Annotated in this window: 40 protein-coding genes and 4 pseudogenes; 21 read left to right on the forward strand and 23 right to left on the reverse strand. The window is 69.2% G+C overall.

What is annotated here, in order from left to right; all coding sequences use genetic code 11:
* Positions 1 to 376 precede the first annotated feature (376 nt).
* Positions 377 to 1,138 (forward strand): HAD family hydrolase, encoded by a 762-nt coding sequence (locus ACFVX4_RS34695; protein WP_389985324.1) that lies wholly within the window; start codon positions 377 to 379, stop codon positions 1,136 to 1,138.
* A 93-nt stretch (positions 1,139 to 1,231) separates the two neighbouring features.
* On the opposite strand, the gene ACFVX4_RS34700 is transcribed toward ACFVX4_RS34695, so the two are convergent.
* Entirely contained in the window at positions 1,232 to 3,634 is a 2,403-nt protein-coding gene (locus tag ACFVX4_RS34700; protein WP_389985327.1) for a glycoside hydrolase family 65 protein, read from the reverse strand.
* A complete protein-coding gene (locus ACFVX4_RS34705) occupies positions 3,631 to 4,704 on the reverse strand; it encodes a zinc-dependent alcohol dehydrogenase family protein (RefSeq protein WP_389985330.1) in 1,074 nt (357 codons plus the stop codon). Before ACFVX4_RS34705 ends, ACFVX4_RS34700 begins: the two co-directional genes overlap by 4 nt.
* 168 nt (positions 4,705 to 4,872) lie before the next feature.
* Between ACFVX4_RS34705 and ACFVX4_RS34710 the strand changes: the two genes are divergently transcribed.
* From ACFVX4_RS34710 to ACFVX4_RS34725, 4 genes are all read left to right on the forward strand, one after another.
* Positions 4,873 to 6,300, forward strand: a complete 1,428-nt coding sequence (locus ACFVX4_RS34710; protein ID WP_389985333.1) for an MBL fold metallo-hydrolase RNA specificity domain-containing protein — start codon at positions 4,873 to 4,875, stop codon at positions 6,298 to 6,300.
* A gap of 205 nt (positions 6,301 to 6,505) precedes the next feature.
* The gene (locus tag ACFVX4_RS34715; RefSeq protein WP_389985335.1) at positions 6,506 to 7,159 is read left to right on the forward strand and encodes a CBS domain-containing protein; all 654 of its coding nucleotides are present in this window, start codon (positions 6,506 to 6,508) and stop codon (positions 7,157 to 7,159) included.
* Between the two features lie 131 nt (positions 7,160 to 7,290).
* Positions 7,291 to 8,292, forward strand: a complete 1,002-nt coding sequence (locus tag ACFVX4_RS34720) for an Acg family FMN-binding oxidoreductase (RefSeq protein ID WP_389985337.1) — start codon at positions 7,291 to 7,293, stop codon at positions 8,290 to 8,292.
* Between the two features lie 60 nt (positions 8,293 to 8,352).
* The gene (locus ACFVX4_RS34725) at positions 8,353 to 9,228 is read left to right on the forward strand and encodes a universal stress protein (RefSeq protein WP_389985339.1); all 876 of its coding nucleotides are present in this window, start codon (positions 8,353 to 8,355) and stop codon (positions 9,226 to 9,228) included.
* 26 nt (positions 9,229 to 9,254) lie between these two features.
* Here the strand turns inward: ACFVX4_RS34725 and ACFVX4_RS34730 are convergent, their stop codons facing one another.
* Both ACFVX4_RS34730 and ACFVX4_RS34735 read right to left on the reverse strand, forming a co-directional pair.
* Positions 9,255 to 9,422: a hypothetical protein gene (locus tag ACFVX4_RS34730; RefSeq protein ID WP_389985342.1), complete on the reverse strand. Its 168-nt coding sequence runs from the start codon at positions 9,420 to 9,422 to the stop codon at positions 9,255 to 9,257.
* Positions 9,423 to 9,646: 224 nt separating this feature from the next.
* Positions 9,647 to 10,252, reverse strand: a complete 606-nt coding sequence (locus ACFVX4_RS34735; protein ID WP_389985345.1) for a hypothetical protein — start codon at positions 10,250 to 10,252, stop codon at positions 9,647 to 9,649.
* A gap of 555 nt (positions 10,253 to 10,807) precedes the next feature.
* Here ACFVX4_RS34735 and ACFVX4_RS34740 point away from each other — a divergent pair.
* A complete protein-coding gene (locus ACFVX4_RS34740; protein WP_389985348.1) occupies positions 10,808 to 11,515 on the forward strand; it encodes a response regulator in 708 nt (235 codons plus the stop codon).
* 32 nt (positions 11,516 to 11,547) lie between these two features.
* Here ACFVX4_RS34740 and ACFVX4_RS34745 read toward each other — a convergent pair whose 3' ends face one another.
* Together ACFVX4_RS34745 and ACFVX4_RS34750 are read right to left on the reverse strand one after the other, a co-directional pair.
* Complete coding sequence (locus ACFVX4_RS34745) at positions 11,548 to 13,293, reverse strand: GAF domain-containing sensor histidine kinase (RefSeq protein WP_389985425.1); 1,746 nt, start codon at positions 13,291 to 13,293, stop codon at positions 11,548 to 11,550.
* A 347-nt stretch (positions 13,294 to 13,640) separates the two neighbouring features.
* Complete coding sequence (locus ACFVX4_RS34750; protein WP_389985351.1) at positions 13,641 to 13,847, reverse strand: hypothetical protein; 207 nt, start codon at positions 13,845 to 13,847, stop codon at positions 13,641 to 13,643.
* Positions 13,848 to 13,966: 119 nt separating this feature from the next.
* On the opposite strand from ACFVX4_RS34750, the gene ACFVX4_RS34755 reads away from it, so the two are divergent.
* Positions 13,967 to 14,425 carry a Crp/Fnr family transcriptional regulator gene (locus ACFVX4_RS34755; RefSeq protein WP_389985354.1) on the forward strand — a complete coding sequence of 153 codons (459 nt, stop codon included), beginning with the start codon at positions 13,967 to 13,969 and terminating at the stop codon, positions 14,423 to 14,425.
* Between the two features lie 111 nt (positions 14,426 to 14,536).
* Here the strand turns inward: ACFVX4_RS34755 and ACFVX4_RS34760 are convergent, their stop codons facing one another.
* Positions 14,537 to 14,884, reverse strand: a complete 348-nt coding sequence (locus ACFVX4_RS34760) for a hypothetical protein (RefSeq protein ID WP_389985357.1) — start codon at positions 14,882 to 14,884, stop codon at positions 14,537 to 14,539.
* Between the two features lie 163 nt (positions 14,885 to 15,047).
* Between ACFVX4_RS34760 and ACFVX4_RS34765 the strand changes: the two genes are divergently transcribed.
* Positions 15,048 to 15,491: a hypothetical protein gene (locus ACFVX4_RS34765; protein WP_389985360.1), complete on the forward strand. Its 444-nt coding sequence runs from the start codon at positions 15,048 to 15,050 to the stop codon at positions 15,489 to 15,491.
* 210 nt (positions 15,492 to 15,701) lie between these two features.
* Here ACFVX4_RS34765 and ACFVX4_RS34770 read toward each other — a convergent pair whose 3' ends face one another.
* Complete coding sequence (locus ACFVX4_RS34770; RefSeq protein ID WP_389985362.1) at positions 15,702 to 15,956, reverse strand: hypothetical protein; 255 nt, start codon at positions 15,954 to 15,956, stop codon at positions 15,702 to 15,704.
* A 468-nt stretch (positions 15,957 to 16,424) separates the two neighbouring features.
* Here ACFVX4_RS34770 and ACFVX4_RS34775 point away from each other — a divergent pair, with 468 nt between their 5' ends.
* The gene (locus ACFVX4_RS34775) at positions 16,425 to 16,706 is read left to right on the forward strand and encodes a dsRBD fold-containing protein (protein WP_389985365.1); all 282 of its coding nucleotides are present in this window, start codon (positions 16,425 to 16,427) and stop codon (positions 16,704 to 16,706) included.
* A gap of 324 nt (positions 16,707 to 17,030) precedes the next feature.
* Here ACFVX4_RS34775 and ACFVX4_RS34780 read toward each other — a convergent pair whose 3' ends face one another.
* Genes ACFVX4_RS34780 through ACFVX4_RS34800 form a run of 5 tightly spaced genes read right to left on the reverse strand, consistent with a single transcriptional unit; the run spans position 17,031 to position 21,630 of the window.
* The gene (locus ACFVX4_RS34780; RefSeq protein WP_389985368.1) at positions 17,031 to 18,398 is read right to left on the reverse strand and encodes a Ni/Fe hydrogenase subunit alpha; all 1,368 of its coding nucleotides are present in this window, start codon (positions 18,396 to 18,398) and stop codon (positions 17,031 to 17,033) included.
* Positions 18,395 to 19,177, reverse strand: a complete 783-nt coding sequence (locus tag ACFVX4_RS34785; RefSeq protein WP_389985371.1) for an oxidoreductase — start codon at positions 19,175 to 19,177, stop codon at positions 18,395 to 18,397. Before ACFVX4_RS34785 ends, ACFVX4_RS34780 begins: the two co-directional genes overlap by 4 nt.
* Before the next feature lies 1 nt (position 19,178).
* Entirely contained in the window at positions 19,179 to 20,015 is an 837-nt protein-coding gene (locus ACFVX4_RS34790; protein WP_389985373.1) for an FAD/NAD(P)-binding protein, read from the reverse strand.
* Positions 20,015 to 20,473, reverse strand: a complete 459-nt coding sequence (locus ACFVX4_RS34795; protein WP_389985376.1) for a Crp/Fnr family transcriptional regulator — start codon at positions 20,471 to 20,473, stop codon at positions 20,015 to 20,017. The genes ACFVX4_RS34790 and ACFVX4_RS34795 overlap by 1 nt, the downstream gene beginning before the upstream one ends.
* On the reverse strand, positions 20,470 to 21,630 hold the full coding sequence (locus tag ACFVX4_RS34800; RefSeq protein WP_389985379.1) for a 4Fe-4S dicluster domain-containing protein: 1,161 nt from the start codon (positions 21,628 to 21,630) through the stop codon (positions 20,470 to 20,472). Before ACFVX4_RS34800 ends, ACFVX4_RS34795 begins: the two co-directional genes overlap by 4 nt.
* Before the next feature lie 177 nt (positions 21,631 to 21,807).
* Here ACFVX4_RS34800 and ACFVX4_RS34805 point away from each other — a divergent pair, with 177 nt between their 5' ends.
* Positions 21,808 to 22,308: a hydrogenase maturation protease gene (locus tag ACFVX4_RS34805; protein WP_389985382.1), complete on the forward strand. Its 501-nt coding sequence runs from the start codon at positions 21,808 to 21,810 to the stop codon at positions 22,306 to 22,308.
* Positions 22,309 to 22,521: 213 nt separating this feature from the next.
* On the opposite strand, the gene ACFVX4_RS34810 is transcribed toward ACFVX4_RS34805, so the two are convergent.
* From ACFVX4_RS34810 to ACFVX4_RS34840, 7 genes and pseudogenes are all read right to left on the reverse strand, one after another.
* Positions 22,522 to 23,403: a universal stress protein gene (locus tag ACFVX4_RS34810; protein ID WP_389985383.1), complete on the reverse strand. Its 882-nt coding sequence runs from the start codon at positions 23,401 to 23,403 to the stop codon at positions 22,522 to 22,524.
* 154 nt (positions 23,404 to 23,557) lie between these two features.
* Positions 23,558 to 24,430, reverse strand: coding sequence for a CBS domain-containing protein (locus ACFVX4_RS34815; RefSeq protein WP_389985386.1), 873 nt, complete (start codon positions 24,428 to 24,430; stop codon positions 23,558 to 23,560).
* A 311-nt stretch (positions 24,431 to 24,741) separates the two neighbouring features.
* A complete protein-coding gene (locus ACFVX4_RS34820; protein ID WP_389985389.1) occupies positions 24,742 to 25,275 on the reverse strand; it encodes an HPP family protein in 534 nt (177 codons plus the stop codon).
* A gap of 37 nt (positions 25,276 to 25,312) precedes the next feature.
* Entirely contained in the window at positions 25,313 to 25,477 is a 165-nt protein-coding gene (locus ACFVX4_RS34825) for a hypothetical protein (RefSeq protein WP_389985430.1), read from the reverse strand.
* Between the two features lie 179 nt (positions 25,478 to 25,656).
* Positions 25,657 to 25,918 (reverse strand): annotated as a pseudogene (locus tag ACFVX4_RS34830) (cell division protein FtsH); the annotation flags it as partial.
* Between the two features lie 228 nt (positions 25,919 to 26,146).
* Positions 26,147 to 27,424 (reverse strand): acyltransferase, encoded by a 1,278-nt coding sequence (locus ACFVX4_RS34835; RefSeq protein WP_389985392.1) that lies wholly within the window; start codon positions 27,422 to 27,424, stop codon positions 26,147 to 26,149.
* Between the two features lie 578 nt (positions 27,425 to 28,002).
* Positions 28,003 to 29,943, reverse strand: a complete 1,941-nt coding sequence (locus ACFVX4_RS34840) for a multicopper oxidase family protein (protein WP_389985395.1) — start codon at positions 29,941 to 29,943, stop codon at positions 28,003 to 28,005.
* An 871-nt stretch (positions 29,944 to 30,814) separates the two neighbouring features.
* On the opposite strand from ACFVX4_RS34840, the gene ACFVX4_RS34845 reads away from it, so the two are divergent.
* Both ACFVX4_RS34845 and ACFVX4_RS34850 read left to right on the forward strand, forming a co-directional pair.
* Positions 30,815 to 31,381, forward strand: coding sequence for a DUF317 domain-containing protein (locus tag ACFVX4_RS34845; protein WP_389985398.1), 567 nt, complete (start codon positions 30,815 to 30,817; stop codon positions 31,379 to 31,381).
* Positions 31,382 to 31,419: 38 nt separating this feature from the next.
* Positions 31,420 to 31,608 carry a hypothetical protein gene (locus ACFVX4_RS34850; protein ID WP_389985401.1) on the forward strand — a complete coding sequence of 63 codons (189 nt, stop codon included), beginning with the start codon at positions 31,420 to 31,422 and terminating at the stop codon, positions 31,606 to 31,608.
* 189 nt (positions 31,609 to 31,797) lie between these two features.
* Here the strand turns inward: ACFVX4_RS34850 and ACFVX4_RS34855 are convergent, their stop codons facing one another.
* Both ACFVX4_RS34855 and ACFVX4_RS34860 read right to left on the reverse strand, forming a co-directional pair.
* A complete protein-coding gene (locus tag ACFVX4_RS34855; protein WP_389985433.1) occupies positions 31,798 to 32,226 on the reverse strand; it encodes a hypothetical protein in 429 nt (142 codons plus the stop codon).
* Positions 32,227 to 32,287: 61 nt separating this feature from the next.
* A pseudogene (locus ACFVX4_RS34860) lies at positions 32,288 to 32,548 on the reverse strand (class I SAM-dependent methyltransferase); the annotation flags it as partial.
* Positions 32,549 to 32,633: 85 nt separating this feature from the next.
* Between ACFVX4_RS34860 and ACFVX4_RS34865 the strand changes: the two are divergent.
* Complete coding sequence (locus ACFVX4_RS34865) at positions 32,634 to 33,245, forward strand: TetR/AcrR family transcriptional regulator (RefSeq protein WP_389985404.1); 612 nt, start codon at positions 32,634 to 32,636, stop codon at positions 33,243 to 33,245.
* Between the two features lie 39 nt (positions 33,246 to 33,284).
* A pseudogene (locus tag ACFVX4_RS34870) lies at positions 33,285 to 33,889 on the forward strand (transposase); the annotation flags it as partial.
* Between the two features lie 309 nt (positions 33,890 to 34,198).
* Here the strand turns inward: ACFVX4_RS34870 and ACFVX4_RS34875 are convergent.
* Positions 34,199 to 34,738, reverse strand: coding sequence for a CGNR zinc finger domain-containing protein (locus ACFVX4_RS34875; protein WP_389985407.1), 540 nt, complete (start codon positions 34,736 to 34,738; stop codon positions 34,199 to 34,201).
* A 181-nt stretch (positions 34,739 to 34,919) separates the two neighbouring features.
* On the opposite strand from ACFVX4_RS34875, the gene ACFVX4_RS34880 reads away from it, so the two are divergent.
* From ACFVX4_RS34880 to ACFVX4_RS34910, 7 genes and pseudogenes are all read left to right on the forward strand, one after another.
* Positions 34,920 to 36,146 (forward strand): MFS transporter, encoded by a 1,227-nt coding sequence (locus ACFVX4_RS34880; protein WP_389985428.1) that lies wholly within the window; start codon positions 34,920 to 34,922, stop codon positions 36,144 to 36,146.
* A gap of 252 nt (positions 36,147 to 36,398) precedes the next feature.
* Positions 36,399 to 36,976 (forward strand): annotated as a pseudogene (locus ACFVX4_RS34885) (IS5/IS1182 family transposase); the annotation flags it as partial.
* A gap of 956 nt (positions 36,977 to 37,932) precedes the next feature.
* Positions 37,933 to 38,862 (forward strand): LysR family transcriptional regulator, encoded by a 930-nt coding sequence (locus ACFVX4_RS34890; RefSeq protein WP_389985409.1) that lies wholly within the window; start codon positions 37,933 to 37,935, stop codon positions 38,860 to 38,862.
* Between the two features lie 84 nt (positions 38,863 to 38,946).
* Entirely contained in the window at positions 38,947 to 39,780 is an 834-nt protein-coding gene (fabD, locus tag ACFVX4_RS34895) for an ACP S-malonyltransferase (protein WP_389985412.1), read from the forward strand.
* A 3-nt stretch (positions 39,781 to 39,783) separates the two neighbouring features.
* Positions 39,784 to 40,032 carry an acyl carrier protein gene (locus ACFVX4_RS34900; protein WP_389985416.1) on the forward strand — a complete coding sequence of 83 codons (249 nt, stop codon included), beginning with the start codon at positions 39,784 to 39,786 and terminating at the stop codon, positions 40,030 to 40,032.
* A gap of 11 nt (positions 40,033 to 40,043) precedes the next feature.
* Positions 40,044 to 42,038, forward strand: a complete 1,995-nt coding sequence (asnB, locus tag ACFVX4_RS34905; protein ID WP_389985419.1) for an asparagine synthase (glutamine-hydrolyzing) — start codon at positions 40,044 to 40,046, stop codon at positions 42,036 to 42,038.
* The coding region (locus ACFVX4_RS34910; RefSeq protein WP_389985422.1) for an SDR family NAD(P)-dependent oxidoreductase at positions 42,035 to 48,789 on the forward strand (6,755 nt) is incomplete at its 3' end. The genes asnB and ACFVX4_RS34910, both read left to right, overlap by 4 nt.

Below are 48,789 nucleotides of genomic sequence, written 5' to 3' on the forward strand. Positions count from 1 at the left end.
GTCTCCTTCGGCAAGGTGCAGGTCCGTGCGGCAGACGCCGCACGCCTCCACGCTCAGCAACAGCTCACCGGGCCCCGGCGAGGGCACGGCACGCCGCACGGGCACCAGTGGGCCGCCCGCCATCGGACCAGGACTCTGAACAACCCACCCGGTCAGCACGTTCGAAGCCGACTCCGACACCATGCTCCCAGCCTGACGCCGCCGCGCAGGCCCGGCAAACGCTCACCGCAGATCGGAGGCCCCCGGCCGCACGCCGCTCAGTGCCACAACGGCTCCCGGCCGTTCGGGCAGGTGCCGAAGCCCGCGCCTGCGGTCGGCGCGCCCTCGGCCGGCAGCCGTGATGCCATGGAGAGGGCCCCTCACGAAGGGATCTGTCATGAGCGGCACACCGCCCCTGGCAGCCTGCCTGCGCTCACTGCGGGCCGTGGTCTTCGATACCGACGGCGTGGTCATCGATTCCGCACGGGTCCATGCCGCGGCTTGGCAGGGCGCCTTCGATGCCTGTCTGTCGGCCGCGGGTGGGCAGCGGCCCTTCGATCCGGTGGACGACTATCTCCGCCATGTCGACGGCCGGTCACGGCTGGACGGGGCCGCCGGCTTCCTGGCCTCCCGGGGGCTGAATCTGCCGCTCGGTGATCCCGACGACGCCCCGGGCACCGCCACGGTGTGGGCCGTCGCGGCCCGCAAGGAAGAACTGTTCACCGCGAACGTGCGTGCGCACGGTGTCGCCGCCTGGCCCGGCACCGTCCGCCTGCTGCACACGCTGCGGCGTGAGCGGATACCCTGCGCCGCTGTTTCGGCGTCCCGCCATGCGACCGAGCTGATGACCGCGGCAGGCGTGATCCACCTCTTCCGGAGCGTGGTGGACGGCAACGAAACGCATCGGCTGGGTCTTCCGGGCAAACCGGACCCGGCGCTCTTCCTGGAGGCGGCCCGGCGGCTGGGCGTTCCGGCTCGGGACACGGCTGTACTGGAGGACGCGCTGGCCGGGGTCGAGGCCGGCCGGCGGGGCGGATTCGGTCTGGTGGTGGGAGTGGACCGTACGGACGGAGGAAGCAATTCGGCCGGACTGCGCCGCCACGGCGCCGATGTGGTCGTGGCCGACCCCGGCGAGCTGCTGGCCCTCGCAAAGGACTGAGAACTACGGCCCGTACTGCCTGGATCACGCGAAAACCAGGGGCCGGTCAAATGCTCCGGTCGGTCCAGCGGACGGCGCCGGACCTGCGAGGAGTCAGCGCACGGGCAGGCGGAACCAGTGCTGCTCCCCCGCGGCCACGGTCACCAGCCGCTCGCCGGGCAAGCACACGGTCAGCGGGGAAGCCGGCCGCGAGCGGGGCACGCGAATCCCCAGTCGGCCCGGCAGCAGTCGGACACGGATGCCCCTGTGCCCGCGGTAGCAGAACGTGAACGTGCAGCGCGGCACCTCCCTGAGCGGAATGGGATCGACACGGAGCCCGTCCGGGCCCGCCTCCAGCCCCGCGATGCCCCGTTCGACGAGATCGAGGGTGCCGGCCATGGCACCGAGGTGGATGCCTTCGCCGGTGGTGCCGCCCTGAACATCCGCCACATCGCTGAGCAGGGCTTCCTCGCAGTACCGCCAGGCGTCCGGGCCGCTCTCCCGCGCGAGCACCCAGCCGTGCACCAGGCTGCTGAGGGTCGAACCATGACTGGTGCGATCCAGGTAGTAGCCGACCGTCGCGCGCCACATCTCGTCATCGAGCCGGTACCCGAGACGGTCGAACAGGGACCGCAGTTCGGCCGGACGGAAGAGGTAGCCGAGCATGAGTGCGTCGGCCTGCTTGGACGCCTGATAGCGATTGACCGTGTCCCCCTCGGACTCCAGGATCCGGTCGAGCCGACGGATGTCGCAGTAGCGGGAACGGTAGGCGTCCCAGTCCAGTTCGACCAGCTCGCCGTAGCCCTCGAACTGGCTGATGACACCGCCGTGGAACGGCACGTACAGCCGACGGGAGATCTCCTCCCAGCGGCTCAGTGTCCCGTCGTCCAGGCCGAGCCGCTCGGCCAGCTCCCGTCGACGGGCCTCGGGGAGCCCGCCCCATACCTCGAGTGCGCGTGCGAGCACCCAGGCCGCGGTCACATTGGTGTACGCGTTGTCGTCGATCCCGGGAGCAGCGGCCCCGGGGTAGGCGTCGTGGTACTCGTCCGGGCCCACCACACCGCGGATGCGGTAGCGCTCGCGATCGGCGTCGTACGTGGCCGCGGCACCCCAGTAGCCGGCGATATCGAGGAGCAGCTCCGCCCCCGGCCCTTGGACGAATCCGGTGTCGCCGGTGCTCTGCCCGTACCGCCACACGTTCCAGGCGATGGCCGATCCGACGTGGCGCTGCAAGTGCGAGTGGTCGGGAAGCCAGCGGCCGGAGCGGGGGTTGAGATGCAGCGTCTGCGTCTCCTCGGCGCCCGAACTGCCGCTCTGCCAGGGGAACATCGCTCCTCGCAGGCCCGTCCGGCGGGCCGCGTCACGGGCCGCGGGCAGACGACGGTGGCGGTACATGAGAAGGCCCCGTGCCACCTCCGGAAAGTGCAGGGTGATGCAGGGCAGTACGAACAACTCGTCCCAGAAGACATGCCCTCGGTACGCCTCGCCGTGCAGTCCCCTGGCGGGCACTCCGACGTCCAGCTCGGCCGTGTGCGGGGACAGCGTCTGGAGGAGGTGGAAGAGGTGGAGCCGGAGGATACGCCCGGCTTCGCCGGGTACCTTCAGTTCGCCCTGGCTCCACAGGCGTTCCCAGGCCGCACGGTGGGAGGCCAGCAGCGCCTCGAACGGCGTCGTGTGCGACGCGCGCTCGACAGCAAGCGGCAGAGGGTCGCCCGAAGGGCGGTCCAGCGATGTGTACAACGCGGCGCACTTCACGACGGCGGCGGAACGCCCGCGGGAGACCGGCAGCCTGAATCTCTGGACCGTTCCGGTTCCGGTGCAGCTCGATCCCACCGCGACGAGGGGCCGCGACGTTGTACGCACTGCGACGGCGATCCGGATCCGGGACGAACGGGTCCGGCAGGACAGCCAGGCCACGCCGTCCGCCTCGGCTCCGGCGCGGTGGCCGGTGAGATGGCGTCCGTCCAGCCCGCGGTATCGCTCGACACCGGCGTTGGTGACGTCACCGTCGAGGACGGACTCGACCTCGACGGCCCCGCTCCAGCCGTACCCGTGGAAGGTCGTTCTCTGGGCGGCGAGATACGGGTCGCCCATGTGAACGAGTCTGGTGTGGGTGACGCCGAGCCGACGCCCGTGACCGTCCTGGAAGAACAGACGGCGGGTGAGAACGCCGCCTCGCAGATCGAGCGAAACCTTGTGCCGCCGCAGACTCGGGTCATCGGTGGTGAGCCAGTCCCCCGCCGGTCCGTCGTCCGGCAGGCAGCGGTAGCGCAGGCGCGTCCAGTCGGGCAGGTTGACCATGTCCTCGTTGCCGACCCGCTCTCCCGAGACCTCCGAGAAGAGCCGGTCGTAGCACCCGGCCGCGTAGGCGCCGGGATAGTGGACCGCGTCGGCAGGCGACTCGGGCGCGGCGCCCCTGGTGGCGAATCTGCCGTTGCCGAGCGTGCACAGGGCTTCGATCCTCCGCTCCGCCTTGGGGTCGTAGCCGTTGAAGTCCCAGGTGCACGCTGTGCTCATGGCTGAGCCGGGGCGATTATCTCGTTGTGCTGCGGTCCTCCCAGCACCACCTTGAGCGCACCGGTATCCGCGGCACGGGAGAACACGTCATAGGCCTCTTCCATCTGCCCGAGCTCGAAGCGGTGGGTGATCAGTGATGACGACGGCAGCCGGTCGGCGGCCAGCATGCCCAGCAGCATGGGCGTGGAGTACGTGTCGACCAGCCCCGTGGTGATGGTGATGTCCTTGCTCCACAGATCTTCGAGGTGGAGCGTCGCCGGCCTGCCGTGGACGCCGATGTTCGCGACGCGGCCTCCGGGCCGAACCATGCGGGTGCACATCTCGAAGGCTTCGGGCACGCCGACGGCTTCGATGACGACGTCCGCGCCGAGGCCCTCGGTGAGGTCGTCGACGAGTTGTCCGGGCTCCTCGGCCGCACCCGCCGTCGCATCCGCGCCCAGGGAGCGTGCGGCGGCCAGCCGGGATTCGGCGAGGTCGACGGCGATGATCCTCCCGGGGCTGTAGAGGCCGGCGCCGACGATGGCGGCGAGCCCGATGGGGCCCGCGCCGACCACGACGACGGTGTCGCCCGGCCGTACGCCGCCGTTCAGCACCCCGACCTCGTAGGCGGTCGGGAAGATGTCGGCCAGCAGCACGCCGTCATGGCTGTCGACCGAGGCCGGCAAAGGGTGCACGGACAGGTCGGCGAACGGCACCCGTACGTATTCGGCCTGGGTGCCGTCGACGGTGTGGCCAAGCACCCAGCCGCCACCACCGCGGCACTGCCCGTAGTGGCCCTCACGGCAGTAGCGGCACCGGCCGCACGCGGATATGCACGAGATAAGGACCCGGTCACCGGGCCGGACTGTACGGACGCCTGCCCCGGCCTCGACCACCGTGCCGACGGCCTCGTGCCCCAGCACCCGGCCTGGCGTCACCTCGGGCACGTCGCCCTTGATGATGTGCAGGTCAGTGCCGCAGATGGTGACGGCATCGACGCGGACCACCGCGTCGTCGGCGTCCTTGACCACGGGCTCCGGAACGTCCTGCCACGCGATCCGTCCCGGGCCCTGAAAAACGAGTGCCTTCACTGTGCCGCCCCTCTTCTGTGTCCCCGAGGTTCTCCCTCAGGCTGACCCGGCGCGGGCCCGTCCCGCATGGGCCGGTCGGTCCCCGCCGGGACCTTTCGGGCCCCTCCCGCCCCGGCTACGGGGATGTGAGGGTGAAGACGCTGCCATCCACCGAAGAAGGGGCCGGCGATGTCCGAGGCAGAACCGCGTCTGGCCGCGCCCGGAACGAGACCCGCGCTGCTGCGCTTCCTCGGCGGCGTCCGGACCGTCACCGGCAGCAAGTTCCTCATCGAGAGCGATCACGCCCGGATCCTCCTCGACTGCGGCCTCTTCCAGGGTTTCGCGGACCTGCGCCGCCGCAACTGGGCGAAGCTGCCGTGCGACGCCTCGTCCATCCATGCCGTAGTCATCACCCATGCCCACCTGGACCACTGCGGCTATCTGCCCCGACTGGTCCGCCACGGCTTCCGAGGACCGATCCTGACCACCGCCCACACCGCCAGGCTCGCGGAGATCGTCCTCCGTGACAGTGCGCGCCTGCAGATGGAAGCGGCTCAGCACGCCAACGAACACGGCTGGTCCAAGCACCGGCCCGCCAAACCGCTCTACGACGAGTCCGATGTCGACACCACCGTCAGTTTCTTCGACCCCGTGGAGCCCGGCAGCGAGATCGAGATCATGGCCGGCACCCGGCTCGTCCTGCATCACGGTGGGCACATCCTCGGCTCCGCCTGGGCCCACCTGACCCTCGAAGACGGCCACACCCTCGCCGCGAGCGGCGACCTCGGCCGCCCCGGCCATCCGCTGCTGCTGCCTCCGGAGCCGTTCTCGGGCGCCGACGTGCTGCTCACGGAGTCGACGTACGGCGACCGCGCCCACGAGCCCGAAAGGGCCCAGGCGGAATTCGCGGCCGTACTCGCCCGTACGTTCGCGCGGGGCGGTACCGCGATCATTCCCGCCTTCGCGATCGACCGTACCGAGGTCGTCCTCCACGAACTCGCAGGACTGCGCCACAGCGGGACCCTGCCGCGATCGGTTCCCGTGTACGTGGACAGTCCCATGGCTCTGGCCGCGCTCGATGTCTACCGCGAGGCGCTGCGTGACCGTTCCCCCGAGATCAGGCCCGAGATCCTCGCCCTGGGCGAACAAGCGATCAGCCCGGCCCCGTTCCGCACCGCCCGAACCGTCCAGGAATCCATCTCCATCAACAGTGCGCCCGGACCTGCCGTCATTGTCTCGTCCGCCGGCATGGCCACCGGCGGCCGGGTCCTGCACCACCTCCACCGGCTCCTGCCCGATCCACGCAATGCCGTTGTCGTCGTCGGTTTCGCAGCCGCCGGCACCAGGGCCCGTGACCTGGTCGACGGGGCTCGCACGCTCAAGATGTTCGGCGAGTACGTGCCCGTACGCGCGGAGGTGGCGGACCTCCCGCACTTTTCCGCACACGCCGACGCCGGCCAGATCATGGACTGGCTGCGCGGCGCCTCCGCACCCCATACGACCTATGTCGTGCACGGAGAGGAGGCGTCATCCGACGCCCTTCGGAACCGGATCGACCGTGAGCTGGGCTGGACAGCGGTCGTACCCAGGCCCGGAGAGGCCGTCCTGGTCCGCTGACCGGCCGAGGTTCCCCGTCCTGGTCCTGCAGCACGTTCCCTCCGGTGCAAGGCTGTGCATGAAGGACGGGAGGCACACCGTGTACGCCGCGGGAGCCTCGTCCGTCGCAGATCCGACGCCACGGCCCCATCGGACCTGTTCATCCACGTTCGCCCCACGGCGGCGATCGGCCGCTCGCCCGCCCGCGCCCATCGAGGAACCTGCCATGACCTCCACCCGGTACACCGTCAACGACGTCATGACGGAGGCCGTCGTCACCGTCACGCCCGACACGGAATTCAAGGAGATCGCCGACGCCATGGAGCGGTGGCAGGTCACCGCCGTGCCTGTCGTCGAAGCCGGAGGGCCTGTCGTCGGCGTCGTCTCCGAAGCCGACCTGCTCCCGAAGGAGGAGTTCCACGACCACCCGCCCGGCATGATCGACGACATGCGCCGCCTGGGCGACACGGCCAAGGCCGGCTCGGTCCGGGCCGAGGAGCTGATGACGAGTCCCGCCATCACGACCGGGCCCGGCGCGTCCCTCCCGCAGGCCGCCCGGCTCATGGCCGCCCGGCGTATCAAGCGCCTTCCGGTCGTCGACGCCGACGGCAGGCTCAAGGGCATCGTCAGCCGCGCCGATCTCCTCAAGATCTTCCTGCGCCCCGACGACGACCTGGCCGCCGAGATACGGCGTGAGGTCGTGGACCGGCTGTTCCCCGGCTCGCACCGGGACGTGAAGGTCGGCGTCACCTGGGGTGTGGCCACGCTCACCGGCCGCGTCCCCGACGTTGCCCTCATTCCCGTCGCCGCCCGCCTCGCTCAATCCGTGGAGGGCGTCGTCAGCGTGGACTGCCGGCTCGAAGGCCCGGAATCGGCCTAGCCGAGCGAATGCGGGTACCCCGGCCGAGGAGCCGTCCGGGACCGAGCAAGGGACGAACGGCCCATACGTACAGGGCGGCGATCCGCTCCATGCTGAAGCCATCGCCCTTCTCGACCTCCGGGAGACCCACGATGCTCACCAAAGCACTCGGAGACACCGCACTGGCCGACCTCGTCGCCGATGCCACTGCCGCCCCGTCCATGCACAACGCCCAGCCCTGGCTCTTCGACTACGGACGCCGCAGCCGCACCCTCACGCTCCGGGCGGACTTCGAGCGCGCGATGCCGGAGGCCGACCCCTCCACCCGCGCCCTTCACATCGGCTGCGGCGCGGCCCTGCTCAACCTGCGTGCGTCCGCCGCGCACCACGGCCTGGACGCGGCCACCGCACTGCTGCCCGTGCCGTCGGACCCCACCGTACTGGCCACCGTCCGTCTCGGCATCCGCCCTGACGCGCCACTGGAAGCCGCCGATGGAGCCCTCGCCGTTCTCCACCCGGCGATCAGGGACCGGCACACGAGTCGCTACCCGTTCGACGAACGGCCGGTCCCCGACGAAGTCCGGGCACGCCTCGACAACGCGGCCCGTGCCGAGGGCGCAGACTTCGCATTCCTGACCCCGATCCACCTGGAGACCGTGCTCGGACTGATCCGGGACGCCGAGGGGTACGACCGCGGAGACCCGGAGCGGGAGGCGGAGCAACAGCGCTGGACACGGAACACGAGGAACGAGGCTCCCGTGGACGGAATCCCCGACTACGCCTTCGGCCCCCGCGACGCCTCCGAACGAGCCACCACGCGCGACTTCGGCGGGACCCGGGTCTTCCCGGGCCGGGCCCGTGTCCTGTTCGAGAACCGGCCTCAACTGGCCCTGCTGAGCACGCCGGGCGACCGCGCCGCGGACTGGCTGCGTGCCGGTCAGGCCCTGGAACGTGTACTGCTCACTGCCACGCTCCACCAGGTGTCCACGTCATTCGCCACCCAGCCCCTCGAATGGCCGGACCTGCGCTGGATCCTGCGCGACCCGGTCTTCGGCACGGGGCACCCGCAGATGATCATCCGCCTCGGGTACGGGCCGAGCGGGCCGCGCACACCACGACGTCCCCTCGACCAGGTGCTGGCCATCGAACCGTAGAAACCACGACCGCATACATCGCAGCAGGCAGCCATCCGAGCAGGAAGGGCGGTGGGAGCCATGCAGCTCCCGATAGTCGTCGGAGTGGACGGATCAGAGGGCAGTCTCCGTGCCCTGGACTGGGCCGCAGCGGAAGCGGCGCACTCACGGATTCCCCTGCGCGTCGTCCATGCGTCGTTGTGGGAGCACTACGAAGGCATGCGTCCCACCTTCGACACCGGGCGTCCGGCCGAGCAGATCCTCGCCGAGCATCTCGTCGCGTCCGCGCAGGAACGTGTGCATCGCCTCCACGCGGAGGTGCGGGTGGTCGCCGACGTACAGCCCGAGGATCCGGTGAACGCGCTGGTGCGCGAGAGCCATGAGGCAGCCCTGGTCGTCCTCGGCTCCCGGGGCCGCGGCCGGATCGCCGGCATGCTTCTAGGTTCCGTGAGTCTCGCCGTCGCGGGCCGGTCCCACTGCCCGGTCGTCGTGATCCCGGCGGCCGCACCGGACGCTCAGCCGAAGCCGGGCCGCGTCGTTGTCGGAATCGGCGACGCACCCGGACCGTCGGCGTCCGCCCGTTTCGCACTCGCCCAGGCGACATCACGCCACAGCGAACTGATCGCCGTACGCGCCTGGCGCTGCCCCGCCCACGAAACCGCGGACCATCCGCTGCTCGCGGGCTCCCCGGCCTCCGCACACCGACAACAGGCCGAGGAACACCTCGAAGACGTACTGGCCGTACTCGAACGGACCGGGACCGAAGCCGTCGTCCACCGGGCCGTGGTGCAGGGACCCGTGCACCAGGTACTCATCGAGGAGGCCGAGGGAGCGGAACTCCTGGTCGTCGGCGCGCGCCGTCCCGGCGGACACCGCGGTCCGCACCTCGGTCCGGTGAACCACGCGGTGTTGCACTACGCGTCCTGCCCCGTCGCCGTCGTCCCTGACACCCACTGAACGCCTGAGCGCGGCGTCGGTCCTCATCACGGATGGGGTACGAGGAGGACCGGGCAGTGCGCGTGGTGAACGATGTGTTCGCTCACCATGAGGTCCGGGAATTCCTCGCGCACGCGCACGGGCGCGACGAGCCGGGCAGTGGCGGTCGACTGGTCCGCGGCGAGCCGGTCCGCACCATCGGACATCGTTGCCATGCAGAGACCCACTGTCGGGTGAGGTACGGGTCTCCCGTGGCCCATCGCGGTTGCGTACACGATCCGCAGCGGCCGACCGCGAGCAGCCGCCTAGCCCGCGGCCCACCGCACCGCCCGCGTCGCATGGTCGGAGCCCTCGGTGCCGACCACGACCGGTCCCGTCATGGTCACACTTGATCGAGTGCTGTCCATGGTCTCTCCTCGGAGTCACGTATGCCGATCCGCTAGCGATTTCGGAACCGCTCGGACAGCTCGGCTTCCACCTTGTCCCACTCCTTCTCCCACCCCCTGCACCTGATGTTGTCCACCAACGTCGTGAAGGCCTTCCACACTGCGGCGAACAGTCCCGTCGCCAGCGCCAACGTCACTGTTGCCGTCATCCACGCGGACGCAACGGCTTCGCCGGGTGTCGCGGGTCCCCTGCTGGTGGCCACACCTTGAGCAGTGGTCCAGATCGGGACCGCGGTCCCGGCCGGGCTGCCCGCCCAGACACTGACCACCGCCGTGCGCACGTGACCGTCGGGCTGTGTCCACCGGACGGAGGCGCGCACCAGTGACTGCGCTCTGGCATCCACCACGGGGCCGCCGGCATCGGAGACGAGCCGAGCCTCGACTCTCGTCGTATCGGAGAGTGCGGCAGCACGACGGGTCTCGGCGTTGTGCACCGCACGGCCCGTGGCGACCGATGCAGAGGGTGCCGCGAGCAGGAAGACCACAACCAGGAGCACCCTGCCCCAACGCTGGATCCGGTCCGAGGCGCGGACCGGCAGCCCACGGGTACCGGCCCCGCCGAGTCCTCGGCCTGCTCCAGGAGGCTCTTCTTCAGTCATGATCCGGCCTCATTCCCCTGCTGCACCGCCGCTTGCCCGTAGCGCATTGCGAAGTCCGCAGGCAGAAGCGGATGCCACCATCCTGGCCACCCCGTGCGGCCGGCGGCATGGGCTGAGCGGGTCGCGGAACCAGGCCGGTCGGCCCAAGCACCATGCGCCCCGGGCGTCCACGATGGAGTGGACGGAGCACGCAGAACAGTGGTCGGCCCGATGACTGGACCGGATCACCACGAAGGATGCGTGGAGGATGACACTTCTGCTGGGCCGGCCCTGCCTCTCCCCTCGCGCGTGTGGCACCTGGGCGCGGGTGTGACCCAGGCCGGGCAGCCCGTTGCGGTGCTGGGCCGGCGGTGTACAGGTTCGTCGCCGAGACCGTGGCAGAGCGCCGGTGCGGAACAGGGACACGGCTGCTGCAGCTGTACGGTCCCCGCGCCGAGGGTCCTGAGGCCTGAACGGACCGGAGAACGGGACCGTTCGACCCTGGTGTGTTCCGCTTGTACGAACTCACGATGACGTAGCGGGACTGCGTAACCCCTGACGGCTAGGAGGGCCACGATGAGCGACGACACGGGGTTCTCGGCGCAGCAACCGATCCGCGTCTTCCTGGTGGACGACCACGAGGTTGTGAGACGCGGCGTGCAGGATCTGCTCGACGCGGAACCCGACATCGAAGTCGTCGGCGACGCCGGCACGGCCGATCACGCGCTGGCCCGCGGTCCGGCCCTCCGTCCCGACGTCGCGATCCTCGACGTGCGGCTGCCGGACGGCGACGGGATCACGGTCTGCCGTGAGCTGCGCTCACGGATGCCGGAACTGGCCTGCCTGATGCTGACCTCGTTCGACGACGACGAAGCACTGCTCGACGCCATCATGGCCGGGGCGGCCGGCTACGTACTGAAGGAGATCAAGGGCTCGGACCTCGTCACCGCCGTCCGCACCCTGGCCTCCGGGCGCTCGACCCTCGACCCGTCGACGACGGCACGGCTGATGAACAGCCTGCGCGAGGAGGAATCCGGTACCTGCTCCGAGGACGACGCCCTGGCGGGGCTGTCCCCGAGGGAGAAGGATGTCCTCGCGCTGATCGGCGAAGGACTCACCAACAGCCAGATCGGCAAGCGCCTCTACCTGTCGGAGAAGACGGTCAAGAACCACATCTCCCGTCTGCTGGCCAAGCTCGGTGTCGAACGCCGCATCCAGGCCGCCGTGATCGCCGCGCACGCCACGGAAGCCTCCCCGCCCGGTGCCGGGCACCACCGGATCTGACCGTACGGCTCCTCGAAGCGCCCCGCACGGCATCAGGAGAGTCGCAGCGGCACCCGCCAGCCGATCCGGGTGCCGCCCTGTGCGGACTCCCCCACACTCATCTCGCCGCCGAGCTTCTCCGCGCGCCGTGCGAGGTTGTCGAGCCCGCTCCGGGAACCGATGTGCCCGGGCATGCCCACACCGTTGTCGGACACGACCAGGTTCACCTCGCCTTCTCCCACCACCAGCGAGATGTCCACCGCCGTCGCCCGTGCATGGCGAGCGACGTTGCTCAGCGCCTCGCCGAGCACCGCGATCACCTGTTCGGCGGTCCCGGCCGGCACGTCCGTGTCGATCAGCCCTCCCATCCGCAGCGACGGCTGGAAGCCCAGAGTCCGGGCGGCCCGTTCGACCGTGGCCGCCGTCCGGGCACGCAGCCCCTGGCCGGCCCGGCCCTGACCACCGGCGCGGAGTCCGAAGATGGTGGACCGGATGATCTTGATGGTCTCGTCCAGATCGTCCACCGCGCGCAGCACCCGCTCGCTCGCCTGCGGCTGGTCCACGAGCCGCACCACGCTCTGCAGGGTCATCCCGGTGGCGAACAGCCGCTGAATGGCCAGGTCGTGCAGGTCCCTGGCGATACGGTCGCGTTCCTCCAGCAGGGCGATCTGCTCGGCGGACTCGCGCCGTTCGGTGAGCTCCATCGCCAGTGCCGCCTGTCCGGCGAACACCAGCAGTGGCGCGGTCTCCGCATCGGTGAAGGCGGGACGCCCGCGTACCCGGGCCAGCAGCAGCACCCCACGGGTCCGCTCCCCCGTGACCATCGGAACCGCGACGGCGGGGCCGAGCCCCGCCCACCTCGGCGGGCCCCCGGTGATTCTCGGATCGTGTTCGACGTCGAGGCTGGTGATCGGCTCACCCGCGTCCAGGGCGGCGCCGGCGAACGTTCCCGTCCGCGGCAGGACCAGACCACGATGCGTCCCGGCATCCAGCCCGGACGCCTGTGCCACCCGGAGGCGGTCGTCTTCCGCGGGAAGCGCCAGCACACCGAGGTCCGCGGCGAGGATGTGCGAGGAGTGGTCCACGATCATCCGCAGGACGCGCCCCTCGTCCACCCCGCTCAGCAGAGCCGCGACGATCTCGCTGTTGGCTTCCTGCCAGCGTTGACGGTCGCGCGTCTCCGCGTACAGACGGGCGTTCTCGATGGCCATTCCCGCCGCCACCGCGAGTGTCGAGAGCACGGTTTCGTCCTCGGCGTCGAAGACCCGGCCGCCCCGCTTCTCCGTCAGGTACAGATTGCCGAACACCTTGTCGTGAACCCGGACGGGAACCCCCAGGAACGAGTGCATCGGGGGATGGTCCGGCGGAAACCCGTAGGACGACGGATGCTCGGAGAGTTCCACCAGCCGCAACGGCTCGGGGTGGCGGATCAGCTCACCGAGGATGCCGTGCCCCTCGGGCAGAGGGCCGATGGCCTCGCGCTGCTCCGCCGTGACGCCCACCGGCAGGAACTGTGCGAGCCGAGTCCCCTCACCGACCACTCCCAGGGCCCCGTACTCGGCATCGACCACGACAACCGCGGCCTCGACGATCCTGCGCAGCACCTGGGGCAGATCGAGCCCTCTGCCCACCGACATCACGGCATCCAGCAGCAGGGCCGCCTCCGCCGGCCCCTTCCTCACCGCGTCCAGCCGCTCCTGCAGATCGCCCGGCAGCGCGCCCAGCCGACGGTGCGCCTCTCCGCAGTCGCCAGACCCCTTGTCACCGTTGTCGCCCACAGTGCCTCCGCCGTGACCCATGTTGCCTAGCAGGGTCACACCTTCACGGTAGTAGCCCCACGGCGAGAAGCATCCGGTGGACGGCAACCGGCCCTGACAAACGTCCACGGACATCGCTCTGGACCTCGCCATCGCGCTTGTTCGCACGCCGCGACCGCCTCCGGGCCCGGAGACGCGAAGAGCGTCGTACGGCCCTGGTGACAGAGCCGTTCGTCCCCTGCCGCGGGCCCGCCCCGTCAGGGTGTGATGAACAGGGACCGGACCGCAGGCAATCTTGCCGGACGGACAGAGGTACATCATGAACCGCCGCTTTCACCACACGGCTGTGCTCTCCGTCCGGAGCGGTCGCCTCACGGTTGGAGCCCACGCTACTGACTGTCACGGCCGCGGCCCTCAACGCAGGAGGCGCCGCCTGGCACACCGGCGACGAGGGCCTCGTCGAACTGCTGTGAGGCCTGGGCAACCTGCTCGCGGTCCCACCGGCGGTGGGCTGGGTGGTCGCCGCGCTCCGCCACGGCCATGCAGGCGTCGACCTGATCGCGGTCCTCGCTCCCGGTGGCACCCTTGCCATCCATGAATACCTGGCCAGGGTGCTCATCGCACTGATGCTGGCTGGTCGAAGCCGAGCGGCCCGTGGTGGCGGGACCCGCAGGCGCTCACGCTGGAAGCAGAGACCACGAAGGGAGCCGGTGTGATGACTTCCGCCACCGCCATGACCACTGCCTTGCCCACCGAGCACCGCGACCGCCTGATGCGCCTCGCCCGCGAAGTCTCCTTCGATGCCGGCACCCGCCTGTTCGAGGAGGGCCGGCACGCCGACCGCTTCTGGATCATCCGCACCGGCACCGTCGCCCTCGACCTGCATGTGCCGGGCCGTCGTCCCGCCGTCATCGAGTCGATCGGGCGCGGCGAACTGGTCGGCTGGTCCTGGCATTTCCCGCCCTTCACCTGGCACTTGGGCGCCGAGGCGATGAGCCCGGTACGGGCCTGGGAGTTCGACGCAGAGGCAGTCCGGGCGATGTGTGCAGAGGACCCGGAGTTCGGCCGGGCGATCGCGGTCTGGGTCGGCCGGGTGGTCGCCCAGCGGCTGCGCGCCTCCCGGGTCCGGCTGCTCGACCTCTTTGCCCCCTACGGCAGCGGTGGCCTGACGTGACCACCCGCTCTCGGAGGGGGACGGTATACACATCGGCCCGCAACGGGTGACCGGCGTGATAGCACACGCCGGGGCTGCGCGCCCCCGTACCCTCGGGTCCCCCGCGTACCGTCATGTCCCGGCGGTGAGGAGGTTCTTCACCTCGACGACATCGGCGATGCCTCCCACCTCCGCCACCGGCCGAGCCGCGTCGGCCGGAGGCATGTTCCCGGTCGACTCCACGATGCCGTCGTGCACGGCCGCCGCCACCGATTCCCGGTCGCCGGGCGGGCAGCACGACTCGATCCTTGCCACGACCTCAGCCCGGATTTCGGCGTCGTCCCTGATGAGAGCCTGCAGTGGCGCGTTGCGGCGTACGACGCCGACCAAGCGGCCCCGCGATCGGTGACCGGAAGCCTCTTCAGCCGGGACAGTGCGCCGTGCCTCGGCCTCCGCGGAGTGGTTCTCGTGCCTGTTCACGGCGGCCTCCGGACTCCGTCGGGTTGCCTACCGTCCCAGTCTTCCGCTCCGGCCGCCCTTGCCAAGAGCCGAACGGCCCTGGTGGAAATGACGGCCCTATCCGGTGCGGGGTGGAACGGGATCGGTGAGAATGAAGGAGCAGCCGACCGGCGGGAGGCCACCGATGAGTCTGCGTGACTTCCTGGAGCGGTTCCGTCCGGCGGGAACACCGGGAGCGTCCGCCACCGGCGTGCCCGCCGACCGTACGGCCGAACGCGCCGCGGAACTGGAACCCGCTCTCGCACAGCTGATGGATGTACAGCGGGAGGCGGCACGGATCCGGGCCTCGGCGGACGAGGTGGCCGCAGCCGTGCGGCGGGACGCCGCGCGGGAGGCGGCAGAACTGGTGGAGGCCGCCCGGGAGCGTGCTCCCGAGATCCGCCGACAGGCTGCGGAACCCGTCCTCCGGGAGGCCCGGCGGGAAGCGGACGCCCTTCGCGCCGCCGGGGACCGCACTGCTTCGGTGGTCCGGAGGCAGGCCAGGGAGCGTATTCCGGACCTGGTGGACCACGCGGTGACCGACGCACTGCGCCAGCCCGGCGGCCCTGGCCGGGGCGAAGCGCCATGAGTGCAGGTTGGACCGCCGGGGTGGTGCGGGCCAAGGCCCTCGTCGGCCGACACCCAGGCGTCGGCGGTGCGCGGGAAGTCGCAGCCTGTGACACGCTCGACCAGTAGCCTCGGGGCTCCTTCGGGCACACGCTGTCGCATCCGGTACCGACACAAGCAGCCGTCGCCCCGGCGTACCTCGTCCCGATGCTTGCCTTCGCCGCCCGCTTCATCATTCGAGAGTGCTGCGGAGCCGAGTAATGGCTTGCGCCAGATCGTCGAAGGCGCGCTGCTCGTGCTGCGAAGTGCTGCGGTTCGCCCCGAGAATGCTGTCACGACCGCCGCGGATCCGGGCGAAAGTATCGAAGCAGATGAGGACCCCGCGCACCAACTCCCGGGGCGAGGAATCGGATGCGGAGGACGGATCGTTCTGTGACGACATCAGCGACATCTTCCTTGGCCAGACAGCCATGTTCCAGTTGAACAACGTAGTACTGGACCTACATTCTCCAGCCACGCAAGTCGACAAGCGTCTCCTGTGTCGTGCCGACTGCTCACCCGCCGCTGCGCCCGAAGACGCCGTACGACGTCGCCGGGCCTCCAGCGTGCTGCAGGAAGAAAGACCGCACTCCCGATGACACGCCGTCCGTCGCGGGCACGGGAGGTCGCCTTGCGGAGCCCGCCCCGGGACGGGCTCCGCAAGGCGTACTCGCGGGACGGCCCGCAGGGTGTGCCGGACGGACCTGTCCGGCACACCCTGCGGGCCAGTAGGCCCAAGTCCGGGACAGCTCACACGGCGCAGTATGGAGGTCAGAGCAATTCGAGAAGGATCGTTGTCGCCCCGGATCTGGGAACCGGGTGTGCTTCGCCATCGTAGAAATCCGGCGGACCGACAACGGTCAACGGCGACCGTGTCCCAGCAGCCTGCACCATTCGACAGAAGGAAGTCTTGGCCATGACCCGGCACACCAGCACCGAGAAGCCACACAGCAAGCAGTGGAGCGTACGTCTGGACCTCTTCGAGGAAGGTGACCTCACCAAGGTTCACGCCGTCCTCGACACCGGTGACACCACCCTTCGGAGTCGCACCTCCGCCCAGCGCAACCCTCACGACACACCCGTTCCCGAGATCGGCGACGAGTTCGCCGTCGGCCGGGCCCTGATCGACCTCGGCAACCAGCTGCTCCGCGCCGGAAGAACCGACTCCACGTCGGGTGACTTGGCCGCACCCGGTTGAACGGGCGTCAAGAGGAGCTGCCCCGGCTGGTGGGCAGGACGAGATCCGCCATAGCCGAGCGATCCCCGCCCCTGAAAGAGCCTCTTCCTCAGCCGGAGTCATGGCACCGCCTGACATCCGGCGTGCTCGGGATGCACCTGTACACGGCCCCGATGCTTGCCGTGCGGCACTCACCTGCGGTCTGCGCAGTTCGCGGGTGCTGCTGACCCCCACCAAGGTGCAGGGACGGCTGTTGCAGTACGGCCGCAACGAGCTACGTCGGCACAGCGGCCGACGCCGGATCGGTGAGGTGGCTCGCCGATTCACACCCCCCTTGTTCGACCTTCAGGTTCGCTCGACGGTCAGGTTGAGGAAGTGGGCCGAGCATGAGATGCACGGGTCGTGATTGCGGATCGCCCGTTCGCACAGGGTGGTCAGCTCCGCGTCGGTGGGGTCGCCGTCTCCCAGGCGTTCCTGCACGATTCGGCGGAGGTCCTCCTCGATCGCACCCAGGTTCTGCGCGGTCGGCGGGACAAGGCTGGCGTCGGTGACGGTCCCTTCGGAGTCGAGGGTGTAGCGGTGGTACAGGAGGCCGCGCGGCGCCTCGGTCGCCCCATGCCCGGTACCGGCTCGTGAGGGCACGTCGGCGTAGGGGCGCGGCGGGGGTTCGTAGGCGTCTATGATCCGCAGTGCCTCGTCGACCGCGTAGAGCACCTCAACCGCTCGGACGATGATGCTGCGGAAGGGGGTTCGGCAGACAGTGCCCTGCCGGGGGTCGCCGAGTCCGGCGTCGTGGGCGGCCTGGAGGGCGATCGGGGACAGCCAGCGGCCGCTGATGGCGTACCGGGCGAGTGAGCCGGTGAGATGGCGGCGGTTGTCCAGCAGGGAGTGGAGGGCGGTGGAGTGGGGTACCTGGCTCTCGGTGACGTGGGCGCCGAAATCGTGGGCCCCGAAGGTACGGGTGGGCAGCGCGCGGTCGGATTCGGGGGGAAGGTCGGCGGTGTGTGGCGCGGCCATGACGGTCGGGGTGCCGGATTCGATGGCGTAGGTTCCGGGCTCGGACAGGGCGAACAGGTCGTTGTCGCATCCGGCGTCGGGGAACTCGAAGCCGGCCACCCACCGCACGGTTTGGGCCGCGTCGTCCCGGGCCCGGCGCAACCGCTCTGCCAGCGGGCGCAGTTCGTTCGTGGTCGGGATGCGGTGGAAGCCACCGAGGCGGACATTGATCGGGTGGATCGCCCGGCCGCCCAGCAGTTCGAGGATCGCGTTGCCGACTTGTTTGAGCCGAAGGCCGCGTTCAACGTCGGCACGCCGGGTGCGTGCGAGGTCGATGGCGCTGTCGCAGCCGAAGAAGTCGGGCGCGTGGAGGAGGTAGATGTGCAACGTCTGGCTCTCGATCCATTCACCGCAGTAGAGCAGCCGGCGCAGCGCCGCCAACGGCCCGTCCACGACGACGCCGCAGGCGTCCTCGATCGCTCGGCAAGCACTCATCTGGTACGCGACCGGGCAGATCCCGCACACCCGGGAGGTGATGTCGGGCGGCTCGGTGTAGGAGCGTCCGCGCAGGAACGCCTCGAAGAAGCGTGGCGGTTCGTAGATCGCCAGCCGGGCTTCGGTGACCTTGTCGCCGTCCATGCGCAGATGCAGTGCGCCCTCGCCCTCGACGCGGGCGAGCGATCCGACTTGCAACAGCCTTGAGCGGCGGTGGGTCAACCTTCCAGTTCCTTCCGGGAGGCCGCGTCGAACTCGGGAGCGGCGGTATTGAAGGTGCGCAGCACCCGCACCACGTCGAGGGTGTCCATGCCGTCGCGACGCAGGAGGGGGATGAATGAGGGGAAGTTGGTCGAGTTGGACGGGCCGAAGCAGCCGTAACAGCCGCGCCCGTACACGGGGCAGAGCGCACCGCATCCGGCGTGGGTGACCGGCCCCAGGCAGGGCGTACCGTGGGCTACCGTCACGCAGACCGTGCCGCGCTGCTTGCACTCGAAGCAGACGCTGTGCGCGGGTACGTCGGGTTTGCGTTCGGCCAGGTAGGCGGTGATGACCTCCACCAGTTGACCTCGGTCGATGGGGCAGCCGCGCAACTCGAAGTCCACCGGGACATGGGCGCTGATGGGTGTGGAGGTGGCGAGTGTCTCGATGTAGTCCGGTCTGGCATAGACGACAGCCTGGAAGTCGGCGACGTCCGCGTAGTTGCGCAGCGCCTGGATGCCACCTGCGGTCGCGCACGCCCCGATGGTCACCAACCGCTTGGAGACGGCCCGGATGTGCTGGATCCGGTCGACGTCCTGCTGGGTGGTGACCGATCCCTCGATCAGCGACAGGTCGTACGGGCCCGGTGCGTCGGCGCTGGAAGCCTCCAGGAAGTGTGAGATCTCCACCCTTTCGGCGATGCCGAGGAGTTCGTCCTCGCAGTCCAACAGCGTGAGCTGGCATCCGTCGCAGGAGGCGAACTTCCAGACGGCGAGTTTCGGGCGATCGCTCGTGGTCATGTCACAACTCCCTGACCATGAGGAGAGGTTGGGCCTTGGTCCAGCTGACGACGGGGCCGTCGCGGCAGAGCAGGAGGGGGCCGAGCTGGCAGTGCCCGCAGTGGCCAGTGGCACAGTGCATATTGCGTTCCAGCGAGACCCGGATCAGTTCCGGATCGACGCCGCGGTGCACCAGTTCGCCGGCGGTGGCGCGAATCATCGGTTCGGGGCCGCAGATGAACGCCGCTGACGCCCCGGGGCTGAAGGCGGCACGGTCGAGCAGGGTCGTGACGACGCCGACCTCGCCGTGCCACAGCGGGTCCGCGCGGTCCACGGTGGTCAACACCCGGGCAGCTGACTGCCAGCCGCGAACGTCCTCGCCGTAGACCAGCTCGTGGGGCGTGCGCGCTCCGATGAGAACGTTCAGCCGTCCGTAACGCTCGGGGGCGGCGAGCGCGTCGCGTACGAGGGGGCGCAGCGGCGCCAGACCAATACCTCCCGCCACGACCAGCAGGTCGTTTCCCGCTGCGGCGGGGAGTCCCCAGTCGGTGCCGAAAGGACCGCGCACTCCGACCGTGTCGCCACGCCGCAGCCTGTGCAGCGCGCCGGAGACCGCTCCGACCGTGCGGACGGTGTGCGTCAGCCGGTGCCCGTCGATCCCGGAGACCGACAACGGGATGTCGCCGACGCCGAAGGCATACACCATCGCGAACTGCCCAGGAGTGAAGGGCTGCAGGGCCGAGCGGACCGGCTCCAGGACCATCGTGGCGGTGTCGGGCGTCTCGGCCTCACGTTCCACCACCCGGTACGGAACAGGGAGAGTTCCCGGTCGGGCAGTCAATGGTGCGGCAGCCGTCATCACGACTCACCGGCGTCGGAGGGCCCGTACAGGTCGAGCAGGCGGATTCGGGTGGCCTTCAGCCGCCGTGCGATCACCTGCGCAACACAGTTGGTCAACGCCAAGCCGAACGACGGATCCTTCTCAGACTCGGCTCGGACCCGCTCCGCGTCGAACTCGAACGCCGAAACGATGCTGCGGGCCTGCGCGCCCAGGTGCCAGCGGTACGGCTCGAACAACCAGGACCAGCCCAGCAGATCGCCTTCACCAAGAGTCTCCAGAACTGCCTCGCGTCGGCCCGGAACGTGAACGTCAAGCGCAACGAGCCCGGAACGGATGATCCAGAACCGGTCGGCGACACCGTCCTCGTCGAAAATGCGGGTGCCACCGGGGAAGGAGACGTCGTGGGCGAACGTGGCCAGCCGCTCGCGGTGGCGGGGCGAGAGAGCACCGAGAAACCCTTGGCGAACAACGGTCATGACGGGCCCTGCCCCGACTCCTGCCGGGGGGTCTCCCGTTCCCGGTTCAGCGCATGGGCCTCCTCTGTGATGTCGATACCGACCGGGCACCACACGATGCAGCGCCCGCAGCCGACGCACCCGGAACTGTCGAACTGGTCATACCAGGTCCCGAGTTTGTGGGTGGCCCACTGCCGGTAGCGACTACTCGAGGAGTTGCGGACCGGACCCGCCTGCAGGTGGGAGAAATCCAGGTCGAAGCAGGACTCCCAGCGCCGCCACCGCTCGGCGTGGTCTCCGGTGAGGTCCGTGACGTCCTCGGTGGTGGTGCAGAAGCAGGTCGGGCAGACCATGGTGCAGTTTCCGCAGGTCAGGCAGCGGGCCGCGACGTCATTCCAGCGCTCGGCCGTGAGCGTGTCGCGCATCAGCACCTGCAGGTCCACCAGCGGCATGCTGCGACCCATGCGATCCGCCGCGTCGGCGACACGCTCACTCGCCGCGGTCCGAGTCGCGGCGTCGGCGGGACGGTGGGGCAGCTCGGCCAGGACCGACTCTCCCTCCTCGCTCCCGATCCGCACCAGGAAGCGGTGGCCGTCGGAATCGAGCACCTCGGTCAGCGCCAGGTCGTAGCCGGGCCCCACGGCCGGCCCAGTGCCCATGGACACGCAGAAGCAGGTCGCACCCGGCTCGGTACACTCCGCCGCCACCAGGAAGGCCCGCTCGCGACGCCCGCGATACGCCGGGTCGCTGTACATCCCGCCGGTCAGCACCCGGTCCTGGATCGCAATGGCCCGCAGGTCGCAGGGGCGCACACCGAGGAACGCGTACGACGGCGGTGATGTCCGATCCTCGGTCACCACCAGCTCGCCGTCGCCACCGCGATCGGCTGTCCACTGCCGCTCCCGCGGCGGGTGCAGAAACGTCTTCCAGGACTGAGGGCCCGCACTGTGCGCGAACACGGCACCGTCCTCGCGGGCACGCAGCCGATAGACGCCTGCCTCCAACTCGACTCCCCAGCCGTAGGGGAGTTCCGCACCGCCGGAGAGCTCGGACAGGACGATCGCCCCGTCGCGTACGGTCGGTCCCACAACCGTACGGCCACGCCCGGCCAGGACCGTGATCAGCGCCTCCAGACCGGCCTTGCCGATCACCGCGGCCATGCCGCCGTCGTCCGCCATCGCCAACCTTCCAACGCCGCCGATGATGCTTGCCCGGCCAGTATGCGCACGGACCTGCTGCCCGGCATGGGCCGCCCGGCCCCTGCGTGGTCCAGGTGGCTGTCTACGTCACCCCGTACGGCCCCCGAGCGGACCCGGTACAACTGGCGAGCCTGTGCGGCGGGAAGGGGTGAACGCGTGAACCTCACTACGCGGATCGCCGTCATCGGCGTCGGGAACGAGTTCCGCCACGACGACGGTGTGGGCTGGGCCGTCGTGGCCCAGCTGGCAGAGCGGGCCGAGGAACGGCCACTGCCGAGTGGAACCGCCCTTCGGGTGTGCGACGGCGACCCCGCCCGTCTGATCACCCTGTGGGAAGACGCCGACCTCGCCATCGTGGTGGACGCCGCACACGCGCACCCCGGGCTTCCCGGTCGGCTGCATCGCCTGAAAGTGGATGATGGGCAGCTGTCGCAGACAGGCACTGCGACGAGTTCCCACGGGCTCGGGCTCGGCAACGCCGTCGAACTCGCCCGCCACCTGGACCGCCTGCCCGGACAGCTGGTCGTCTACGCCATCGAGGGAGCCAACAGCAGCCTGGGCACCGGCCTGTCAGCACCCGTCGCAGCCGTCGTGAAGCCGCTTACCGAATGGATCGCGACAGAAATCTCACTGCATGTGGGTTCTGCCGGCAGATAGGTGCGAACTGGCTGCGCCCGACATGTACGTTCCCTTTCGCGCCGCCATCTCCTACGCCAGAGCGCTTCCGCACCCCGGTTCACCCGGCTACGCTCCCACAACCCGCAGCGGCGGCAGAGCGACGACAAGCGCCGGGCCCCAGCGACCGCCGAGAGACCTTCAGACCTACGTCCCCGACCACGCGTTGCAACCCAGGAATTGAGGCAAGGGGTCTCACGCGACAAGGCCCCCCAGAGGTACGACGGCCACCGGACAGTCGGCGTGGTGAAGCAGCGCATGGGCAACTCGACCGAGTTGGAGTCCGAGGTGGCCCCGGCGGCGATGCGCTCCGACGACGATCAGGTCTGCAGCGGACGAACGCTGGGCCAGCACCTTTGCAGCCGTTCCCTCGACCGCCGCCGAGTGCAGCCGGACCGTCGGGTGATCGCGTACGGACTCGGCCACCGCTTCGTCGATCAAGGTCGCCGCACGTTCCTTGTGGTACAAGTGCTCACTGGCAGTGCGCCGGGGGTCGGCACGGTTGTGCGCGGGGCAGCGCCAGGCATGTACGGCATCCAGGTCGCAGCCCCTTGCCCCAGCCTCTTGGAAGGCGAACCGGACCGCCGCCTCTCCCCTCTCCGGCTCCCCGACAGCCACGAGGATCCGCCCGTGCACGCCTTCGATCCCGGCCCTGTCACCGCGCACGACGATGACGGGACACGGGGCCCGCGCGGCCACGGCCAGACTGACCGAGCCGAGCAGAAGTCCGGTAAGCCCGCCACGGCCACGCGCCCCGATGATCAGCGCCTGAGCATTGCGCCCCTCGTACAAAAGGGCGATCACCGCGTCCTCAGGCATCACCTCGACCGAAACGTCGACATCCGGATGGCGTTGGCGGGCACGCTCAGCCGCAGTTTCGACGATGCTGTCGGCGAGCGCCTGCTCGGAAGGACGCCCCAAGGAGAGTGCGAGTGCGGCGCCCTCGTACTGCTCCCACCTGGACGCGTACACCAGTCGCAGCGGCAGCCCATGAAGAGCCGCCTCATCGACGGCCCAGTCGACCGCCCTCAGGCTGGTTTCCGATCCGTCCACACCCGAGACCAGATGCAGCTTCATCATTTCCACCGCCTTCCACTCGACATGGCCCTCTGCGTGTCCCTCCCGAAATCACCATCACACCGGGCGACAGCTCGGGTACCCGGTCGAGCGAGAGCCCGGACGACGCGTGCGTGGACGGCGTACCTTGCCGACGGGAGTCGGGAATCCGGCGTCACCCAGTGACGGGGTTCAGGTGATCGATCACTTCGGTCACGTCGTCGATGGCCTTGATCTCCGCGTGGAGCTGCGGGACATCGGCTTCCGCCATCCGGCCACTGACGTCGACCACCCCGTTGCGCACGGAGACCTCGACGGCGCTCCGCACAGCCGGGAAGTGCTCAGCGAGGATCCTCGACTCAATCTCCTCGCGAATCCCCGCATCATCGCGTATCAGCGCGTTGAGCAGTGCGCTCCTGTGCACAACACCGACCAGGCGGCCCTCATGGTCCGTCACCGGCAGGCGCTTGAGACGCGACAAGGACACGAGCCAGGTGGCTTCGGCGACGGTCGAATCAGGGAACACGGTGACAGCCGGAGTGGTCATCAGCATCTCGGCAGTTTCGGCACGGGCCTTGTCGTGCAGCCGCCGTTCCCTCAGCCGGCCGATCGCGCCGGGTTCGTATCCGGACGCCTCGACCGCGGCCTTCGCCAGCAGGTCGGACTCCGACACCACACCCATTACCCGGTCGTCGGCGTCGACCACCGGCAGGGACCCGACGTGTTCACGGGTCAGGCTCCGGGCGATGTCCATGAACGACATGTCGCCGTGCACCGATGCGGCCGATACGTCCATGACATCACGGACCAGCAGAGGTGCGGGTTCGGCACCGGACACAGGCTCGGCGGACTCATTCGCCCGCCTGGACGGAGCCGACTCGGGAGCGGTCGGGCGCCGTGCCGCCGTCTGCTTGGCGGACACGCTGGCCACCGTGTCGAGGTAGCGCACCAGCATGTCCTGCCGTAGTGGTTCGTCGGGCCTCCATGCCTTCCCCGGCACCGCGCGGCGGGCTTCGGCCCCTGCCTCGATGTTCTCGCGCTCAGTCATGGTGGGCTCCTCATTCTGGCCGAGCCGACTTGTATTCCCAGTCTTCCGCTGCTGGGGTCGTCACCAAGGGCCGGTCGGCCCATGCGGGCCGACGGACGGCCCCAACAGGACAAGAAACGACAGTCCTCGACCTCGGTGTCATCAAGAGGGGCCAGCCAGTCCCTCCCAGACCGGAGGCGGTCGAATGAGGAAGCGCGGGACCCCGCCTGCGTGCTCGGGCCCGGACGGGCCTGAAGCAGATGTCAAGCAATGCCAGACCAGTCTTGTCATGTACCACTTCGGTAGATGCGCCGCAGCTCAGTGGCGGGCGCTCAGGGCACCGCCGTTCCACGGCAACCCCGCCGAGGCGGGAGCCCAGGCAACACCGTGAACGGGGCCTGCGGCCGTATGTCGGCGGGTTCCTTCTGCACCGGGCGACCGGCGAGGGCCGCAACGATGTCGGCTGCGGTCAGCACCCCGACGAGACACCCGTCTTCCTCCAGCACCAGCACGGCGTCGGCTTCGGTACAGCTCATGAGGTCGGCTGCATGGCGTACGGTCTGCCCGGCATGTACGAGTGCCGACCTGTGGGCGGGCAGGAGGTCGCGCACGCGCAAGCCGGACAGCGAGGCGGCCGAGGCCGCACAGACGACCGCCACGTCGGCCCTGTCCAGCAGGCCGGCACAGCGACCGTCCGAATGCACCACCGGAAGGTAGCGGGAACCGGACCGCTCCAGCAGCTCCCAGGCCACAAGCACGGTTTCATCGACATCGATCGTGACCGCAGCGGTGCGCATCACAACGGCGACCGTCCGTGCCAAGACCTCCTGCTCACCGTGACCCACCCCTGGCTGCTGCTCCTCCATGGTCGACTCCTTCTTGTTTGTGAGCGTCTCCGCAGCTTCACCGGGAGGGCGTCGGCTTCCCTTTCCCCGCAGTGTGGTGGCCGTCCGAGCGCTGTTGCTGTTGGATCACGTCGAGGACCACGGATCCGTCGACGGTCTCGCGGGTGGTGAGCAGACCGGCAAGGGTGTCCGGCGCCTCCTGATGGTCGCGCAGCAGAGCCACCGCGCGTTCCTCGGCTTGCCGCAGCAGCCGGGTGGTTTCCTCGTCGCCGATGCGTCGGGTCTGCTCGGAATAGGGCCGGTGCAGTGTCTCGTCGGTGCTCTCGACGTCGAGGTGGCGGGGGCTCCGGAGCCGTATCCGATGGGGCCGAGGGCCGGGGGCAGGCCGAATTCGCGGACCTTGCGGGCGGCGAGCTGGGCGGCACCGACCAGGTCGTCGGCGACGCCGGTCGATCCCTCGCCGAGGACGACCAGCTCGGCCGCCGAGCCGGACAGCCAGCAGGTCGGTCGGATAGCCCTCACTGTACAGGTGCCGTTCGGCCTCCGGGAGCTGCTCCGTGGCACCCAGCGAAGGCCCGGAGGGCAGGATGGTGACCTTGACAACCGGGTCGGCGTGCTCGCACAGGGCCGCCGTGAGCGCGTGTCCGGATTCGTGGACGGCCACGGACTGCCGTTCCCCTATTCCGCAGCCACTTCAGCCTGCCCCTGCTGCTTGCCGCGCTCGGCGCGGTCACCGTCGGGGCGGTGCTGCCCGCTACCCCGCTCGCCCGCACACTGGTTTTCCAGCCGCTGCCCGAGGTGCGGCCTTCTCGGCTGTCTGGGCGCTTCCGGAAGTCGCACCGCCGGGGGCGGAGCAGGTCCTCGCTGCCGCTGTGCTGATCGTCGCCGGTACTCAGCCTGTTCGCCCTGACGGTGGGCGGCCCGAATACAAAGCTGCCAAGAGGCCGCAGGCGTAGGTTGCCAGCAACACCGCGGGCACGTGCCCACCCGGGGCGAATCCGTCGATGGCCAGCCTGACCAACGCCAGCACGATGGCTCCCAGAGCACACAGCACCAGCACCGGCGACCACCACCCTGCCGCTCCCAGTCCCGCGGGCAGCAGACGCAGCGGCCGCTGGGTCCGCATCACACCCACGGTGAGGGGCACCAGCAGCGCTGTCAGGAGGGTGATCCACGCCGGGCGCAGGGCCCACCACGGGGCCGATCCGATGGTCGGCTGGGGCATGACGCCGGTGGGGTAGAACGTGACGGCCACGATGATCACCGGCGTCATGTGCCACAAGTAGACCGTCATGACCGTGCGGTTGAGGCGGGAGACCAGCCGCCACCGCCACGGGCGGGCGAGCAGGCGCTCAACGGCGGGTTCGACCGCGAGCAGCAGTCCCGTCTGGGTGGCGGCGAACGCCAGCAGGGCAATCGACGGCGGGGTTGTGTTGCCCGCCCGCGCCCCCGTCCCGATCATGCTGACGGGGTAGGGACCCCGGGCCAGCAGCGTGGTGAGGAGCACGGCACCCACCGCGAACAGCATCCCGCAGCGCCACCGGGGACGCGTGAGCGTGCCGTCTTGCCACGCGAACCCCCACTGGTGCATCGTCCCCCACACCAGCAGGTAGTTCGCGAAGCCGATCAGTGGCAGGTGAGGGCCGAGTACCACGGCGTCCACTCCCGCGGCCGCGACGGCCATCACCGCAGGTACCGCCAGTCCCCACCGCCGGTGCGCGGCGAGCAGGAGCGGGGTGAGCGCGATCAGTAGCAGGTAGACGGGCAGAAACCACAGATGCAGGGCGGCAAGCCACCCGGCGCGTGCCAGAGCGGCCTTGTCCACGCCGGCGATCCGGGCCACGGTGACGGCGAGTGCGCCCATCACGACGTACACCGTCGTCGGCCACAGCAATTGCAGCATCCGGCCGCGCAGCCAGTTGGTCCAGCCTTCCCCTCGCTGCTGGTGGGCCGTCCAGGAGATGGCGTTGGCATACCCGCCGACCACGAAGAAAACTGGCATGACCTGCAGCAACAAGGTCAACCAACGACCCCAGCCGACGTACTGAAGAGCGTCGAGACCAGACAGATGCCCACTCCGGTACGTGATGCTGACCAGCAGCCAGTGGCCCAGCACCACCCCGCCGATCGCACACACACGCAGAAGGTCCGCGCAACGGTTCCGTTTCACCCGGCTCCTCCCATGAGATCGCCATGCCAGTCGTTGGTGTACGGCTGACTGGAAACAGCTGCCGCGAGCACCTGCTCCATGCCCCGGCGTGACAGCTACCGGAACACCCAGGCAGCCGAGAAGGCCGCCCCGCCCGGCAGCACACCGGCCATGGCGTTGGCGGGCGCCCCGAGAGCCGTCATCCGCCTCATGCGCCACTGCACACGCCCGCCCGCAGGAGCCAGCGTTGAACGGCGGCGAAGCACACGATGGACGACGCCTCAAGCCCCATGGCGACCCCGAGCTCGGGCAAACGCACCCGAGAGATCAAGTGGTACGCCTCCACCAACTCGCGCCGCCGGAAGGCGGCGGCCAGGACTGCGGCCACCACGATGAGCCCACCACCCAGCCACCCCGCCCATCCGTGCCGCGCGAAGGTGCCCGGTGCTGCAGCCCACCTGCCCGAAATTCCGGCTCGGGCTGATCTCGCCTCAGACGGCCGAACGGACAAGCTCAACCTCGCTCGGCGGATTCGCTCGGCGATGGTGTTCGGCAGAAGCGCGCGCAGCCACAGAAGAGCGGCAGCACCTCCTGCGCCGTCATCCGACGGTGTATGGGCGCATCATTTCGTTGTCTTCGTGTTCGAGCATGTGACAGTGCCAGACGTACCGGCCTGCCCGGTCGAACGTCGCCTTCAGCCTCGTCACGGCACCCGGGTAGGCGACTGCGGTGTCCTTGAACCCGCTCTCCCACGCCTCGGCGGGCCGGGCGGCACGGCCGGCCTGTTGCCGGTCGAGGACCTGGAACTGGACTTCGTGGACATGAATCGGGTGTGCGTCCTTCGTGAAGTTGTGAATCTCCCAGATCTCGGTCGCCCCCAGGGCCGGATTCTCCGTAACGGGGTCGTCCCAGCGCATCGGCACAGGGGCTCCGTTCCGGTCCAGGGTGCCGAGCAGCATTTGCCGAGGGCCGACGTGCGGCAGCGACGCGGAGTTCTGCTCGCTCAGGGAAAGCCGTCGGATACGGCTCGCCTCTCCCAACGGTTCGAACGGCGGAAGCGACAGCTGGGAGGGTGGCACGGTCGTGTCCGGTGTGGTGAGTGCTTCGACGACGAGCTTCATGATTTGCCCGGTGGTGGCGGGGTCCGCCGGGGAGTAGTCCGTACCTGCCTTCCCGCCCTGGAATGTTTTGTCAGGGCCCTCGTTGATGAGATACAGCTCGGTCCCGACCCGTACGGATGCGAAGTCGACGATCACGTCGGCGCGCTCGGCGGGAGCGATGAGCACCTGGTCACGCCGTACGGGCGTGGGGAGGAAGCCTCCCTCGCTGCCGATCTGGCAGAAGGGGAGGGCGGGGGTCGCGGGGCGGTGGGCGAGTGGGCGGGTGACGATCTTCAGGATCAGGTACCGCGAGTTGCATCCGTTGAGAAGCCGGAAGCGGTAGCGGCGCGGTTCGACCTGAAGGACCGGCCAGGTGCTCCCGTTGGTCACCATCGTGTTGCCGAAGAACTCGGGGTTCCAGATCGGAGGGATGTCGCTGTCCGGGATGTAGGGGCCTCTGAATCCGTCGAAGGCAGTGCGTCCGGCCGGGTAGAACAAACTGCCGTCGACGTGGAACGAGCGGTCCTGGATGGCGAGAGGGATCTCGTAGTACTTCCGGCCGGGCGGATCACCGGCCCGGGGCGCGGGACCGGGCAATACCCCGACGGGAAGGTCCGCAGGTCCGCCTCGCAGAAGATAGAACCCCGCCAGTCCGGCGTAGACGTTCAGCCGCGTGACGCCCAGGGCGTGATCGTGGAACCAGAAGGTCGAGGGCCTCTCCGCGTTGGTGTACTGGAACACGGCGTCCCCCCGGCCCCAGGCGTCGCCGAACCGGTCTTCGAACTTTTCCTTGAACTCCTCGTAGGCAGAGCCGACTTCAGCGTATCCCGCCGGGAGGTCAAGCGCGCCGGGAAGGTACCAGGCTTCGGTGTAGCCATCGCTCTCCTCCGAGTTCCGCCCGCCATGCAGGTGCGTCACGATCGGCACCGGGCCCGCGTACGGCCCGGGTGTCGAGCGGAATCCGGGACGTGAGTCCCGGGCCGATGCTCCGCCCGGAGGGTTCGCCCAGTGCAGTGTGGGGTCGACCGGCAGCAGGTGCGGCAAGTAACGGCCTTTGCGATCAAGCAGCTGGTTCTTCCACCTCACCCGCACAGGCGTTCCGGCACGGGCCTCGATGGTGAACGCGGGGTAGTGGAAGCTGCGCGTATGCAGAGTCGATCCGTACCCCCACACGGTCGTCGCCGGCAGGCCGGAGGGCAGCACCTGCTGCTGGAACTGTCGCACGCCAATCACGTAGTGGTCGATGTGATCAGCGACGCCGCCCCCGGCCTGCGGCATGACGGGCGGGACGACGAGCGGCGTGACGTACTTGTCCACCTTTCCCGGATCCAGAATGCCCTTGCCGCCGGGCACGCGGAGGCCTGGAGCCGCGGAAGCCGCCGGAAGGAGCGCGAACATTCCGCCGACCGCTGCCTGCACGACACGCCGTCTCGTGACCACGTACATCCTCCATCGCTTGCGGGCACCACCAGGTTGTCCCAGCCGGCAGATCCGTGCGTTGCGGCAGTGCTCCACGGGACAGATCTGGCGACCAGCGCGTGAACATGTGCTGGGTACCGGGCCTGGACCCGCGCGTGCCAGACCCCTGGATACCGCCCTTAGTGAGCTCTTCGGCTTGCTTCTGTGTTCATTCAAGCCGTTCTGGATGCCGGAATCGCGTCACGAGTGAGGCGGTGCACTTCCTATCACCCCATTAGTCCGGAGTCGTTGACGGACGATTAGCAGATTGGATCCGGAAAGATCTGCTCTCAATTACCTGTGCCTGATTCGCGAGGAACAGGGCAGCGATCACACACCTCGCCGACCTGACCGACGAACACGCCATGCAGCCAGCACGGGCTGCGGCCCTGTTCGAAATGTACGACCCCAAGACGGCCCACACTTCCGGGACCTGAACCCCCGGTGCGCCTGTCGCGCGGGCCGCGCCTGCCTTCGCGGCAGAGCACAGCCCCCTACGGACCGTGAGACAGAAGCCGCCGGCAGACGGTACCGATGCCTCCGTCCTAGCTGTAGAAACAGCACCGGTCACGCCAGGTGGCGCTCTGCCGATGCATGGCGAGAAGCAGGGGAAGCGCACTCACAGCCGTAGTGCGCCGACGCCGCCTCCACGACTGTGCTTCTTTGCCAGTCCCCGTACCGGGGCGTCAGAAGCGGGTTCGCCAACACAATCGGGGCATCCGGGACCCCCTGTGTGGGACCTGCCTCCGGGCTGGCACGCCCACCGCCTCATCAGTACCAAGATCCGGACCATACCCGGGCCAACACTCCGCCCATCGCAGACCCAGCCTCCGTTTTTCCTGGTCACCGCGCCATGCAAGATGTACCACCAGCAGACGAAGAATCTGCTGGTGTCGTACTCGGCGAAGAAGCTGGGCTTCTTCTAGACACAGAAGAAGGGCGCCTGACCAGGGTATTTACCGGTCAGGCGCCCTTCGAAGCACACGTCCAGGCAAGGCGTACCGCAGGCCGGCGCAGCGGCTCTCCCGTCGCCTGGCCGCCGCCGCCCAACGCGAGGACCAAGCTCGTCGACCTCGCCCTCTTCGACCCCGGAGTCACCACCACTTCATCCACAGCAGCGCGTACAGAACCCAACACCCCGTGCCCGAACCCCGCAACGCCCACAAGGCGCCGTCTGGGCACCGCCGCCCGGCGCCGGACCGTCTGGGCCGGCCCGAGCCCCGACCACGCCACCTGGACCCTCACCGCGTCCCCGTACACTCCCAGATCACTGCTGGCCGACCTGTCGGAAACCCTCACCGACGGAACCGGTACCCGCCAGCCCCAGACCACTGTTCGAGCACGCATGACGGGCCTTCCCACCACACGGCTGGCCACCCCGGCGGCCAAGGCCGGCCCCGCCGTCAGCCGCCCACGCTGATCACCGGGCCGTTCGGAGCCGAGTCAATACCACCAGGCATGACTCCCGTACAGCGCGCCGAACGGGAGGCCCGAGTACTGGCCTCCCAGCCTCGGGAGGTCGTCGGGGAGGCACACTCCGTCGACGCTCTCAAAAGCCGGCTGTCCAACCTGCCCGAGAACACGCCGCTGGCCACCCTGGTCCGCACCGCGAAACTCCGCCGGCACACCTGGCCCCGGTGGCGGTGACCAGGACACCGGGAACGACGGCAATCAATGACGCATCCGGGTGCGGTTCTGGTTCTCGTCGTCACCAACCTGGATGACCCCACATCCGATCTGGTGATCGACGAGTTGCACAGGACAGGATCGTGTACCGGCGCCCGGGTGGTTCCTCAGGCACGCCGAGAATGCCCCCCGCCGCTCGGTTGTGGCCGATCAGGTCAGTTCAGCGGTGATCTGCCAGAACGGCAGCAGAACTCTGCCGTGTTGGTCGACGGTCATGGCGTCGTCCCGCTCCGAGGCGCCCGATACGGCGGGCGCCAAGTTCTGCCATGCCTGCAGGGTCAAACCGGTGCTGTAATGACGGGGCTCCATGCGCCGGATCGTCCAGTCGTCACGGAAAGCCTCGCGCAGGCTGCGTTCGTCCATGTTGGCCGGCATCTTCAGGCGAGCGGCCAACTCGTCGCGGAAGCACAGGGCATGAAGCCTCGCACCGGACACGCACACCCGACGCAGCCCAGCGAGGTACGCCTGCCGCTGATCGGCGTCCAGGCAGTGCAGCATGGCACTGTCGACGACGGTGCGGAAGCCTCCGGGGACACCGATACCGTGTAGTTCCGTCGCGTCGGCGACCGTGAAGGTCACCGGGCTGCCGGGTGGCCTTGGCCCGGCTGCGCTCGATCGCGGATGGCGAGGCGTCGAAGGCGGTCACCTCGTAGCCGCGGCCAGCCAGGAACAGGGCGTTGTCCCCGAGCCCACAGCCGCATTCCAGAACCGGGCCGGTGATCTCGCCCGCCGCTTCCAGCTCGACGACCAGCGGCTGGGGAGCGTCCAGTTCCCACGGGATCAGGTCCGACCGGCGGTCGTCCGCGCCGTAGGAGATCCCGTGCCCCTGATACACCGCCTCGAAATCCAGTGCCGGCTCCCGGCTGCCCTGGTGGTCACGCGCAGGATGCAGATCAGCCATCCAACCCTCACCTCTTCTAGTAGACGGGGTTGTTCACTAAAGCGAGTGTAGGCAGGAAGGAACGCCAGCGTCTACTATTGAATCCATGACAGAGAGCGCAACACCCGGCCGTCGCCGAGGCGCGGAACTGGAACGCGCGATCTATGTCGCGACGCTCGACGAGCTTGCCGCGAACGGTTATGGCCGACTCACCATGGAGGGCATCGCCGCCCGCGCCGGCACGGGCAAGGCCGCGCTCTACCGGCGTTGGCCCGGCAAGCAACCCCTGGTTCTGGACGCCCTGCGCTACGCCCTTCCCCCGCTGCCCGAGCCGGACCCGGAGCACTCGACCCGGGAAAACCTCGCCGACGCCCTCGCCGCCTTCAGCGGTGTGCTGGCCGGCAGAACTCTCGTACCAGGCATCGAGTTCATCGTCGACCTGCTGCGCGAGCCGGACCTGCGTGCCATGTTCGCCGACAGGGTCATCGCGCCGCGTCTTGAGCACATCGAAGCCATCCTGCATGAGGGCATGCGCAGCGGCGAGTTGAGCCCTGAGAGCGTTCACCCGCTGGCCGCTCGCACTGGTCCCGCTCTGATACTGCAGACCTTTCTGCTCACCGGCGAGCCACCAAGTCCGCGGGAGATCGACCTCATCATCGACACCGTGCTCTATCGGACGGCCACGCCATGGGAGGGAAGTGTAAATAGAACGGTGTAACTCCGATCATGGAGGACTGCACCTGTGACCGGCGAGGACATACCCAAGGACGCGTCCAGGACCGCGGTCGTGGAGACGGCTCCGTCAGCTGCTGTGGACGAGAAGTTCCTCAAGGAACTCGTCGCCCGGGCCCAGGCCGACGGGCTGCAGCTGACCAATGAGGGCGTGCTGCTCCGGCAGCTCACCACGCGGCTGCTGGAGTCCGCGCTTGACGAGGAGATGACCGATCACCTCGGCTATGACAGGCACGACCCCGCGGGCAAGAACGGCGGCAACTCCCGCAACGGCGAGCGGTCCGAGACCGTGCTGACCGATGTCGGCCCGGTCGAGATCACCGTGCCCCGCGACCGCAAGGGCAGCTCCGGGAGAACGCCTGGGCCGAGTTCGTGCCGCTCCTGCAGTTCGACGCCGGGATCCGCCGCATCGTCTGCACCACGAACGCCATCGAGAGCGTGAACGCACGCATCCGCCGGGCCGTCCGGGCCCGCGGCCGCTTCCCGCCGGAGGCCGCCGCGCTGAACTGCGTCTACCTCACGATCATGAGCCTCGACCGAGCCAGGAAGGGCCGCAAACGATGGACCAGCCGCTGGAAGCGAGCCCTCCAGGCGTCCGACATCGCCTTTGACGGGCGCCTCTCAGCAGCCCGCATCGGACTCACCCACCACACCAGTTACACCGTTGAGAAGTCATCTCAATTGACGGACTCGGAACGATGTCGGTCGCGGTGGGGATCGTTGAGCGGCTGGTGCCGGACGAGTTGCAGGAGTTGTTCCAGCGGGGTGGTGGCGGAGGCACCGTCGCGGCCTCAGGGCGGTGGCCGGAGTCGGCATGGTGACCGGGGGGGTGCTGGCTGCGATCGTGTTCGTGGTGTAGGCGTTCGCGTGAAAGCACAGCCCGGTACACACGAACGTGCACCACATGCCCTACTCCCCAGGAACGCGGCCGACCGACGGCTAGATCGTCTGCCGTTGCCGGGACGCGTAGGACCGGCTCTTGTTGCGGTTCCCGCACACCTTCATCGAGCACCAGCGGCGGCTGCGGTTCTTCGACACATCCCAGAAAGCCCAACCGCAGGTGTGCTCTGCGCAGCGCTTGAGTCGGGCAGCATCCCCGGTCGTGACCAGCTCACTCCACGCGATCGCCAGCGCGGCCAGCGGCCCACACTCCGCCGGTAGCTCCGCCGCAGGGGTCAGCGAGCCGCGCACCGTGACCAGCACAGGGTGTTCGGCCAGCACCCGGTCCGCCGCGGCGAGCAGTTCCGCGTCGGGGGTGTCGCCGACATGGGCGCCCAACTCCTCGCGGATGCCTGCGCGAAGGGTCACATAGTTCTCGTGCACTTCGGTGGGGATCTCGCAGGGTGCGTCGAGCAGGCCGCGGTCCTTCAGCCAGTCGGCCAGTCCGGCCGGGGTGGCGATCTCATCATGTGCCTCTTCCACGTCGACCGTGTTGGCGAACGCCTCCACCAGGACAGCTGAGGCCGGTGGCTCCAGCATTGCGGGTCACCTCCTACAGGTTTCCACCACTCTACCGCCTAAACGTTTTACCGGTTGCGCGATGGCGGGTGTGTACGTCAAAGTGATCTCACCGGCTAAAGCGTTAGGCAGTTAGGGGATGGTCATGGTCACAGCGGTGCCTGAACGAAAGCAGACCGACAAAAGCCTCGGCACGTCGACACTGGGGCCCTGCGCCCCACCGGACCCTGGTCGCCGCAACACCGCTGTCCTGGTCGGCTTCACCGCCGCGACCAACCTCGCCGACGGCGTGATGAAAATGGCCCTCCCCCTGCTCGCCGCCCAGCTCACCAACTCTCCCGCCCAGGTCACCGCCGTCTCGTTGACCCTCACGCTGCCCTGGCTGCTTGTCGCCTTGCACATCGGCGTGATCGTCGACCGCTTCGACCGGCGGCGGCTGCTCTGGGGCGCAAATGGGATGCGGCTGGCTGCGATGGGCTGGCTCACCGTCTCAGCCGTGACCGGTGGCCTCACGCTCGGCCAGCTCTTCACCGCCGGGGTGATTCTCGGCGTCGCCGACGTACTGGCCTCGACCTCCGCCTCCGCTCTGGTACCGGCTGCGGTGCCGGCAGCGGGCCGGCAGCGCGCCAACGTCTGGATGGTGGGGGCCGAGACCGTGGGGCAGGAGTTCGCCGGGCCTTTCATCGGCGGGCTGCTGCTGGCCGCCGGGACGGGTCTCGCGCTGGGGCTGATAAGCGCCTCCTACGCGGTCGCTGCCCTGGCCCTGCTCCTGCTGGTGGGCCACTTCCGGGCCGACGGGCCCGCCCCGGACGCGGCTCCCGTCTCGGTCAACAGCCGGATCGCCGAAGGGCTGCGCTTCCTCTGGCGAGACGAGGTGCTGCGCACACTGTCGCTGGTCGTCGGCGTGCTCGCCGCCGTCTGGGGCGCCTGGCTGGCGCTCATGCCGCTCTACGCCCAGCAGGCCATGGAACTCGGACCGCAGCAGTACGGCATTGTGCTCAGCGCCCTCGGCATCGGCGGGCTGGCCGGCACGATGGCTGTGACCTGGGTGAACCGGCTGCTCGGTGCTCGCCGGGCGATGTTCGCCGACCTGATCGGCACCGCCGCGATGGTGGCGCTGCCGGCCCTGACCACCAACATCTGGGCAGTGGCGGCCGGTGCCTTCCTCGGCGGTATGGGCGGCACGCTCTGGACGGTCAACTCCCGGACCGTCGCCCAGCGCAAGGTCCCCGACGAGATGCTCGGCCGCTACGACGCGGCGGCTCGGCTCTTCAGCTTCGGCGCCATGCCGCTGGGTGCGGCTCTGGTGGGCCTGCTGGCCGAACTGGGCGGCATGCGGCTGGCCTTCGGGGTGTTCGCGGTGGCGACAGCGGCGACGCCGGTGCTGTTCCTCAGGAACGTCACCCGGTCGGCCCTGGAATCCCGTTAGGAACGCACCTTCGGACCTTTCCGCGTTCCCCGCCCGATGCACCGGGCAGATGCGCCCCAAGGCGACACGGGACCCGGAAGGCCCGGAGGCATACCCCAGCCGCCTCCGGGAGAGGGCCCCGTTGACGGTGACGACTGTCCCGGATCCTGACCAGACGGGGGACCCTGGCGCCACAGCACTGGGCCAAAAAGCCGGGATGGCCGTGCACGTTCAGCTGTACCGGCCGGCGCACATTCGGGTGTACGCCGACACGTGGCCGCCTCGGGCTGCACGTTGCAGCAGTTGCCTTCAGCGTCGTTCGGGCCGTCGGGGCCGACGGCTCACCGGCGTTTCGCTGAGTGGACGAAGTCCAGGGTGTGGGCCAAGCTCCACCGCCCGGTCCGCGACGAACTCGGCCCCGGGGCGAGTTGGACTGGTCCCGATGTGCGATGGACTCGGTGAACATGCGGGCCCTGAAAAGGGGGACCTGACAGGCCCGAATCCTGTCGACCGGGGCAAGTGCGGCTCGAAGATCCACCTGATCACCGAACGGTCCGGACTGCCCCTGCCCGTCGGGATCTCGACGGCGAATCTGCACGGCAGCCAAGCTCTGATCCCTCCGGTCGAGGTCATACCGCCGATCCGCTCCCGCCGAGGACCCCGACGACGCAGGCCGGGAAAGCTCCACTCCGACAAGGGCTACGACTACTCCCGCCTGCGACGATGGCCGAGGCTCCCGAGGCTCCCGAGGCTCCCGAGGCTCCCGAGGCTCCCGAGGCGATCGTCACCGTGGTGCTTGCCTGGCGGCGGCTGCGGAGCGGCGGCCGCCCGGGCGGGCTGCTTGCCGGCGAGCTCGATCGATTGACGCCGAGCGGGGCTGCCCAGCCGGGTTCTTGCGGTGTTCCTGGCCGTGTCGGCGACCCGTCCGGTCCAGGCGGCCGGAGCGTTCGGGAGGTGAAGGACGCCGTAGGGGAGGTCGAAGTGGACCGAGCCGCCCGGCCAACGCCGTCGAGGGGCGTGCGACGGGCGGGGCCGACCGGGCCGGGACTTCACATTTCCCGTCCAGTTGTCCAAACGATGATTGGGACACGGGCGGTTACCGGCCAGCCGCCCCGACGACGGCGCGTGGCGCGGCTGGCCGGAATATCCTCGGCGACGGGCCGGCCGACGGTACAGCCCGCACAACCGGGACGTGGATTCCCGGTGAAAGTTGGGGTGCGTTCGCGGGGGGAGGGCATCGTCAATGGTGAGCCCGCCCTTCAAACGGTCCGGGCGTGCAGGGGTAATCACCTCAGCACTCCGGTGAGGGGCGTACAGCCCTCGACCACCGCCATCGATGATGACCTTTGGCCACCTGGTGATTGTCCAAATCGTGGAGCGCGTCCGGAAGGTTGGGCGCTCTAGGATGCGAAAGCCCTACCAGGGTGACGGAACGACACTCTCGACCGGGTCGACTGCCGGGTTCCGCTCTCGTGGCACTTCCGTTATGTCGTCACGGAGAGATGGGACCCACCCCGGATTCATACATCCTCACGAATACCACGTTCCTCCCGAAGCGTCGCCATGACTATTCACGGACCGCGGCCAACCCGGCTGCGGCAACGTCCTGTTCGTCATCCAGATGCACGCAGAACCGGACACCGACCGGGGAACTCGACCGAGAGCTTGACGTTCCGAAGATCGCAAGAGCACCACCGTTCGCCCTGGCAAGGATGGCCGACCCTTGCCGGCAAAGAGACCGCCTGCTCACCGCTGAACACGAAATCAGAATGGTCAGACTCCAGGAAAAGATCTCCGGATGTGAACTGTGACCGATCACTTGGGCTTCAGTCTTACGCAATTGCGGTATTTTGTGGTGTCCGCCGAACTGGGCAACATATCAGAGGCGGCAGAGAAGCTGTGCGCCTCGCAGTCAACAGTATCGGCGGCCGTTATACGGCTGGAGCGCCATCTTGGCGTTCAGTTGCTTCTTCGTCATCATGCCCGTGGCGTCTCCCTCACTCCCAGCGGCCGGCACTTGCTTCGAGAGGCACGTGCATTGCTGGGGCACGCCAGGGGATTCAAGGCACGGGGCGACGCCCTGGCGGGCGAAACCATCGGACAGCTCGACGTCGGATTCTTCTTTACGATCGCCCCGTTTCTCCTTCCTTTGACCTACCGGATAGCCAGAGAGCGACATCCGGCGCTACAATTGAACGTTCACGAGGAATCCGCTGATCACCTTTTGGGATTACTGCAGGACGGCCGCTGCGAATTAGCCGTGACATACGATTTCTTGTCGGGCGATTCCAGGTTTCACCCGCTGGTCGACTTGCCCGTCTACGCCCTCTTGGCAGACGATGACCCGCTGGGCAGGGCCAACTCGGTAGGTCTGGACGAACTGGCCGCTCGACCGCTCATCGCCTTGAACACCCCGGCCACTCTCCGCCATTTCGATAAATTGCTGGCCAACGCCGGCGTCCGCATGCCGCAGGTGATCACGACGACGAGCCTGGAGACGATGCGCGGTCTCGTGGCTGCTGGTTCCGGGTTCGCGTTGATGTACCAACGCGCTGCTAGCGGGGCGACTTTCGACGGAGGGAGCGTTCGAGCGGTCGAGATCGCCGACGTCCTGCCCCCTTCGTCCCTCGGCGTCGCCATGATGCCCGATCTGGTCATGAGCAGCCGCGGTAAAGCCTTCTTGGACATGCTTCGATCGGTGATCTCGATAAGACATGCCGTGCACTCGACCGCCTGACCAGTACCGGCATTTTGCACGCTTCCACCCATGATTTTCTCGGCACAAGTTATCGCAGCTTGAAGGAGCGTCGTGCTAGCGGTCATGTTCACGGGGCAGGGAAGTCAGAAAAAAGGAATGGGGGCCGAGGTCTTCGGGCATTATCCGGGGCTTGTGCAGTTCACTTCGGATGTGCTGGGATACGACATCGTTTCTCTGTGCACGGAAGACCCGGATTCCTTGCTGGCCCGCACGGAGTACACGCAGCCGGCCCTGTACGTCGTCAACGCGCTGCACACGTTCGAGCGGGTACACCAGGAGGACCGGCCGGCGGATTTCTATCTGGGGCACAGTCTGGGCGAGTACAACGCCCTGCTCGCGGCCGGTGTCTTCGACTTCGAAACGGGACTGCGACTGGTCGCCAGGCGCGGGAAACTGATGGCGGCGGCCTCCGACGGCGGCATGACCGCGGTGATGGATACGTCGGCGGAAAAGCTGCGGGAAATCTTCGCCGAGGACGGCGTCGACGGCGTCGACATCGCCGGCTTCAACACCGGATCGCAGTTGACCATCGCGGCCACTGCGCCCGTACTGACCGCGGCGCACGCCTCCTTGCAGCACCGGGACATCCGCTTCGTGCCGCTCAGGGTGAGCGCGCCCTTCCACTCCCGGTACATGGAGCCGGCCCGCGTGCAATTCGCCGCATTCCTCGAGCAGTTCAGATTTACCGAACCCACCACACCGGTCATCTCCAATGTCACAGCCCGGCCCTACGAGCCGGGACAGGTGGCACACATGCTCACCGAGCAGTTGGTGGCCCCGGTGCGCTGGACCGAAAGCGTCCGCGCGCTCCTCGACGGCGATGAGGGGCTCGAATTCACCGAAATCGGAGGCTTCACCCTTACCCAGATGGTGCACAAAATCAAGGCTGGAGTATGAGAGATGACGACGACGGAAAAGATCCGGCAGTACCTCGAGGAACGCTTCCTCTTCGAGTTCGACGACGTGATCACACCGGACACCGACCTCTTCAAGGCAGGTGTCATCGATTCGTTCGGGTACGTCAGGATGATGAGTTTTCTGGAATCCGAGTTCTCGGTCAAGATCAGCGCGGAGGACATACTCGAAAACGTCTTTGTAACGCTCACCATGATCGACGCATTCATACAGAAGAAGATCTCCTCGAAGTAGAAGGACGGGACATGTGCGGGCTGGCCGGCTTCCTTTCGACTTCGCTGCACTCCGGTGCCACCACCGAGGTCATCACCTCGATGCTGTCGAACATCTGTCACCGCGGGCCGGACGAGGCCGGCTACTACCTGGATGACGGCATCGCCATGGGGGCGGTGCGGCTGGCGATCGTGGACCTCGCCGACGGCTCGCAGCCCATGTCCGACCCGTCACAGCGCTACTGGATCTGTTTCAACGGTGAGCTCTACAACCACATCGAGCTCCGCGCGGAACTGGAAGCCCTCGGCCGCCCGTTCCGGACCGACCACTCCGACACCGAAGTGGTGCTCCAGGCGTGGATCCAGTGGGGAACGGACTGCTTCACCCGGTTCAACGGAGCCTTCGCGGTCGCCATCAGGGACGCGGTCAGCGGCGACCTCGTACTGGCCCGCGACCGCTACGGCAAACGCCCGCTGTTCTACGCCGACCACGGCGGCGGCTTCCTGTTCGCATCCGAGATGAAGGCGTTCCGTGCCTTCCCCGGGTTCCGTTTCGCCTTCGATCCGAGGGAACTGGCCACGATCTACGCCACGTGGACGCCGCTGCCCGACCGCACGCCGTACCAGGGAATCCGCCAGCTCCCGATGGGCTCCGTGCTGACCCTCGGCGCGGGTCGCCGCTCGCTGCGCCCTTACGAGGACCTCTCCTTCGACGTGCCCGGCTTCGACGGGTCCGAGGCCGAGGCGATCGAGCTCATCAGGGAGACCCTGCACACCAGCGTGGAGATGCGCCTGCGCTCCGACGTCGAGGTCGGCGTCTACCTCAGCGGCGGCCTGGACTCCTCGGTGGTGACGCGACTGGCCACCCAGCTCTCCCCGCACCAGGTCCGCACGTTCTCCGTGGCGTTCCAGGACAAGACCTTCGACGAGTCCGACAGCCAGCGCCTGGTCGCCGAGCACCTGGGCACCCGGCACTCCAGCGTCGCGATCACCGGCACGGACATCACCGACAACTTCCAGTCGGCCGTCTACCACGCCGAGGTACCCACCTTTCGTACCTCGTTCGTACCGATGTTTCTGTTGTCCCGGCACGTCCGCGACGCCGGCATCAAGACGATCCTCAGCGGCGAGGGCTCCGACGAGGCGTTCCTCGGCTACTCGCTCTTCCGCGAGACCCTGCTGCGCCGGCGGTGGAACGAACTCCCCGATGACGAGCGCCGTACCCGACTGGCCGGCCTGCACCCGGAGTTGACGCACTTCGGTCCCGCCCACCAGGCCCACCTGCTCGGGCTTTACCAGCAGTTCTCGGTGGAACGCCTGCCGGGCCTGTTCTCCCACGAGATGCGCTACCAGAACGGCCTGTTCGCCGCGCGCCTGCTCGCCGACGGTCGCGAACCGTTCGGCGACCTGCTTGCCCTCGTAGCCGGGACTCCCGGCTACGCGCAGATGCCCGCGGTGCACAAGGCCCAGTGGCTGGAGTACAAGACGCTGCTGGCCGGATTCCTGTTGTCCACGCAGGGAGAGCGCGCCGCGCTGGCGCACGGCGTCGAGAACCGCTGCCCGTTCCTCGACCCGGCGGTGGTGCGCGCCGCCGCTTCGGTGAATCTGCGCTACGACGACGGTCAGGTCGAGAAGGCCCTGTTGAAGAAGGCATTCCGCGCCGAGCTCCCGGAGTGGACCACGCGGCGCCCCAAGCAGCCCTACCGCGCACCGGGCAGCACCGTGTTCAAGGACAATCGCCCGGACTACCTGGAACTGCTGCTGTCCGACCACGAGTTGGCCGAGCTCGGCTTCGTGGACCAGCGGTTCGCCCGCCGCCTGGTCAACAAGGTCATGTCGTCGCCGGTGGAGGAGATCAGCACCAAGGAGGACCACGCCTTCCTCTACCTGCTGACGACCGCCGTGCTCCATCGGCAGTTCGTGCGGGGCGACGGCAGTCGGCCTGGCCGCCCGTCGACCGCTGCGCTGAACCTGCGCGTGACCGTGGACAACCGTCGTGCCGTGCAGCAAGCGGAGGAGAGCCGATGAGCGCCGACGACATCGCGATCACCGGTCTCGCCCTGCGGTTCCCCGGCGCCGACACGCTGGCCGAGCTGTTCGACCACCTTGCGGCGGGACGCTCGCTGATCACCGAGGTGCCCGCGGAACGATGGTCGAAGGAACGCTACTTGGGCGATCCGCGCGAGGACGAGGAGAAGACGAACAGCGTCTGGGCCGGGTTCGTCGAGGACGCCGACCGCTTCGACGCCGCCTTCTTCAATATCTCCCCGCGTGAGGCGGAGACGATGGACCCCCAGCAGCGGTTCGCGCTGGAGCTGGCGTGGCAGGCCATCGAGGACGCGGGCTACCGGGCGGGCGAACTCGCGGGCAGCCGCACGGGCGTGTTCATGGGCGTCTCCCACGCCGACTACGCCGAGCTGATCGAACGCGACGACGTGCCGACCGACGGCTACTTCCCGACCGGCACGGCGTTCTCCGTCGTCGCCAACCGGCTGTCCTACTTCTTCGACTTCCACGGCCCCAGCATCGCCAACGACACCGCCTGCTCCAGCTCCCTGGTCTCGCTCTACGAGGCCGTCACCGCACTGCGCAACGGCGACTGTGAGCTGGCGCTGGCCGGCGGGGTGAACCTGTGCTGGTCGCCGAAGCTGTTCGTGGCGTTCAGCAAGGCCGGCATGCTCTCCCCCACCGGCACCTCGCACGCCTTCGACCAGGGCGCCGACGGGTTCGTCCGCGGCGAGGGCGGCGCGGTCCTGCTGCTCAAACCGCTGGCCAAGGCGGTGGCGGACGGCGACCTGGTGCACGCGGTGGTCAAGGGCGTCGGCACCAACCACGGCGGCAAGACCAACTCGCTGACCGTGACCAACCCGGCCGCGCAGGCCGCACTGATCGAGGAGGTCCACACCCGCGCCGGCATCGCGCCCGACACCGTGGGCTACATCGAGGCCCACGGGCCGGGCACACCGGTCGGCGACCCGATCGAGGTCGTCGGCCTCAAGCGCGCCTTCCAGAGCCTGCACGACGCCAACGGAACCCGGCCGCGGCCGGGCAGCACGGGCATCGGGTCGATCAAGACCAACATCGGTCACCTGGAATCGGCCGCTGGTGTGGCGGGCGTGGTGAAAGTGATCGGCGCGATGGCGGCCGGGATGCTGCCGGCGACGGTCAACTTCGAGGCCCTGAACCCGTTGATCGACCTGGACGGCAGTCCGTTCTACATCGTCGGTGACACGCGGCCGTGGCCGGCCGGCGAGGGTGTGCCGCGTCGGGCGGGCGTCAGTTCGTTCGGGTTCGGCGGGACCAACGCCCATGTGCTGCTGGAGGAACACGTCGGCGCGCGGCCGGCCGTCGAGAGGCCGGGACCGCACGTCGTCCCGCTCTCGGCGAAGACTCCGGAGCGGCTGCGCGCGCTGGCCGAGCGGTTGCGGGACCACCTGCGGGCACCGGAGCACGCGCTACGGCCGCGCCAGTCGCCGGCCGACATCGCCCACACGCTCCAGTTCGGCCGCGAACCGATGCGGGCCAGGGCCGCGTTCGTCGTCGCGGACCGGGAACAGCTCGTCGCCGCGCTGGAGTCCGTCGCGGACGGTGAGGTGCGCAACCCCGCCGGGGCCGGGCACGAGATGGTGGCCGCGGCGGAGTCGTGGGTGCGCGGCGGGGCCGCCGACTGGCCCCGGCACCCCGGGGCGCACCGCGTGCGGCTGCCGGCCTACCCGTTCGCCCGGGACCGGCACTGGTACGTGGCGCCGCGGTCCGGGATGCCGGACACCGCGACGCTGCACCCGCTCGTCCACCGGAACACCTCGGATCTGGCGCAGCAGCGCTACACCTCCGTGTTCACCGGCTCCGAGCCCTTCCTCGCCGCGCACCGGGTCCACGGCCGTCGGGTGCTGCCCGCGGCCGCCTACCTGGAGATGGCGCGGGCCGCCGTGGAGTGCGCGGCGCCGCGGGACGGGACGGTCCGGCTGCGCGACGTCGCATGGCGGCGGCCGCTCGTCGTCGACGAACCGGTCGAGGTGCACATCGGACTGACGCCGCGCGGTGACGCCATTGACTTCGCGTTCCTCCAGGGTGAGACGACCCACAGCACGGGCTCCGCCGAGGTCGTCCCGGTGCCGGAACCGTCGCCGCTGGACCTGGACGCCCTGCGCGTGTCCTGCCACACCTCGCGCGACACCGGCGAGATCTACGCGCGCCTGCGTGCCCAGCATCTGGAGTACGGGCCGGCCCTGCGCGCGCTGCGCGAGGTCCGGGTGGGGCGCGACGAGGCACTCGTCCGCATCCGCCCGACGGAGGGTGGCGGGTACGTGCTGCCGCCGAGTGTCCTGGATGCCGCCTTCCAGACATCCGTGGTCCTGATGGGCGAGGCGTCCGGCCCGACGCTGGCCTTCGCCCTCGACGAGCTCCAGGTCCACCGGCCCTGCCCGTCCGAGACATGGGCGTGGGTCCGGCGGAGCGGGGGCTCCGGGGCGCTCGCCACGTTCGACATCGACCTGTGCGACCGCGACGGCGTGCTGAGCGCCTGCCTGCGGGGGCTCGCCCAGCGCACCACCGACGCGGGTCCGCGCGTCGTCACGGCGATCCCCCGGTGGATCGACAGGCCGCTGAACGCCGACGGCGGTTCCCGCACCGCGCACACCATGGCCCTGCCGGGGATCGCGCCGGCCCGCCCGGCCGACGGCATCGACGCCGTGACCGACCAGGCGTTCGCCGACGTCCAACGGCTGCTCGCGGCCGGTCCCAAGGACGAGCACCAGTTCGTGGTACTGGTCGATGCCCGGGTACCGGCGCACTTCCACGCACCGCTGGTGGGCCTGTTCCGCACGGTCGCGCTGGAGAACCCACTCGTCTCGGGCCGCGTGGTCCGGATCCCCGGCCTTCAGGCGACGTCCCCGGCAGAGGCGGCGCGGATCGTGCGCGAGGAATGCGCCGACGGCTCCGCCGACACCGACGTCCGCTACACCGCCGACGGCGCCCGGCAGGTACGCGAGCCCGTCGAGACGCCGCTCGGCGCCGGTCCGCCGGTGCCGGAGCTGCGGACCGGCGGCGTGTACTGGGTGACCGGTGGCCTGGGCGGCATCGGCCCGCACCTCGCCGGCTACTTGAGCCGTACGGAGGCGACGGTCGTCCTCAGCGGACGGTCCGCGGACGGCTCCGTGGAGTCCCTGCGCGCCGAGGGGGTCGACGCACACCACCTGCCGGTCGACGTCACCGACGCCCGAGCCGTGCGCACCGCGGTCGAGACGATCCTGCGGGAGCACGGCGCGCTCCACGGCGTTGTGCACGCGGCCGGGGTGCTGCACGACCAGTACCTGCTGCGCAAGGACCTCACCGACGTCCGCCGCGTGACCGCGCCGAAGGTCCGGGGCGCGCTCTGCCTCGACGCCGCCACCCGCCACCTCGACCTGGACTTCTTCGTGCTGTTCTCCTCGGTCGCCGGTGTCTACGGCAACCCGGGGCAGTCCGACTACGCGGCGGCCAACGCCTTCCTGGACGCGTTCGCCGAGCACCGCCAGGCGCTGGTCGACGCGGGCGAGCGCAGCGGCAGGACCGTGGCCGTCAGCTGGCCGCTGTGGGCCGACGGCGGCATGACGGCGGACGAGGTCACCCGCGAGTCGCAGCGCCGCGAGCGCGGGTGGGAGCCGCTGCCCACGGAGGACGGACTGCGCGCCTTCGGCCGGTCCCTGCGCGCCGACGCCCCCGCCCACGTCGTCGTCGCCTACGGCACCGAAGCCTCCCTCGCCGGGCCGCGCCGCCCCGCGCCGACCCGCCCGGCGTCGTCCGGTGGCGCCATCGACGGCAACCTGCAGGAGCAGACCGAGGAGTTGCTCACGGGGATCATCGCCGAGGTCCTCCGGCACTCCCCCGAGGACCTCGACACAACCGCCAACCTCATCGACTACGGCATCGACTCGTTGGGCATCCTGGGGGTGACCGCGCGGCTGGAGAAGCTGTTCGGGCCGCTGTCCAAGACGATCTTCTTCGAGTACCTGAACATCGCGGACGTGGCGGCGCACTTCGTGGAATCACGGCCCGAGCAGCTGGCGGCCGTGCTGGGAGCGAGCGGAGCGGCCAGCACGCCGGCCGTCCCGGCAGCGGCTCCGGCCACGCGGTCCGAGGGCCGGGCGGAGCCCCGCGCGGTCGAGTCCGGCCAGGCGGAATCCGGCGACGTGGCGCCCGAAACAGCAGAGCCCGGCAGGGCGGAGTCCGCCGCTCTCGTCGTCCACGAACCCGAGCGCGACGACCGGCACGACATCGCGATCGTCGGCGTGTCCGGGCGCTACCCCGGTGCCGAGACCCTGGACGAGCTGTGGGAGCTTCTGGAGAGCGGCCGGCACGCGTTCGAGGAGATCCCCGCCGACCGCTGGGACCACGAGGCCGTCTACGACCGCGACCGGGCCGTGCCGGGCAAGACCGTGATCAGGACCGGGACGTTCCTCCGCGACATCGACACGTTCGACCCCCGGTACTTCCGCATCTCCAAGCGCGAGGCCGAGCAGATGTCCCCGGAGGTGCGGCTCTTCCTCCAAGCCGGCGTGCAGGCGTTGGAGGATGCCGGCTACTCCCGGGAGACCATTCACCGCCGCTACCAGGGCGATGTCGGCGTGCTCGTGGGGACCATGAGCAACCACTACAACCTGTACGGCTTCCAGAACAGTCTCACCCGCGGCGCCCCGCAGAGCGGCAGCTACACGGGCACGATCCCCAACATGCTGTCCTACTTCTACGGTCTGACCGGGCCATCGATCTTCGTGGACACCATGTGCTCGGCCTCGTCCACGTGCGTGCACCAGGCCGTGCAGATGCTGCGGTCCGGCGAGTGCCGGATGGTGGTCGCCGGCGGCATCAACCTGATGCTGCACCCGTACAACCTCATCACCTCGTCGCAGGAGCATTTCACCACCGGCACCTCCGACGTGATCCGCAGCTACGGCCACGGTGTGGACGGCACCATCCTCGGTGAGGGCGTCGGCGCGGTCGTGCTCAAGCCGCTGGTCGACGCCGAGCGCGACGGCGACCAGGTGTACGCAGTGATCCGGGGCACCGCCCTGTCCAACTCCGGTACCCGCAACGGCTTCACCGTGCCGAACCCGGTGATGCAGGCGCACGCGATCGAGAAGGCGCTGGACGACGCCGGAGTCGACCCGCGGACCATCAGCTACGTCGAGGGGCACGGCTCGGGCACCGCGCTGGGCGACCCGATCGAAGTCCGGGCGCTGACGTCGGCGTACCGGAAGTACACGGCGGCCAGGCAGTTCTGCGCGCTCGGCTCCGTCAAGTCCAACATGGGGCACCTGCTCGCGGCGGCCGGCATGATCGGTCTGGCCAAGGTGCTGCTCCAGTTCCGGCACGGCAAGCTGCTGCCGTCCCTGCACAGCGCGGAACTCAACCCGGACATCGACTTCGCCGACACGCCGTTCTGGGTACAGCAGTCGGTGGCCGACTGGAAGCCGACGGTCACCACGGCCGACGGCCGGCAGGTGCCCTTGCCCCGGCGGGCCGGCGTCACCTCGATCGGCGCCGGCGGGATGAACTCGCACATCATCCTGGAGGAATACCCCGAACGTCCGGTACGCCGGGAGCCGTTCGGGGAGCAGCTGTTCGTGTTCTCGGCGATGAACGAAGCAGCGCTCGGGCGCTACCTGGCCGCCTTCCGCGCCTACCTCGGCGGGGCGCGGGAGACCGACCTGCCCGACATCGCGTTCACCCTGCGGGTGGGCAAGAACGAGCTGCCCCACCGCTGGGCGTTCGTAGCAGCGGACAAACGGTCGGCGCTGGCCACCGTGGACGGCTACCTCGCCGGCCGGCGGGACCTGCCCGCGCACGAGCTCGCCACGGCCTGGGTCGCCGGCAGGAGCGTCGACTGGGAGCGGTTGCCGGCAGAGCGCCGGGTGTCGCTGCCCCCGTACCCGTTCGAGAAGGTGCGCTGCTGGGTCGAGCCGACCGACGGCGCGCCGACCGTGCTGGCCCCGCTGGCGTTGCGGGAGCGGCTGCACCCGTTCCTGGGGCGCAACGAGTCCGATGTCCGCGGCCTGCGCTACGGCGTGGACGTCCGCCTCGCCGACCTGCTCGACTACGGCTACCGCCTGGACAAGGTGCCCGCCATCGCGCCGACCTTCGCCGTGGACCTCGCGCTGGCCACCGCGAAGGTCAGCGGGTTCGCCGGGCCGGCGTCCGTCCACGACCTCCGCGTGCTGCGGCCGATCGACTGGTCCGCGACCGAGCGGCTGGTCACGGAATTCGCCGACGGTCACGGCACCGTCCGGACCGAGGACGGGTCGGCGGCTGTGCAGTTCACCGTGCGGGCCGCCACGGCGCCCTCGGGCCGGATCGAGTTGGCCGGGCTGCGGCCGGTCCGCACGCGGGAGGAGTTCCTGGCCGAACTGGCCACCGGCGGGCTGGACTTCAATGCGGCGGCGTGCGCGGTCGACGGCGTGTTCCGCACCTCGGACGGCCGGACGGTGCTGAGCGTCGGCCGGCCCGCGTTCCAGCAGGACCACGTCCGGCGCAACGTCACCGTCGAGCCGTTCGTACTCGTCGTGATCGCGCAGGGTGTGCAGTGGGAGGCCAAGCGCACCGGGGTGCCGGACTGGCCCCGGGTCGCGCTCAACCACATCGCGGAGATCCACGCGCGGGCCGGGGCGGCGGTCACCCATGTGGTGTTCGGGAACGACCGGATCGAGCTGGTCGGGGAGACGGGTGAGGTGGTCGGCGAGCTGCGCGGGGTGCGGCGCGGCGTCGACGGCGCGGAGCCGGCCGTGCGCCCGGTGCCGCAGAC

The organism is Streptomyces sp. NPDC058240, assembly GCF_042882135.1.
Taxonomy (GTDB): Bacteria; Actinomycetota; Actinomycetes; order Streptomycetales; family Streptomycetaceae; genus Streptomyces.

Bases quoted from the DNA above. Each gene is read 5' to 3' on its own strand.
- ACFVX4_RS34695 (WP_389985324.1), top strand. From the start codon at position 377: ATGAGCGGCACACCGCCCCTGGCAGCCTGCCTGCGCTCACTGCGGGCC.
- ACFVX4_RS34700 (WP_389985327.1), bottom strand. From the start codon at position 3,634: ATGAGCACAGCGTGCACCTGGGACTTCAACGGCTACGACCCCAAGGCG.
- ACFVX4_RS34710 (WP_389985333.1), top strand. From the start codon at position 4,873: ATGTCCGAGGCAGAACCGCGTCTGGCCGCGCCCGGAACGAGACCCGCG.
- ACFVX4_RS34715 (WP_389985335.1), top strand. From the start codon at position 6,506: ATGACCTCCACCCGGTACACCGTCAACGACGTCATGACGGAGGCCGTC.
- ACFVX4_RS34720 (WP_389985337.1), top strand. From the start codon at position 7,291: ATGCTCACCAAAGCACTCGGAGACACCGCACTGGCCGACCTCGTCGCC.
- ACFVX4_RS34725 (WP_389985339.1), top strand. From the start codon at position 8,353: ATGCAGCTCCCGATAGTCGTCGGAGTGGACGGATCAGAGGGCAGTCTC.
- ACFVX4_RS34730 (WP_389985342.1), bottom strand. From the start codon at position 9,422: ATGGCAACGATGTCCGATGGTGCGGACCGGCTCGCCGCGGACCAGTCG.
- ACFVX4_RS34735 (WP_389985345.1), bottom strand. From the start codon at position 10,252: ATGACTGAAGAAGAGCCTCCTGGAGCAGGCCGAGGACTCGGCGGGGCC.
- ACFVX4_RS34740 (WP_389985348.1), top strand. From the start codon at position 10,808: ATGAGCGACGACACGGGGTTCTCGGCGCAGCAACCGATCCGCGTCTTC.
- ACFVX4_RS34745 (WP_389985425.1), bottom strand. From the start codon at position 13,293: ATGGGTCACGGCGGAGGCACTGTGGGCGACAACGGTGACAAGGGGTCT.
- ACFVX4_RS34750 (WP_389985351.1), bottom strand. From the start codon at position 13,847: ATGGATGGCAAGGGTGCCACCGGGAGCGAGGACCGCGATCAGGTCGAC.
- ACFVX4_RS34755 (WP_389985354.1), top strand. From the start codon at position 13,967: ATGACTTCCGCCACCGCCATGACCACTGCCTTGCCCACCGAGCACCGC.
- ACFVX4_RS34765 (WP_389985360.1), top strand. From the start codon at position 15,048: ATGAGTCTGCGTGACTTCCTGGAGCGGTTCCGTCCGGCGGGAACACCG.
- ACFVX4_RS34775 (WP_389985365.1), top strand. From the start codon at position 16,425: ATGACCCGGCACACCAGCACCGAGAAGCCACACAGCAAGCAGTGGAGC.
- ACFVX4_RS34785 (WP_389985371.1), bottom strand. From the start codon at position 19,177: ATGACCACGAGCGATCGCCCGAAACTCGCCGTCTGGAAGTTCGCCTCC.
- ACFVX4_RS34790 (WP_389985373.1), bottom strand. From the start codon at position 20,015: ATGACGGCTGCCGCACCATTGACTGCCCGACCGGGAACTCTCCCTGTT.
- ACFVX4_RS34795 (WP_389985376.1), bottom strand. From the start codon at position 20,473: ATGACCGTTGTTCGCCAAGGGTTTCTCGGTGCTCTCTCGCCCCGCCAC.
- ACFVX4_RS34800 (WP_389985379.1), bottom strand. From the start codon at position 21,630: ATGGCGGACGACGGCGGCATGGCCGCGGTGATCGGCAAGGCCGGTCTG.
- ACFVX4_RS34810 (WP_389985383.1), bottom strand. From the start codon at position 23,403: ATGAAGCTGCATCTGGTCTCGGGTGTGGACGGATCGGAAACCAGCCTG.
- ACFVX4_RS34815 (WP_389985386.1), bottom strand. From the start codon at position 24,430: ATGACTGAGCGCGAGAACATCGAGGCAGGGGCCGAAGCCCGCCGCGCG.
- ACFVX4_RS34820 (WP_389985389.1), bottom strand. From the start codon at position 25,275: ATGGAGGAGCAGCAGCCAGGGGTGGGTCACGGTGAGCAGGAGGTCTTG.
- ACFVX4_RS34845 (WP_389985398.1), top strand. From the start codon at position 30,815: ATGCAAGATGTACCACCAGCAGACGAAGAATCTGCTGGTGTCGTACTC.
- ACFVX4_RS34850 (WP_389985401.1), top strand. From the start codon at position 31,420: ATGACTCCCGTACAGCGCGCCGAACGGGAGGCCCGAGTACTGGCCTCC.
- ACFVX4_RS34865 (WP_389985404.1), top strand. From the start codon at position 32,634: ATGACAGAGAGCGCAACACCCGGCCGTCGCCGAGGCGCGGAACTGGAA.
- ACFVX4_RS34875 (WP_389985407.1), bottom strand. From the start codon at position 34,738: ATGCTGGAGCCACCGGCCTCAGCTGTCCTGGTGGAGGCGTTCGCCAAC.
- fabD (WP_389985412.1), top strand. From the start codon at position 38,947: ATGTTCACGGGGCAGGGAAGTCAGAAAAAAGGAATGGGGGCCGAGGTC.
- ACFVX4_RS34900 (WP_389985416.1), top strand. From the start codon at position 39,784: ATGACGACGACGGAAAAGATCCGGCAGTACCTCGAGGAACGCTTCCTC.
- asnB (WP_389985419.1), top strand. From the start codon at position 40,044: ATGTGCGGGCTGGCCGGCTTCCTTTCGACTTCGCTGCACTCCGGTGCC.